Source organism: Gloeocapsopsis crepidinum LEGE 06123, assembly GCF_015207655.1.
Classification (GTDB): domain Bacteria; phylum Cyanobacteriota; class Cyanobacteriia; order Cyanobacteriales; family Chroococcidiopsidaceae; genus Gloeocapsopsis; species Gloeocapsopsis crepidinum.
Genome location: NZ_JADEWN010000041.1, coordinates 1 through 51,439, shown reverse-complemented (window position 1 = coordinate 51,439; position 51,439 = coordinate 1). Strand labels below are relative to the sequence as shown.

The 51,439-nt window shown below is 43.0% G+C and carries 50 protein-coding genes and 3 pseudogenes; 31 read left to right on the top strand and 22 right to left on the bottom strand.

Features of this window, described 5'->3' with window-relative positions:
* Positions 1-505: 505 nt before the first annotated feature.
* Positions 506-1,099 (bottom strand): SH3 domain-containing protein, encoded by a 594-nt coding sequence (locus tag IQ230_RS16290; RefSeq protein WP_193933145.1) that lies wholly within the window; start codon positions 1,097-1,099, stop codon positions 506-508.
* Between the two features lie 272 nt (positions 1,100-1,371).
* Here IQ230_RS16290 and IQ230_RS16285 point away from each other — a divergent pair, with 272 nt between their 5' ends.
* The 7 genes from IQ230_RS16285 (at position 1,372) to IQ230_RS16260 (ending at position 7,809) form a co-directional block, all read left to right on the top strand.
* A complete protein-coding gene (locus IQ230_RS16285; RefSeq protein WP_193933143.1) occupies positions 1,372-2,298 on the top strand; it encodes a bacteriorhodopsin in 927 nt (308 codons plus the stop codon).
* Positions 2,299-2,505: 207 nt separating this feature from the next.
* Complete coding sequence (locus tag IQ230_RS26780) at positions 2,506-2,652, top strand: hypothetical protein (RefSeq protein ID WP_228055032.1); 147 nt, start codon at positions 2,506-2,508, stop codon at positions 2,650-2,652.
* 17 nt (positions 2,653-2,669) lie between these two features.
* Positions 2,670-2,837, top strand: a complete 168-nt coding sequence (locus IQ230_RS26775; protein WP_228055030.1) for a hypothetical protein — start codon at positions 2,670-2,672, stop codon at positions 2,835-2,837.
* A gap of 30 nt (positions 2,838-2,867) precedes the next feature.
* Positions 2,868-3,167 carry a hypothetical protein gene (locus IQ230_RS16275; protein WP_193933141.1) on the top strand — a complete coding sequence of 100 codons (300 nt, stop codon included), beginning with the start codon at positions 2,868-2,870 and terminating at the stop codon, positions 3,165-3,167.
* A gap of 3 nt (positions 3,168-3,170) precedes the next feature.
* Positions 3,171-4,424 carry a cation:proton antiporter domain-containing protein gene (locus IQ230_RS16270; RefSeq protein ID WP_193933139.1) on the top strand — a complete coding sequence of 418 codons (1,254 nt, stop codon included), beginning with the start codon at positions 3,171-3,173 and terminating at the stop codon, positions 4,422-4,424.
* A 1,043-nt stretch (positions 4,425-5,467) separates the two neighbouring features.
* Positions 5,468-6,487, top strand: coding sequence for a mechanosensitive ion channel family protein (locus tag IQ230_RS16265; RefSeq protein ID WP_228055028.1), 1,020 nt, complete (start codon positions 5,468-5,470; stop codon positions 6,485-6,487).
* Positions 6,484-7,809: a DUF2254 domain-containing protein gene (locus IQ230_RS16260; protein WP_193933137.1), complete on the top strand. Its 1,326-nt coding sequence runs from the start codon at positions 6,484-6,486 to the stop codon at positions 7,807-7,809. Before IQ230_RS16265 ends, IQ230_RS16260 begins: the two co-directional genes overlap by 4 nt.
* A gap of 51 nt (positions 7,810-7,860) precedes the next feature.
* Here the strand turns inward: IQ230_RS16260 and IQ230_RS16255 are convergent, their stop codons facing one another.
* From IQ230_RS16255 to IQ230_RS16225, 7 genes are all read right to left on the bottom strand, one after another.
* Positions 7,861-9,492 carry an alpha-amylase family protein gene (locus IQ230_RS16255; protein ID WP_322742440.1) on the bottom strand — a complete coding sequence of 544 codons (1,632 nt, stop codon included), beginning with the start codon at positions 9,490-9,492 and terminating at the stop codon, positions 7,861-7,863.
* A 48-nt stretch (positions 9,493-9,540) separates the two neighbouring features.
* Positions 9,541-10,401, bottom strand: coding sequence for an HAD family hydrolase (locus IQ230_RS16250; protein WP_193933135.1), 861 nt, complete (start codon positions 10,399-10,401; stop codon positions 9,541-9,543).
* Positions 10,402-10,449: 48 nt separating this feature from the next.
* Complete coding sequence (locus IQ230_RS16245; protein ID WP_193933133.1) at positions 10,450-11,184, bottom strand: ZIP family metal transporter; 735 nt, start codon at positions 11,182-11,184, stop codon at positions 10,450-10,452.
* A 30-nt stretch (positions 11,185-11,214) separates the two neighbouring features.
* Positions 11,215-12,627, bottom strand: a complete 1,413-nt coding sequence (locus IQ230_RS16240) for an Nramp family divalent metal transporter (RefSeq protein WP_193933131.1) — start codon at positions 12,625-12,627, stop codon at positions 11,215-11,217.
* Positions 12,628-12,806: 179 nt separating this feature from the next.
* Positions 12,807-14,480: an alpha/beta hydrolase gene (locus IQ230_RS16235; protein WP_193933129.1), complete on the bottom strand. Its 1,674-nt coding sequence runs from the start codon at positions 14,478-14,480 to the stop codon at positions 12,807-12,809.
* A 7-nt stretch (positions 14,481-14,487) separates the two neighbouring features.
* On the bottom strand, positions 14,488-19,284 hold the full coding sequence (locus IQ230_RS16230; RefSeq protein ID WP_193933127.1) for a translocation/assembly module TamB domain-containing protein: 4,797 nt from the start codon (positions 19,282-19,284) through the stop codon (positions 14,488-14,490).
* Between the two features lie 652 nt (positions 19,285-19,936).
* Entirely contained in the window at positions 19,937-20,206 is a 270-nt protein-coding gene (locus IQ230_RS16225) for a hypothetical protein (RefSeq protein ID WP_193933126.1), read from the bottom strand.
* Positions 20,207-20,237: 31 nt separating this feature from the next.
* Between IQ230_RS16225 and IQ230_RS16220 the strand changes: the two genes are divergently transcribed.
* Entirely contained in the window at positions 20,238-21,560 is a 1,323-nt protein-coding gene (locus tag IQ230_RS16220) for a hypothetical protein (RefSeq protein WP_193933124.1), read from the top strand.
* Between the two features lie 2 nt (positions 21,561-21,562).
* On the opposite strand, the gene IQ230_RS27425 is transcribed toward IQ230_RS16220, so the two are convergent.
* Positions 21,563-21,697 carry a hypothetical protein gene (locus tag IQ230_RS27425; RefSeq protein ID WP_265576222.1) on the bottom strand — a complete coding sequence of 45 codons (135 nt, stop codon included), beginning with the start codon at positions 21,695-21,697 and terminating at the stop codon, positions 21,563-21,565.
* A gap of 407 nt (positions 21,698-22,104) precedes the next feature.
* Here IQ230_RS27425 and IQ230_RS16215 point away from each other — a divergent pair, with 407 nt between their 5' ends.
* Positions 22,105-22,860 (top strand): ParA family protein, encoded by a 756-nt coding sequence (locus IQ230_RS16215; RefSeq protein WP_193933122.1) that lies wholly within the window; start codon positions 22,105-22,107, stop codon positions 22,858-22,860.
* The gene (locus IQ230_RS27420; RefSeq protein WP_193933120.1) at positions 22,857-23,795 is read left to right on the top strand and encodes a ParB/RepB/Spo0J family partition protein; all 939 of its coding nucleotides are present in this window, start codon (positions 22,857-22,859) and stop codon (positions 23,793-23,795) included. Before IQ230_RS16215 ends, IQ230_RS27420 begins: the two co-directional genes overlap by 4 nt.
* 114 nt (positions 23,796-23,909) lie before the next feature.
* Here the strand turns inward: IQ230_RS27420 and IQ230_RS16205 are convergent, their stop codons facing one another.
* The 9 genes and pseudogenes from IQ230_RS16205 to cysE form a co-directional block, all read right to left on the bottom strand.
* On the bottom strand, positions 23,910-24,143 hold the full coding sequence (locus tag IQ230_RS16205) for a hypothetical protein (protein WP_193933118.1): 234 nt from the start codon (positions 24,141-24,143) through the stop codon (positions 23,910-23,912).
* A 118-nt stretch (positions 24,144-24,261) separates the two neighbouring features.
* Positions 24,262-24,408 (bottom strand): annotated as a pseudogene (locus IQ230_RS28095) (IS1/IS1595 family N-terminal zinc-binding domain-containing protein); the annotation flags it as partial.
* Positions 24,409-24,619: 211 nt separating this feature from the next.
* The gene (nifT, locus tag IQ230_RS16195; protein ID WP_193933114.1) at positions 24,620-24,823 is read right to left on the bottom strand and encodes a putative nitrogen fixation protein NifT; all 204 of its coding nucleotides are present in this window, start codon (positions 24,821-24,823) and stop codon (positions 24,620-24,622) included.
* Positions 24,820-25,086, bottom strand: coding sequence for a nitrogen fixation protein NifZ (locus tag IQ230_RS16190; RefSeq protein WP_193933112.1), 267 nt, complete (start codon positions 25,084-25,086; stop codon positions 24,820-24,822). Before IQ230_RS16190 ends, nifT begins: the two co-directional genes overlap by 4 nt.
* Before the next feature lie 62 nt (positions 25,087-25,148).
* A complete protein-coding gene (nifV, locus tag IQ230_RS16185; protein WP_193933147.1) occupies positions 25,149-26,264 on the bottom strand; it encodes a homocitrate synthase in 1,116 nt (371 codons plus the stop codon).
* A 273-nt stretch (positions 26,265-26,537) separates the two neighbouring features.
* Positions 26,538-26,774, bottom strand: coding sequence for a DUF2949 domain-containing protein (locus IQ230_RS16180; RefSeq protein ID WP_193933110.1), 237 nt, complete (start codon positions 26,772-26,774; stop codon positions 26,538-26,540).
* 85 nt (positions 26,775-26,859) lie between these two features.
* Positions 26,860-27,423: a DNA starvation/stress protection protein DpsA gene (dpsA, locus tag IQ230_RS16175; RefSeq protein ID WP_193933108.1), complete on the bottom strand. Its 564-nt coding sequence runs from the start codon at positions 27,421-27,423 to the stop codon at positions 26,860-26,862.
* Between the two features lie 51 nt (positions 27,424-27,474).
* Positions 27,475-27,729 (bottom strand): Asr1405/Asl0597 family protein, encoded by a 255-nt coding sequence (locus IQ230_RS16170; RefSeq protein WP_193933106.1) that lies wholly within the window; start codon positions 27,727-27,729, stop codon positions 27,475-27,477.
* 205 nt (positions 27,730-27,934) lie between these two features.
* Positions 27,935-28,633: a serine O-acetyltransferase gene (gene cysE, locus IQ230_RS16165; protein WP_193933104.1), complete on the bottom strand. Its 699-nt coding sequence runs from the start codon at positions 28,631-28,633 to the stop codon at positions 27,935-27,937.
* Between the two features lie 1,160 nt (positions 28,634-29,793).
* Here cysE and nifB point away from each other — a divergent pair.
* The 19 genes from nifB to IQ230_RS16070 all read left to right on the top strand — a co-directional run bounded on the left by nifB (position 29,794) and on the right by IQ230_RS16070 (position 45,429).
* Positions 29,794-31,233 carry a nitrogenase cofactor biosynthesis protein NifB gene (gene nifB, locus IQ230_RS16160; RefSeq protein WP_193933102.1) on the top strand — a complete coding sequence of 480 codons (1,440 nt, stop codon included), beginning with the start codon at positions 29,794-29,796 and terminating at the stop codon, positions 31,231-31,233.
* Positions 31,234-31,235: 2 nt separating this feature from the next.
* Positions 31,236-31,607, top strand: a complete 372-nt coding sequence (locus IQ230_RS16155) for a DUF362 domain-containing protein (RefSeq protein WP_193933100.1) — start codon at positions 31,236-31,238, stop codon at positions 31,605-31,607.
* Positions 31,608-31,686: 79 nt separating this feature from the next.
* A complete protein-coding gene (gene nifS, locus IQ230_RS16150) occupies positions 31,687-32,895 on the top strand; it encodes a cysteine desulfurase NifS (protein WP_193933098.1) in 1,209 nt (402 codons plus the stop codon).
* A 31-nt stretch (positions 32,896-32,926) separates the two neighbouring features.
* The gene (gene nifU / locus IQ230_RS16145; protein WP_193933096.1) at positions 32,927-33,808 is read left to right on the top strand and encodes a Fe-S cluster assembly protein NifU; all 882 of its coding nucleotides are present in this window, start codon (positions 32,927-32,929) and stop codon (positions 33,806-33,808) included.
* A 153-nt stretch (positions 33,809-33,961) separates the two neighbouring features.
* Positions 33,962-34,840 carry a nitrogenase iron protein gene (gene nifH / locus IQ230_RS16140; protein WP_178378079.1) on the top strand — a complete coding sequence of 293 codons (879 nt, stop codon included), beginning with the start codon at positions 33,962-33,964 and terminating at the stop codon, positions 34,838-34,840.
* A 141-nt stretch (positions 34,841-34,981) separates the two neighbouring features.
* Complete coding sequence (nifD, locus tag IQ230_RS16135; protein WP_193933094.1) at positions 34,982-36,448, top strand: nitrogenase molybdenum-iron protein alpha chain; 1,467 nt, start codon at positions 34,982-34,984, stop codon at positions 36,446-36,448.
* A 188-nt stretch (positions 36,449-36,636) separates the two neighbouring features.
* Complete coding sequence (gene nifK / locus IQ230_RS16130; protein WP_193933092.1) at positions 36,637-38,175, top strand: nitrogenase molybdenum-iron protein subunit beta; 1,539 nt, start codon at positions 36,637-36,639, stop codon at positions 38,173-38,175.
* 78 nt (positions 38,176-38,253) lie between these two features.
* Positions 38,254-39,630, top strand: coding sequence for a nitrogenase iron-molybdenum cofactor biosynthesis protein NifE (gene nifE, locus IQ230_RS16125; RefSeq protein WP_193933090.1), 1,377 nt, complete (start codon positions 38,254-38,256; stop codon positions 39,628-39,630).
* Positions 39,630-40,931, top strand: coding sequence for a nitrogenase iron-molybdenum cofactor biosynthesis protein NifN (gene nifN / locus IQ230_RS16120; protein ID WP_193933088.1), 1,302 nt, complete (start codon positions 39,630-39,632; stop codon positions 40,929-40,931). Before nifE ends, nifN begins: the two co-directional genes overlap by 1 nt.
* A gap of 85 nt (positions 40,932-41,016) precedes the next feature.
* Positions 41,017-41,421, top strand: coding sequence for a nitrogen fixation protein NifX (gene nifX, locus IQ230_RS16115; protein ID WP_193933087.1), 405 nt, complete (start codon positions 41,017-41,019; stop codon positions 41,419-41,421).
* Positions 41,418-41,888 (top strand): NifX-associated nitrogen fixation protein, encoded by a 471-nt coding sequence (locus tag IQ230_RS16110; RefSeq protein WP_193933085.1) that lies wholly within the window; start codon positions 41,418-41,420, stop codon positions 41,886-41,888. The genes nifX and IQ230_RS16110 overlap by 4 nt, the downstream gene beginning before the upstream one ends.
* 38 nt (positions 41,889-41,926) lie before the next feature.
* A complete protein-coding gene (locus IQ230_RS16105) occupies positions 41,927-42,160 on the top strand; it encodes a CCE_0567 family metalloprotein (RefSeq protein ID WP_193933083.1) in 234 nt (77 codons plus the stop codon).
* A complete protein-coding gene (gene nifW / locus IQ230_RS16100) occupies positions 42,157-42,474 on the top strand; it encodes a nitrogenase-stabilizing/protective protein NifW (RefSeq protein ID WP_193933081.1) in 318 nt (105 codons plus the stop codon). The genes IQ230_RS16105 and nifW overlap by 4 nt, the downstream gene beginning before the upstream one ends.
* Positions 42,475-42,483: 9 nt before the next feature.
* Entirely contained in the window at positions 42,484-43,272 is a 789-nt protein-coding gene (locus IQ230_RS16095; RefSeq protein WP_193933079.1) for a HesA/MoeB/ThiF family protein, read from the top strand.
* 50 nt (positions 43,273-43,322) lie between these two features.
* Positions 43,323-43,691 (top strand): HesB/IscA family protein, encoded by a 369-nt coding sequence (locus IQ230_RS16090; RefSeq protein WP_193933077.1) that lies wholly within the window; start codon positions 43,323-43,325, stop codon positions 43,689-43,691.
* Between the two features lie 19 nt (positions 43,692-43,710).
* On the top strand, positions 43,711-44,010 hold the full coding sequence (locus IQ230_RS16085) for a 2Fe-2S iron-sulfur cluster-binding protein (RefSeq protein ID WP_193933075.1): 300 nt from the start codon (positions 43,711-43,713) through the stop codon (positions 44,008-44,010).
* Between the two features lie 140 nt (positions 44,011-44,150).
* Complete coding sequence (locus IQ230_RS16080) at positions 44,151-44,324, top strand: FeoA domain-containing protein (protein WP_193933073.1); 174 nt, start codon at positions 44,151-44,153, stop codon at positions 44,322-44,324.
* A gap of 18 nt (positions 44,325-44,342) precedes the next feature.
* The gene (fdxB, locus tag IQ230_RS16075; RefSeq protein WP_193933071.1) at positions 44,343-44,639 is read left to right on the top strand and encodes a ferredoxin III, nif-specific; all 297 of its coding nucleotides are present in this window, start codon (positions 44,343-44,345) and stop codon (positions 44,637-44,639) included.
* Between the two features lie 169 nt (positions 44,640-44,808).
* Positions 44,809-45,429, top strand: a complete 621-nt coding sequence (locus IQ230_RS16070; protein ID WP_193933069.1) for a class I SAM-dependent methyltransferase — start codon at positions 44,809-44,811, stop codon at positions 45,427-45,429.
* Here IQ230_RS16070 and IQ230_RS16065 read toward each other — a convergent pair.
* Positions 45,403-45,612 (bottom strand): TOBE domain-containing protein, encoded by a 210-nt coding sequence (locus IQ230_RS16065; RefSeq protein ID WP_193933067.1) that lies wholly within the window; start codon positions 45,610-45,612, stop codon positions 45,403-45,405. The genes IQ230_RS16070 and IQ230_RS16065 overlap by 27 nt on opposite strands.
* A gap of 257 nt (positions 45,613-45,869) precedes the next feature.
* Here IQ230_RS16065 and modA point away from each other — a divergent pair, with 257 nt between their 5' ends.
* Both modA and modB read left to right on the top strand, forming a co-directional pair.
* A complete protein-coding gene (gene modA, locus IQ230_RS16060; protein ID WP_193933065.1) occupies positions 45,870-46,667 on the top strand; it encodes a molybdate ABC transporter substrate-binding protein in 798 nt (265 codons plus the stop codon).
* A 13-nt stretch (positions 46,668-46,680) separates the two neighbouring features.
* Complete coding sequence (gene modB, locus IQ230_RS16055; protein WP_193933063.1) at positions 46,681-48,501, top strand: molybdate ABC transporter permease subunit; 1,821 nt, start codon at positions 46,681-46,683, stop codon at positions 48,499-48,501.
* 77 nt (positions 48,502-48,578) lie between these two features.
* Here the strand turns inward: modB and IQ230_RS26760 are convergent.
* From IQ230_RS26760 to IQ230_RS16045, 3 genes and pseudogenes are all read right to left on the bottom strand, one after another.
* Positions 48,579-48,702, bottom strand: a pseudogene (locus IQ230_RS26760) (IS1 family transposase); the annotation flags it as partial.
* Between the two features lie 93 nt (positions 48,703-48,795).
* Positions 48,796-50,589: pseudogene (locus tag IQ230_RS16050) on the bottom strand (Tn3 family transposase); the annotation flags it as partial.
* 4 nt (positions 50,590-50,593) lie between these two features.
* A protein-coding gene (locus IQ230_RS16045) for an IS630 family transposase (protein ID WP_228055026.1) occupies positions 50,594-51,438 on the bottom strand; the annotation gives its coding sequence in 2 pieces (ribosomal slippage) (positions 50,594-51,148 and positions 51,151-51,438; 843 coding nt in all).
* Position 51,439: the final 1 nt, after the last annotated feature.

Below are 51,439 nucleotides of genomic sequence, written 5' to 3'. Positions count from 1 at the left end.
CTGATTGAGGTGTCACCTTGTGTGTATGCCTTAACTATTTTTTCTCGCAAGTCGAGCGAGTACGGTTTCATTAGACTTCATTTGTGTACTCCTCTTACTGTACCTCATAAACTTGCAATAGGCTGTATGTCACGCTAATCTACATAAAACTTGTTTTTTATTTCAACAAAATTTTCTGCTAATTAGCAAATAAAATGCGATCGTGACAGTAGTTTACTGTTGTTTAACTTCTATCCTTAAATAAAGATTAAGTTCGACTATTTTTGCGATTTTAACGCTGGTTAATACGTCTTTTCGGTGAGTAAATTATGTTCCTTCCTTTGACCTGTTAAATGGCAATTAAATTACATTGACCTCATACTTTACAGCTATAACAGTCGTTTCTTCAGTATTTTTTGAAGTTCTCTTCTGAGTAATGTACGCTACTCGTTTAATTACTTGCATACTCTTTTGTTCAGCTTCTCTAGCATCAATTGCCACGATTGCGCTATATTCTCGACTCAAGCTAACTAGGGAAATTGCGACAGTATACTAGCTGGTCTGATGATACATACCCTTTAAAAGGAACTGAAATAGGAACCCAACCATTTGTTCCTTGACCTGTTAGTATCACTCTTCGACCACTAGATATGTAACCAATAATTTCACTCTCGCTAGAAGGTTTTTGTCGTGCAGGAATTCCTCCTTCAGTAATGACTTGACGGCAATTACTAGGTGGTGGAGACGCTGCTTGACAGCGACCGATCCAATCTGCATAAACAAATCCCTTCAAGGGAGCAGAAATAGGAACCCAGTTGTTTGTAATACCGCCTGCAACTTCGATATTACGACCGTAGGCAATGATACCAACTGCGCTGCTATAAACTGTAGGTTCTTCTCGCACATACAACCCACTTTTAGCAATCACCTGATAGCAACTATCCGAGCGTTGCGCTATTTCAAATTCAGTCGGAGAAGCTAGTGTCTTTTTTACGATCAGAGATTTACTAGCCAGAGGTTCAACTGCATTTACAGTAAGAATGGATGTAGTCAGAGCTACTGTTGATAAAAATGATATTGTCAATGCTGGATAGTTTTTCCAGGTAATTGTTTGTTTCATAATGACTATTATGCAATCTGACAATCGAAGATTTTTGATTCGTGTAGGCTGCAAAAATTCTCAGTTGTGACTTTATGCATATTTTTACCCACTTTACATGTATTTAAAAGTTTGATGAAAAAAAGTGCAGATTCCGTGGAAAAGATAACTATTTTGTCTTCTCCCCTAGTTTTCCACTTTTTTGTTTTAAATATGTCAACCTGTACTGCATTTCATCTATAAAGATGAGTTCTGACTTAAATTAAGCTCAAATTACTAGTGGGAGACCGAGAATGCGCTATCTCAAAAAGCTAATTTCTTTGGCAGTAGTGTCGAGCGTGTTAGTTGCTATAGCCGCGCCAATCCTCGCTCAAGCTCAAAGTCCGCTTCCGCCTGATGCGATCCAAACATCTGCAGGAATTAATTTTGAGAACTTACTAACTTACACGCCATTTCAACATGGCATTGTCGGACATGTTTTAACGCTAGGATATGCAGCACAAGCAGCAGGATTTGTATATTTTATAACAACAAGCAACAACATCGCTCCCCGCTATCGGTTATCGTCTTCGCTGTCAGCGGTTGTCATGGTTTCGGCATTTTTAGAGCTACTTCAACTATCACAAGATTGGCGGTCTGCATTTGTCTATACAGATGGTTTGTGGCGACCGACTAATGATGCTTTCTCGAATGGCTTTCGCTATATGAACTGGTCGATTGACGTGCCGATGCTGTTACTGCAGTTAGTCGTCATCTTGGGTTTAACACGCAAGCAAGCTTTCTCCTACGGCACTCAGTTTATTATTGGTGGGCTGTTGATGATCTACACAGGATACATCGGACAGTTTTATGAGGTGACGAATCCTATTCCATTTTGGATCTGGGGTGCAATTAGTACAGTATTTTACATCTATGTCCTGTTTGTGATTGGGCAAATGATTAACAAGTCAGCAGACAATTTACCCAAACAACCGGACAACCTTCCGAAGGCGATGCGAAATGTTTTCTGGTATATTCTAGTCACTTGGACGCTTTACCCCATTGCCTACCTAATGCCAGTAATTTCGTTTTCAGCTTGGGGTGTGGTGGCACGGCAAATTATCTATACTGTCGCAGATATTACCACTAAGGTGATCTACGGAGCCATTCTCAGCTACATTGCCCGCAAGCACAGCGAGGCTCTGGAGTACGAACCGGCAGTTGCCACTTCGCGACGATAGTAATCTAACAAGTGCGATCGCGAGTCGTATTGCTTCACCGCTGAAATCGTTTTCAGATGTAAAAACTTGAGAGCTTTAATGGCTCAAATTGAGCAGGCTGCACCACAAATGCCTGTAATAGTGTAGTTTGAATGAACAAAAGGTCGTCGCGGCTTCGGCTATGTTGTAGCAACAATACTGAGCGTTACCTTAGTTGGAGCCGCAGGAATGTATGCGTTTGAAAGTAATACTCCTGATGGGTGCGGTTTGAATGACTACGGAGCGGCACTTTGGTGGACAGCAATGCTAATAACCACAATTGGTTCGGAATATTGGCTCCAAACTCCAGAAGGGTGGTGCTTTGCTTTTTCCTAGCACTATATGCTTTTGCAATGTTTAGTTACTTGACAGCAGCGATCGCTACATTTTTTATCGGTCGCGATGCTGATAATGACGAAGCTGAAATTGCTGGGGCTAAATCTATAGCAGAACTACACGCTGAAATTAAAACTTTACGTCACGAGATTCAGGTGCTATCTCGCCAGGAATTAGAACAGTAAATATTTTGAATTTTATTGGAAGGCTATTTAATGAGATATCGAGATAAAGCCAGTGAACCAAAAGAATTACCTCCTCAAGCGGAACAAGTCAGCGATCGCGAAGAAAGAGAAATTACCGAACGCTTCCGTTCTAGCACTATTGTTGTTTGCAAAGCTATTTGGCTTGAGAGTGAGTTACGTCGTTCAGTTTCCACCCTTGCTTGGTCTGGACTAGCAGCCGGACTCTCAATGGAATTTTCACTCATAGGTCATGGTTTACTAATAGCAAACTTACCTGACCAACCCTGTTATAAACCACGATCAAGTTGCTTAATTAAATTAGGTAGCTAATCCATGAACGAACTAAATATTGCATTAGTAGCTGTTGGTGGGTTAGTTCTGTTAATTGGGCTAGTATCTGATTTGTTTAGACGGACTTGGTGGACATCAGAACCGCTAACAGCGCTTGTATGTGGAATACTGCTAGGTCCAACCGTTTTTGGATTGCTTCACCCCGACCGCTGGGGAGTTGCTCAGGAGACGCTAATTGAGCAAGCAGCCCGCTTGACTTTGGCTATTGGGTTGATGGGAGTAGCCCTAAGATTGCCCAAAAACTATGCTTTTCGCAAGGCGCGATCGCTTTTGGTACTTCTACTACCAGTCATGTTGTTGATGTGGTTGTGTAGCGGGGTGTTGGTTTATTTGATCTTGAATCTACCTTTCTGGGAGGCAATGCTAGCAGGAGCAGCAATTACACCTACCGATCCAATTGCCGCCTCCTCAATTGTTACAGGTGTAGTAGCTAGAGAAAATTTACCTGGACGCTTGCGTTATATCCTTTCGGCTGAATCGGGTTGGAATGATGGTTTAGGTTATCCCTTTGTTCTATTGGCAATTCTCATGTTGCAGCGATCTCCTACAGAAGCTATTTCTCACTGGTTCACTCGCATCTTACTGTGGGAAGTCGGGGCAGCAATCTTGTTTGGCGCACTTTTAGGTTATTTGGCTGGTCGTCTTTTAGAATGGGCTGAAAATAAACATACCATTGAAAGTAAATCTTTTCTCGGATACACTATTGCTCTTAGTATCACAGTGCTAGGTGCTGCCAAGCTGATTGGTACTGATGGAATTTTGGCAGTATTTGTCGCTGGACTAATTTTTAGCGATGTGGTAAGGGGTGACGAGAAAGCAGAGGAGGAGAACGTACAAGAGGCAATTAACCGCTTTTTTACCTTACCAATTTTTATTCTGCTTGGCTTAGTCCTTCCTTGGCAGCAATGGTGGGCGTTGGGATGGAAAGGACTCATATTAGTATTATCAGTATTACTACTGCGCCGACTTCCAGCAATTCTATTGCTCCATCGATTAATAAAACCACTCAAAAATACTCCAGATGTGCTGTTTATGGGTTGGTTTGGTCCAATCGGTGTAGCTGCACTTTACTACGCTGGTTTGTCTCTACACAAAACTGGGGTAGAAGCAGTTTGGACTGTTACTAGCTTAGTCATTTGCGCCTCGTTAATTGCCCACGGCTTAACTTCAACTTCTTTAACTAAACTCTATGGTAGATATAATCAAAATCAGCAGGTCAATCGTGAAAGTGGATAAATAATAATTGCAAAGTACATATTTTATTCAAATAGCACGTACTGCAACTCTAACCTATCAATATTGTTAACTATTCATCTTCTTAACTACTGAAGAGCAAAAAGATTTGCAAATAAAGTTCATTTAAGTACTCAGTAAGTTGCTGCGGCTAGCTGAATTGCACAACTCATTTTTTGAAATTTTTACTTAAATCTCCCCGACTTTTCCACTATCTAGGGCTAACTTTAAGACAAAGGCAGTTAAATCTACTTAACTGTAGTTCATAACTCATCTCTTAATTCAATCAATTACTGGCGTTGTACGTCGTAGTTACGGTTTAGAAAAGCTTTTCAACAGGAGCTAAATTGTAAACGCGATCGCGCAACGCACTTTACTATTTAAAGACAGTATAATGCTGAGCTAATCAATTCACTTTTTTACTGCGATTGTACTGAACAAATTGCTTGCTACAAGCTTTGTATTTGAAGTTTTGCTATCAATTCCATTCTTCACAAGTCGAGTCGTTTAGTAGCGTAGGTAAATCAGATTAGCTCTGATGTGGTTTTCTCTAGACTTACGTTTTTACTCGTTTAGGACGACCTAAAATTACAGCGCTAGCAGGCTGCTTTATAATTCTACAGAGCAGATTTTTCACATTAGCAATGTCTAAAAACATACCTTTTTGTATCTAAATATTACTATACCAAAGTTGTGAAAATGGGACGGTCAGCTTCATGCTTTTAGGTTTTTCTCCACTTCAGATTGAGAATAGCCTTAGTATTACAAAAAAATTACAGTATTAATCCGCTTCCTTCATCTAGTTAAAATATGTTTTAGCTAATCTTGCTGGTGGCTATCTCTCGCACTTTCAAAGTTAGAGTTTATCAGAAGTAGTTTTTCCTTACTCAAGGTAGATTTTAACTTTGCATTATCTCATTAAAATGATTATTTTATAAGTGATAATACTATTCTAATATGTATAAATTTACACTATTGAAGGTGAGGCATTGCTAGTCCAAACTCTAAGATGCAAAATCTAAATTTAGGTATTAGGATAAACAGCTATGAATATTCAGGCAGCAATAACAGCAGCATGGGACAAAATTGGAGGACTAATCAACAGCTTTATTGTCATGCTGCCAAACATCGTCTTGGCACTTATTGTTTTTATTCTATTTTTCTTTGCTGCTCGCTGGTTGAAGTTATTAGTAAAACGCCTCACTCGTAGGCATCGGCAAGCACGAAATTTAGGTATGGTGTTAGGGCGATTAGCTCAGGGAACTGTAATTCTCCTAGGCTTATTTGTTGCACTATCAATTGTTGTCCCCACATTTAGAGCCGGAGATTTAGTACAGCTACTCGGTATTAGTGGTGTAGCAATTGGTTTTGCGTTCCGCGACATTCTGCAAAACTTCTTAGCTGGAATTCTGATTCTTTTGACTGAACCATTCAAAATTGAAGATCAAATTGTCTTTAAAGGCTTTGAAGGAACGGTAGAAAACATCGAAACGCGCGCTACGACAATTAGAACCTACGATGGTCGTCGAATTGTTATTCCTAACTCCGAACTATTTACGAATTCGGTTACAGTTAATACCGCCTTTGAGAACCGCCGTTTGGAATATGATGTCGGTATTGGGTACAGCGACGACATCAAAGAGGCAAAGCGGTTGATGCTTGAGGCAGTCCATAGCGTAGATGAAGTCTTGAAAGACCCCGCTGCTGACGTGCTGGTAATGGAGCTAGCTGAAAGTACCGTGAATATTCGTGTCCGGTGGTGGATAAAACCGCCTCGGCGGGCAGATAGTCTTGATGCAAGAGATAAAGTTTTAGCAGCAATCAAGAATAAGCTGACTGCTCATGGTATTGATCTACCCTTCCCAACACGCCAAATCCTATTTCACGACCAAACTGAAGAGACAGATGGAGATCGCAATCGTCAGCGTGAAGGATGGCCTGCTGGCAATCAAGAAGTACCGAAATCACGTAGTATTAGCGATTCTCTCAAGCGGTTAGCTGAAATTCGAGCCTCAAAAAACGGTGATAGCAGCAACCAAAATCTAACTGCGGACGATGGCAAATGAAAAACGTCAAAATTGCTAAATTCTGGAACTCACTCCAATCGAGCTACTTGTTCTTGCCAGCAGTTATTGTAGTAATCGCGATCGCCTTGGCTTTGACAATATTGACACTTGACCGAGCAGGATATTATGGTCCCCTAGAAAAGTGGGGCTGGATGTATACAGGCGGGACAGATGGAGCCAGAGCAGTACTTTCAGCCATTGCTGGTTCTGTCATTACTGTTGCGGGTACTGCCTTTTCAATTACAATAGTGGCTTTGCAACTAGCCGCTTCTAATTTTGGTCCCCGCTTACTGCGTAACTTTATGCAGGATGTTGGTAATCAAGTTGTACTAGGAACATTTATTGGTACATTTATCTACTGCTTGCTTGTTCTGCGGACAGTCAGGGGAGAAGGAGACGATTACACTTTCTTTGTGCCGCAGATGTCGGTGACAGTCGCTTTAATACTCGCGATCGCAAGCATCAGTTTGCTGATCTATTTTATTCATCACGCCTCCACTATCATTCAAGCATCACACGTGATCTCAGAGGTTAGTACCGATCTCGACCGTGCTATAGAGCGATTATTTCCCGAAAAAATCGGAAAAAGCTTGTCTCAAATTGGGCAGCGAGTGGTAGAAATCCCCACAAATTTTGATGTAGATGCATACCCGATTAAGGCAAATAGTAGCGGTTATTTACAAGCGATTGACGATGACAAGCTAATGCAGATTGCCTCTGAGAATGAGTTGCTAGTGCGTTTAGAATTTCGACCAGGCAAGTTCGTCGTCCAGGGTAGCGAGTTAGTCATGGTCTATCCTAAGGAACAGGTCAACCAAAAACTTATCAAAGAGCTTCGAGATGCTTTTATTCTGGGTAAAGAACGCACCGAGCAACAGGATGTAGAGTTTCCGATTCATCAATTAGTTGAAATTGCTCTACGTGCGATTTCTCCCGCCGTCAACGATCCATTTACTGCCATTCGGTGTATTGACCGATTAAGTGCCGGATTGTCGCGCCTTGCAGGGCGAGATTTCCCCTCTCCCTACCGCTACGATGACAAAGACAACCTGCGCGTCATTGCCCAACCAGTGACGTTTGCAGGGCTAACTGATGCTGCCTTTAACCAAATTCGACAGTATAGTACCTCGGACGTTGCTGTGACTGTTCGTTTACTGGAAGCGATCGCAACCATTGCTCTTCGTACCAAAAACCCCAGAAACCTTGCAGCACTGCGCCGTCATGCCGAAATGATTAAGCATGATAGTTGCAATAGCGTTTCTCAAGAATTAGATAAAAAAGATATTGAAAAGCGATATCAAGCAGTGATAAAAGTACTTTAGATGACGAGGAGCGATGGCTCACTCAATGGCAACCCATCAATTTGAGTATTGCTACATCTGGTTCATCCAAAACCAACGATAGCCATATGCTTCTAGAGGAATAGAACCAGAATCATTGTTTAGGGGTTCGTACTGGCGATCGCCAAATACATCAATCAAACATTTGTCATCCTGCAATTTAAGCGTTACACTACACGCTCTGTCCGCTAAGTTATGCAACACAACCACTGCTCGTTGCGACTCGCAGCAGTGGGCGAAGACACATGGTTCGTCTGTTTCTAAAATCTGCCACGAACCTATGCCTAACTCTTGGCATTGCTTGCGGGTACGAATGAGGCGCTCCATCCAATTGATTAATGAGTTGGGATCGCGCTGCTCAGTAGCAACATTCACTCGCTGATACCCGTACTCTCCTTCTGCAATCACCGATCGCACAAGAGCATTAGCAGGAGCATTAGAGAAACCACCGTTGGGTGCATCGCTCCATTGCATCGGCGTACGGACGCTATTTCTACCAGGTAGCGATAAGTCTTCACCCATGCCAATCTCTTCACCGTAGCGCAGTAAAGGCGTACCAGGTAAGCTAAACATCAAACTGTAGACTAATTCTATCCGACGGCGTTCGCCATTCATCATCGGTGGTAAGCGACGGCGAATCCCATGCTCATAAATCCGCATATTTTCATCAGGGGCAAAAGCTTGAAAGACTTCTTCTTGTTGAGTTTGACTGAGGCGATCGAGTGCTAATTCGTCATGGTGACGCACAAAGTTAAGCCACTGGCAAATACCAGGTAAATCGGGAAGAGTTTTCAGTCCATCTTGTAGTATGCAAGCTTCTCTACGTGCCAACGCCAGGAACATATACTGATTCAGCAGAAAATTGAACAGCATATGCATTTTGTCTCCCTTACCAAAGTAGGCAGAAATTTGCTCTGGTGGGACATTTGCTTCCGCTAATAGCACCGCATCACCCCGACGCGAAGAGACAAACTCTCGCATCTCGGATAGGAAACCTTGTAAATCTTCCCGATCTGCACTTTTGATGCCAATTCCCTTAATTAAAAAAGGAGCAGCATCGATCCGAAAACCAGACACGCCAAGTTCCAGCCAGAAACCCATAATTTTGCAGATTTCTTCTCTCACAGCAGGGTTAGAAATATTCAAATCTGGCTGTTCTTTGTAGAAATGGTGTAAGTAGTATGCTCCTGCCTGTGCATCGTACTCCCAAATGCTATCTTCCACATTAGGAAACATCAGCAGTTTTGGCTCAAATTTAGGCGGATTTTCCGACCATACATAAAAATCGCGATACTTAGAATGTTTATCTTTTCGCGCTGCTTGAAACCAAGGATGTTGGATAGAGGTATGGTTGACGACAAGATCGACTATAACTCGAATTCCTCGTTCTCGTGCTTGGTGCATGAACTCAACAAAATCACCTAGCGTTCCTAGTCTGGGATCGACATTGTAATAATCCATCACGTCATACCCGTTGTCGCGGTTGGGAGAGGGATAAAACGGCAATAGCCACAGACAGGTAATTCCAATTCCCGATAAATGATCTAAGCACTTAGTCAGCCCCTGAAAGTCACCAATTCCATCACCGTCAGAGTCCATGAAAGTTTCGACGTCTAGGGAATAAACAATCGCGTTTTTATACCACAATTTTTTTATTGCATCCACTTTCCCAACCTCTTACAAAGTATGAAGTGCAAAATCTTAAGTGTTCGATTACTCACCAACGCTCAGTTGACGTAGAGAAATTTGTTTGCATATACTCTCTACAGCTAGCGTTAGCGATCGCATAAGTTCAGAATTTTCGCTGTAATCGACGGGTGTGAGATTTGCAACCCGTTGGCTTTGAGTTAGGTCTAACTCTCGTCCCCATTCTTTTGGTGTCTGATTTTTATAAAGCGCGATCGCCGTACCCTGTTCTTGATTGAGTAACGAAAAGCAGGGAATATCTGACTCGCCATCGCCAACATAGATTGTCTGTGTCAGTGGAATATAAAGTTCCTCAGTCGCTACGTCTCGATAAACAAAAGATTTCCCGTCATCTTGATGATGCTCAATTCCTTTTGCTATTTGAAAGAGATAGCGGGTTTTCTCAGTATGGGTAACAATCTTTTTCAAAAACTCAATCCCACCATCTTCGCCATAAGAGAACTCACACCCCCACATGCCTTTAAAATGAGGCGCAATGCAATTACAACGAGCAATTTCTACCATGCCGCAAGTAATTAGGTAAAATTCAACTTCTACTTCAGGATTAATTTGGTAGGCGCTTTGTCGCAGGCGATCAAACATTTGAGTCACGCCATCAAACGGCTGTAACTGTTCGCCAAAACCAGCAATATATTCCTTGGTAATCCGGTTGCCTTGGCGTTTTGATTCCTCAATCAGAGCATAGAATCGCGCTAGAATCTTATCCCAACCGCTTTCAACTAAAGGCTGAATTCGTTCTTGGCGAAACTTCAAAGCGTCAATATCCAGACTTTCTAATAAACTATCGACGGTATCCGGTACAAGGGTGTCGTCAAAGTCAAAAACAACTGCAATACGGTTAGAGAAAGGTTTGGTAGATAAAGTCATTGCGATCGCCTTATGTAGAAGTTAGCTGCTTGTATTCAAATGATTAACTTAGCTAAAATAAACGGAAACTAGAGCGAAAAGTGAGAATCCACCCAGAAATATAAGAGTGTCCAAGTACGTATCTTGGCTATGTTCGTGCGCTTCGGGAATCATTTCTTCTACGACTACTGTGGTGAGGATGCCAGCAGTAAAGGCAAGCAGCCCTAGTTGAAGCAATAGAGACTGACCTCGAACTGCCCAGTAGCCAATGGTTGTCCCCAAAAAGATTGGGAAGAAGAAGGATGCAGATAATAGCTGACGGTTGCGGCGGGAAATTCCTTGGCGCTTGAAGGTAGCAATAGTGGCAAACCCTTCAGGAATGTCAGCGCTGACTTGACCGAGAGCTAGTAAGGTTCCTAAACTCAGCGCAATTGTAGAACCAGTACCGATCATTAAGCCGTCGCTAAATAGATCTACAGCAACACCGAAGAAGATTGCCCAAGCTGCTGTATTACCTTGAGCTTTTCCTAAACGAGTTTGTACCAGATGAATTGCTTGGTCTAAAGCAACAAAGAAAGCACCACCCGCGAAAAAGCACAAAATGACGACCCAAGGAGGGTTAGCTTGCAGGATCTGAGGCATCAATTCTACTCCTACCACTGCTAACACAATGCCGCCCGCGCCATGCAATGCCAGACTCAAAAGGCGTGTTGAGACGCGATAGTACTCTGCAATCAAACCTCCAATAAAGTTACCAATTGCGGGTAAGGCGGACAAAGCTAGAGCGATTAGGTACTCTTTCACAAGGCTGCTCCCAACACGAAATAATAGGCTTCAGCCCGATGAGCTTCCCGTCCCAATAAATCCAAGCAACTGAAGCAAATAAATAATGGCAAATACAGCGAAGAAGAGTCCAGCTATCACTGTTCCAGCAAAAATTATTTTTGACGGTCGCAATTCTTTTGGTAACATCCGATGATTTAGATAGAGGGTGAGTCCAGTCACAATCGGGATGTGGGCAGCTTCAATTGCACCTGCAGTTTGCAATAAGCCCACAGGTTGACCGAAAAATAGATAAACGGCGATCGGCAATGCTGCTAGTAGCACAATAATATAGAAGCGCTGCAAGAACTTTTCATTTGTCCAGCGCCCTCGTACCCCAAATCCTTGCAAAAGAATCTGCGTGCCATCAGCAAACATCCGCCCAAAACCATCTTCTACAGAAAGAACGGTGCTACAGAAGGTAATAAACACGATCGCAATCATAAACCAAAAGCCAAAAGGTCCCCAAATATCGCCTAACAATCGCCCCAAAGTCTCTGCCACTTGATTTTCTCGTGGTACAAGTCCCTGCGGACGCAGCAATTCACCACCAAGGATCAGAAAAGACAGCGCCGCTAACAGCGCACCCACTACTGCTAAAGTATTGGATATTAAAGTTAGACCCATCCAGCCTTGCAGCTTTTTCTTTTCTTCGCGATTGAGTTGCTTAGGATCTAATCTTTCTCTACCTTCAACGCTAGCAGCACCATAACCTCTGGCTTCTACCCAATAAGAGTACCACATTAACCCAGCAGCACCTGCTAGCATAAACCCTAGCCAAGGTAGTATTTCTTGATACTGTACGTTTTGCGGAATTTGCGGTACTATGCCGTTTGCTAATTGGCGAAAGCTGGGAAAAACAAAAATTGCAGCTGCTACCACTGCAATTGTGCGGGCAATGCCAACATAAGAGGAGATTTTTTCTACGACATTGTATTGCCCAAACAGAACAATCGCCGCCGTAACAGCGATAATAATCACTGTCCATACCTGAACAGTTCCCCCAGTTATCAAAACTAGTGCTGTGGCAGCAGCGCCTGAAAGTCCAGCAACTGTAGAAACTGCTACCACCGCTTGTGGCAATAAAATTAGCCAAATTGACCAGTTTTTCGGACCAGGAAGTTGCTTGAAGCCTTCGAGAATTGTTGCTCCTGTACAAACTGTAAAGCGCCCCACCTCGCCATTAATGAACCATTTCAAGATCACGGCAGCAAGTAGCGCCCACAGCAGAGAGTAGCCATATAAAGCAGCAATTCGCGGCGTGAATAGTAATTCTCCCGAACCAGCCGCAGAAAGCATCCACAAAAAGCTCGGACCGAGCCACTTGAAGCGATCGCCTCCTTTTGGCGGCTTTGGTATTCCTGCTTTATTCTCCTTCTGGGTATCATTTTGCATTGATGACTGGCGATCGCTATGATTACTCATTATTAAGTTTTAGTTATAAAAATCCAATTTTGGCTGACTGAATTCAGCAGAACTAACTATAAAACAAATTTGGCTTTGAGCATAAACTCTAATAGTGGAAAACTAGTAGAGAACTGTCTAAACTATTAGTTCATTAGTAAAATTGAAAGCTTTGATTTTGATTGAGCGTAACTCAAACATTACTCGATCAGTTGAGCTAATTGATTCGCTGGTAAGGATTGCACTAGGCTGAGAGATAGAGGTGGTTGACTAATCGCCTGAGCATAGTCAGCGCTCAGGTAGGGGCGGTATTGCTGCGAACCTGCTATGTAAGTTTCAAAAAAAGCCACACTCCAAGCTCTAAGATAACGACGAGCCAACGCAGGTTCTGGACCAATAACTGATTCGGGAATAGGTAAAGGTTCAGTATCAGGATCGGATTTATCGGCGGCGGAAAAATGCGTTCCACCAGCGAATAAGAGGAGATATTTGTTCTTGGCAGTAAGCCAGGTAAAGGGCAATATTTGTTCGGGTAAAGCAGGTGCAACCTTATCTGCACTACTACTTACAATCGTTACCGGAATTTGAATTTGGCTTAACCCGTCTCGACCAAAAACACTACTTGTAATTGGGTTAATGGCGATCGCTGCTTTGATTCTTTTATCCTGCAAATTATATTGAGTGTGCGGTAGTTCTAGCGTTCGACACTGCAGCAAGCGCGACAAATTAAAAGTATTATTTAGATTCTTACAGTCTTGTTGGAGTTGGTCAAAATTTAGCGAAGCACCTGCTAAAGCTAGTGCCGTATATCCGCCGAAGGAATGACCCACAACTCCAACTTGTTGCAAATTGAGAGCAAAAGACGTGTCGGTGCGGTCAAGTTGTGCCAAAACATCAAGTAAATAGGAAACATCCAGAGGACGATTAATAAACTCGCTTGGTGGTGTCACAGTTTTAGTACGACCATTTAACAGCGATCGCAATTGTTCGGCATTACTGTTTGGATGCGAGGGAACAGCAACGACAAAACCATAACTGGCTAACTGCTGGGCTAGATATTTAAAAGTGTTGCGGTCTGAGCCTAAGCCGTGGGAAATAACGATTACAGGGGCTAAATATAATTCTCCTTGACTTGCGGCTCCCGACGCCTGCGGAATATAAACATCGGTTACAAAAGCACGATTGCGACTGCGGTCATAAAGTTTTAACGTGCGCTTATTCCAGCTAAAAATTCCTGTTTGGCGCAAGTCTGGTAATTGAGAGAAATTAGCTGGTTGTTGATTGATAGCAGCGGTGGTCGATTCTTTTTGTATAAGCGCGATCGCTTGGTTTGTGCGTTCGATGAGAGCTTGTAATTCCTCTACCATCTCTAGACTTTGCACCAGATCGACTCGAATGCCGTTGGTTGGGAACTCACGCAAGACATCGAGTAAGGTAAAGCCTTGTGGTTCTTTTGCCGCTGCTAATATTACGGCTGCTCGAATTGCGTAAAATCCTGGTTGTCCGGCTTCAGTTTCAATGATTTGTCCCAATCGTTGTAACAAAGTTTCACCAATTGGCGAGTAAAGAAATTGGGAGATTGCCACCGAACTCAGATTGATTTGTGCAGTTAATAAGCGTTTCAGCCTTGCCAACTGTGTAGGGTTAAGTCGGCGGGTGTAGGTGATTAATTCTCCTTCAATTTCACCCGTTTTAGCAAACTCTACCAAATTATCAATCTCTATCGAACTCTCCAAAGCTCCATATGTTGCATAAATGCGATCAGCTGCTACTGCTGCAGTTTGAACTCCCGTTACTGGAAACAACAATAAAGAGAGTGCAATGCTTACAGATTTAATCAGCTTAGAGAGCAAAAGTTTCTGTAATACAGCCATAATGTCCCTAAAATCTTGCGTCATATTCCACAAGCAGCCGACTCTCACCACTCAAATTGGTAGAGGCACGCATCAAAAATTGGTCGTTGAGACGGTAAATCAAGTTGTATCGCAGGCTATCATCAGCAGCAAATACCCGCGATAAGGAAACAGAAAAATCATCAGTAATGATAAAGTCTGCCTCGATTGCTAAACCCAGTACTGAAACGTTTTCTGTTGGGTCAGTCACGATAGTAGGGAACAGGCGTAATTGATCAATACCGATCGCCTCTCCTAATTGGGTAATAGTTCCTTGTAAATTATTCAACAGCGTAGAGCCTGCTATTGTGGCAAGTCCTAAAGCAGGATCTCCTCTACCCAAGGTATTAATAAAGGAGCCGCCTAATAGCGCGACGATCTCAGCTTCGCTGCGATTTGGATCGCTGGTCAGTTCCAAATTTTGTGCTAACTCGCTGGCTGGTCCTTGTACTGCTGCTTGCACGCGTACGGTGCGGAAAGTGTTGAAGCTCGTTGCGGGAATGTCGCGGATCTCGCCTGATAGGGAGGAAGTTGGAACCTGCTGAATGCCTGTTGTCTCCGGTATAATTGCTACCAAGGTTACATCCAGAATAGGGTTCAGTCCTCCCTTTGGCGTGAAGCGTGCTGTCTGTTCTTCACCCCGCGCTAAGGTAAACTGAGTTGTAAATAAGTTGACTTGTCCCTCTACTAGACGCACGACTCCTTGAGGACGAGGATTCGTTAAAGTACCGTTGATGGTAAGATCGCCTTCTGCCTCAAAGTTGAGTAGGGGTTGGCGGACAATTTGCACATCGTTGCCGAGAATCAACTGCAAATTGGCAAGTTCTATTGGAGATTCATCTGTAGTATTGCTGGCTGTACTGCCTGCTGCGGCAGAAGGAGTGTCTCCGGTTCCCAAGGATATCTGACCATTTGCCAACCGAATCTTGCCACCAATATCAGGAGATAAGGCTGTGCCAGTAATGACGATATTGCCGCTGACTCCGCCTTGATAGCGTCCTTCAAGCTCTACATCTAGATCGTTAAAGGATACCGTAAGAGGATTATTTGTTGCTAGCTGTCGTGCTGCTTGGGAGGCAAAAATGGGGATAGTTCCCTCGGCTCGTACTTCGCCTGTATTGTATTGCCCTGTGATGCCTGGAATGATAATGCGATCGCCGTTAAACTCTACCGTCCCCGTTACATCTGTTAGCGGTTCGGGCAAAGCTTCAGCCTGTAAAGTGGCATCATTTACGACTGCTGTCCCCGTTACTACAGGTTGGTCTAAAGTTCCTTGTACTGCAACGTTTATTTGTCCTTGACCATCAATCCAAGCAACTTGGTCAGTCAATAAATTTAACAGCGCCAAACCTTCATCTTGCACGTTGGCTTGAATGCTAATTTGGTTATTGTCAGGCTGAACCGAAGCAAAGGGCAACGCTACAGGAATACTGCCTATAATTTCTACTGGCTGCGTCTGTGCTACTAATACTGTACTGCCAAAATTCAACCGTGCGTCGTTGTAGCTAAAACTCAATTGGGCATTGTCAATTGGTTGCTGATTTACACTTCCCTCAACTAGCGCCACTTCTCCTATAGCTGTGGGATTTTCTAAACTACCTGCGAGAGTAACGAGGGCATTCAAATTACCTGCCACCTGGATGGGAAATTGTGGAGGGAGAAAAGGTTCGATGAGCGATACTGGCAGCGCTTCAACTCGTACCTGTCCCAATAGTTGCTCCTGAGTTAACGTTCCTGTCAAGGCGATGAGTCCTTCACCGAAGTCAACTCGTAGCGGTAGCAGCGTCAAGACACCATTATCGTAAGTTCCTTGGGCAATAACTTCGTCAATTGTGTAATTGCCCCATACCCAGTCTTGACCGAAAAGATCGAAGCTAACGTTAAATGCTGGTTGCGTTCCTGGAGGTAATGCACCGTTCACCGCAATTCTACCGCTGAGCGTACCGTCTAATTCTGCTAGCGTTGGTAGCGGCGCTGCTTCCCGTTGTTGGCGCTGTTGTGCAAGCAAAGCTTCAATTTCTGAGAACCGTCGCAGTTGAGTGAGCAAAGATCTTTCTGGTAAACCTACAGGTACCGTTTGTAATACCTCTACTCCAGGTATATCTTCAGGTAACAATCCTTCTGCAAAGTCTGCAAAACCAAAGATGCTCAATGCCTGCAAAACATTTTCAATTCTGGCTTGGTCAAAATCAATTTGGAATTGAAATTGTCTATCGTCTCCTGGTTGTAAATCTCCACTCAAGGAAATGCGACTTTCGCCTTGCAGCAATTCTCCCTCAGTTAAAGAGAAAGCACCAGCATCAAAACGGATGCGCCCGCGAAATACATTAGCTGCCAACCGACCTACTCTCGGTCGAGCAATTTCCAAATCTGCCACTACTGTAGAGTCGGTTATATTCTGGGCTAAGTCGATGACTAACTTGCCAGATAGATCTCCAGCAATTGTGCCTAAATTCCGCAAGCGAACGCTTGGAATCACGTTTTGCAGCACAGCTACAGGAAAGTCTTGGACATTGACAATTAAGTTTTCGCCTTGAGTTGTACCAGTTGCTAACGCTTGATCGCGTCGGACAAAGAATGAAATCGGCCGATTATTCTCATTCAAGGTAACAGCAATTCTATCTTCTTGACCGCTGACTTCTAGTTGAGTCCGTTGCCCAGCCTGATAATTTAATCTACCAGTTAATACCGGATCGAAGGCTAAACCGTTGACTCTCAAGTTTTGCAAACCAAGTTTTCCTACTGCATTAGGGGCATCAGGAGTACCTGTAACTTTTCCTGTAAAATCCGCTTGCCCTGCTAGCGCCACGTTACCAGGTAGATTCAAACCGAGGTCTTGCAAGTCATAATCTCGCGCCTGCACGTCTAAGTTGAACCCAGCAATTTCGGGTGCTGCCTGTTCTGGTAAGCGCACGGCAACGGTTCCACTCGCATTAAGCCCTGGTGTAGTTGCTTTTTGAACGATGATTTGATCTCCATTCCATCTAACTTGAGCTGTTAAGGGTTGCTCGATGACAGCTAAACCTTGAGAAAAGCGCACTTGTCCTTGGGCTTGAATATCTGATAGCTCAAACGAATTTCCAGACACGCGCAGGTTATTGGCACTCAATTGTCCCCGTAACTGAGGAGAAAAAGAGTTGAGTTGCACTCCACTGGCGTTAACAACTGCTTGGAATTGGCGATTTCTGTAAATTTGACCGTTTGCTGTCACCGTACCGCCTGCAACCTGGAAGACAGCATTTCGGATTAGTGTATTTCCCTTGTTGGTAACGACGACTTCTGCTGTACCAGGGTATGTAGCTTCAGGTGCTTGTACTTGGGTTACGGTACGGATATTGCCAGGAGAACCAGAAATCTGGGCTGTAGCTGAGACATCACCAATCTCAATTGGGGAAGAAGTACCGTAAAGCTTGGCTACAGCATTTCCTGGTACATTTTGTCCCTGGAAATTAAATGCTACTTTGGGTTGAGTTCCTAGCTGAATTTGACCCTTACCTGTTATTTGCCCACCGAGAGTTGGGGTTGCTTGAATATTGGCAAAGGTAATTTCTGGTGATGCTCCTGCTGTTGTCAACCGAAAGCGACTGTTAATATCTTTAAATGGAATGCGGTCGATCTGGGCAGTGTTAATCGTACTGATAGTTCCGCTCAAGATTGGGTTAGCGATCGCGCCTTGTAACTGAATATCTGCTGTGACAGTTCCCGTCGTTGGCACGGGAGACCTGACATTTAGCGTGTTGAGCAGATTATTAATGCTAACTGCTTTTACCTGACCTGAGAGGTTATAACCTTTTTGAGTATTTAGCGTCCCGCCGATTTGAACCGGAATTTTGCCATAGCGCGTTGTCACATTCTTTAGGGCGATCGTCCGATCCTGCTGAAATAACAGTTTCCCTTGGGTATTAGTAAATAGATTAGGAACGTTTTCAATCTTGGCAGTGACGTTACTCAGGCTAGCCGTCCCAGCGATCGATGGTTGTCCTTCGGGTTGTAACTGCACTCTTAAGTCCCCATCGACTCGACCTGCTTGTAGGTTGATGGGTAAATCTATCAATCGACTAATCTCGGTTGCAAGTAAATTTTGTGCTTGGATATTAAGAGTTATTTGTTGTAATGCCGTAGGGCGAGTTTCTCCAGCGATCGTAAGTTTGCCTCCTGTGTTCGGTTGACCAGTTAGCTCGAACTTAATTCGCTGATTTTGTTCTAAGAAGCGGGCGACTCCACTAACGTCTGCGATCGCCACTGCACCTTTAGACCTACCTGGTTCGGGCTTTGGCACTAATACAATATCGGCATCTTGTACTCGAATCGTTTCTAACTCGGTTTGGATGAAACCAACACCACCTTGTGGAGTTTTGATTTGGGTTTCAACCCACTGTCCATTTTTCGCTTGTTCGATGTATATATCTGGTTGAACTAACGTAACATTTAATTCCAGTCTCCGGTCGAATAGCAATGGCAAAAGATCGAAATGAACTTCTACCGCATCTGCTGTCAGCCGATCTGGATCGGTAGGAGTCGCTGGGAGCGATGCGGAGCTAAATCGCAGGCTATTGAGTGAAAATCTCTCTACTAACCCTATATCTACAGGTCTTCCAAATATCTGCTCTAAATTACTTTCAACTAGCGGTACTAACCTTTGGTTGATAAAGATCCATCCCCACGACACGCCTCCCACAATTGCTAAAAGTAGAAATGCTCCTATAGCAATACTGCTACGGCTGAGTATCAACCACAAACGCTGATTAGAATCTGGTTCTGGTGGGCGATCGCCGAAGTGGGTCATTTTATACTCTTATTTCACATCCATAGCGCCTGTATCAACTTCGCTTTATTCGTTGGCTGAGAGCGTTACTGTATTAGCATCGATCGAACAAGCAAAGTGACTTTGTGCTACACGCTTTAATAGACTTATACTGTGAAAATAAATCTAAATCGTGGAAAACTTGGGGAAGATAAATCAGCATTAAGCAAGATAGTGATTGCAGACTTAATGAAACAAGTTGCCTTTTGTAGATCTCTATCCAATACACTCTGGCTCTTTACTTTTCGACCACTTAACAAACTAAACAATGGAGTGAAGTGAGTAACCGTACATCCTTCAGTAAGTTGGTTACAATTGTTGAATATCAAATGCAAATTTTATAGAAAAACTTTAGTTAAATAGTAGAAAATAGTTTATTATTCAAAACTATTGAGCGACATTTCCTAATGTTAATTTAGTGCCACGCAGAGGTTCTCTTCGTTGAGGTGAGTATTGGCTGTAGCTGAGGTTGTTCTGTTAACTTCTTGACAGGCTGATTAACTCTAATGATTCTGCTTGAATTTATACTTATTTACAGTAGAACTGTTTTTGGATAGTGATAAATCTGGTGCTAATTGGTATGGTGCTTTTGGTACAGAGGTGTCCTTAGCGATATTAGCAAACATCTGCTAGATTAACTAGCACGACACCGCTTCGATTGCTTAACTAACACAGGTCTTGGCTTCTTCTTTGTTTTAGCTGCTCTACTTTGAGTTGCGTTTGGTTGGCAGCGATTCGCCAAGGGCGACACTTCGTGAACGCAGTACAGCGGAAGCGGATCATACGTTTCACGTTGCACATCTTTGTTACACTGCTTGCAGATGAACTTGTACACGCGCGTATGAATCACCCGCTCGTGTGCCCTTACTGTGTATTCTCGAACATGAACTCTCTTAGATGGCATAACCTAGAAATATCACACTGCTGTACATATTATGCTAGCGACACTCCACGCTCAAGAGCGAACAATGCTTCAAAACCAACACTTCATTCATAGCCTCATTGAACTGCGCGATCGCTATCAAACAATTGTGCAGGAATGCGCCAGTGCGATTTCGCATGCAACTGAACAACTCGATCGCATTCATGCTTTGTTAGTGGATCAGTTAGTCGAACAGCAGCAGTTTGCGGAGAGTCTACTTCAACTCCGAGCGCACTACCAAACACGACACGCGCAACAACAGTCAAAAGCCCAAAGTGCTAAAGAGCAGATTGCGCATATTAACGCACTCCTTGCAGACCAACTCATCTTACAGCACAACGATCTTCAGATTACTTGCCAATCAGCACCGGACACTCACCTAAATGGGGAACCCGCCAGCACGGAGCTATCTTCAACTGTCGAGCCGAAGCATCTTGATCTATCAAGGAGCAGCGGGCAAACCTCGCCGATATTAGTTGATGAAGCATTAACCCAATTGCTCCATGAGAATGAACAGCAACCGTCACAGCAAGCACCGGAACAGTCAGAACAATCTGCATCTCAAGATAAGTCAGAACAATCGGTTGCTGCAAATTTTCTTCAAAAAGAGGTGGTTGGCTCGGCTTTCAATCGCAAGCAAGACGAACAACAGCAGTCGGAATCTGACTTACCTATTCAATTACCAGATACAGAGTATTCAACTTTCTTCGAGTATCCCCAGCAATTGCCTTCTCCAAAGTTGCACAAAGCGCCATCACAATTCCTGAAAACACCACTGCTGCCACAATATCAGCACTTGAGTAAATCTGAAGCAGTTGAACAACTCTTGCAGGAAAATGAAGGAAGTATCTTGCACCTAGACTACATCATTCGTGCTGTGCATGGAGAGGTTGAGCCAGAAGACCTCAAAGCAGAAAGGTTGAGAATGAATGATACTCTGCGCAAGGGAGTAGAAAAAGGACTCTGGGAGAAAGTCCCAGATTCTCCTGGTTGCTACACAATTAGTCTAAAACTCATTGAATCAAACTCGGAAAATCAGGATACTCAATCTCGCAAACAAAAGCAGACAAACAAATCGAACGAGCAACTATTAGCGCGCTATCAAAATATGAGTTTCACTGCTGCAGTTGCAACAGTAGTAGAAGAAAATGTTGGCGAGGTTTTGACTCCTGAAACAGTGGCACGAGCATTATATGGGGAAATCGAAGGTAAGGCTTTGACTAAAGCTAAAGCGCAAGTTGGCAAAATCCTCTGGAATGGTGCTAAACAAGGGCGATGGAAAAGCGTGCCTGGTCAATTAGGTGCATATACACTCCAGTTGAGTACATTGAAGTAAATCTATTTCTCAAATCGTTGCATCATCGATTGAACGCGCTTGTAATTTGCAGTATGTTGTCTATGTTCGCCTTTTCGTTTGGCTTCCTTTAATATTGCTTCCCATGCATCTGGGTCAGATTCGTAATGTTGAAACAAGGCTTCGAGTAAAACCTCTCGACTGATGCCATTCTCTCTACATACACTTAAACGGCGATCGCTTAATTGTGCCTCTAACTTTGGGGTACTTCGTCACGAAACAACAAGGCTTTGGCAAGTTTAATCTAGCAGCTTATTGGCGACGTAACTATAATCTGATCGTCTACCTTATTTCCAGCAAGGTTTGAGAACTATGAAGTTGATTCAGTCTACTCTCTAGCCTGCTTGTCACGCTTAAGCTTCTTCAGTCACCTAAACTGATTTATAGGAAGTTTAATGACTCTTTGCTCCTACCGTTAGAGGGAGTTTCCAGTTTTCTCAGTTGCTAAGCTAACTTATACTCAAAAAGATATTGCATAACTGAGTTGGGTTATGCTTTTGTCAAACCAAACTTGATACTGAAGTCAATGAGTAGGGTAATTACGCTGTTTAATCAATCAGGGGGAGTAGGTAAAAGTACGCTCTCCATGAATCTGGGCTACCATTTGGCTCAACGGCAGCAGCGAGTCTTGCTCGTCGATATGGACCCACAGGCATCGCTGACCGTATTTATGGGCTTGGAGCCATCAGAACTAGACAACACAGTGTATGAAGCGATTGTTATTGGCGAACAGCTACCAATCTATAAGAACATTCACAAGATGGATTTGGCTCCTGCCAACATTAACTTGAGTGGGGCAGAACTAGAATTGGTAGTGGCAGATATGCGGGATGTACGCCTCAAAGAAGCGCTCAAGCCGATTCTGAAACAATACGATTTCATTTTGATAGACTGTCCCCCCTCCCTCGGTATTCTTAGCTATATCAGCCTAGTAGCTTCAACTCATGTCTTGATTCCCATTCAGACGCAGTACAAAGCCCTAAAAGGAACAGAACTTTTGCTAAATACAATTGGTCGCGTGCGGTCTCGCGCCAATCGCAAGCTAAAAATTGCTGGCGTAATTCCAACAATGCATGATTCTCGGACTGTACAAGGCGAAATGAGTTTACAGTCAATTCAAGAGCATTTATCCCAAATCGGGAAAATTTATCCAACCATTCCTCGGTCAGTTGCCTTTGCGGATGCTTCACAAGAACACATACCGCTTGCCCTCTACAACGCTAAACATCCAGCAGTTAGTCTCCTCAATCAAATTGCCCAAAACTTAGAGGTGATGTCATGAGTGTCAGAAAACACCGCTCTCAGCCCTATCAGATAAAAGGAGTCGATGCTCTGTTTGGAGAACTACCCCTAGCGGAAGTTGCAGCAGAAATTCTCCCACTTTCCCAAATTGCTCTGCCCCAGCAGCAACCCCGTCGTTACTTTGATCCTATGGCTATGCAGGAGTTGGTGGAGTCAATCAGGCAGCATGGGATTCTCCAACCAATATTGGTACGTCCGCTCTTAGACGATAAGTATGAACTAGTAGCTGGAGAAAGGCGCTATCGAGCTGCTGTATCAGCTGGTCTAGAAGAAGTGCCTGTAGTTATTCGGGAGCTGACAGATAATGATGCATTGCAGCTTGCCCTGCTGGAGAACTTACAACGCGAAGATTTAAACCCGATTGAAGAAACAGAAGGCATCCTACAACTCATAGCGTTAAAACTAAACACAACGTCTGAGTCGGCGATCGCTTTGCTCAATCAAGCTGCTCACCCCAAACGTAATTCTGTGGATAACGTTATCCACAGCAAAGACTGGCAGTTGGTGCAAGAGGTTTTCAACACAGTAGGAAAATTCACGCCAGAAAGCTTTCGTACCAATCGCTTACCGTTGCTGACTTTACCGGATGAAGTTTTAGCTGCCCTACGTCTGGGGCAGATTGCCTATACTAAGGCTAGAGCGATTGCTAAAGTTAACGATTTAGGGCAGCGTCAGGCATTGCTAGAGTCAGCGATCGCAGAGAACCTCTCCCTAACTCAAATCAAACAAAGAGTTGCTCAAATAATAGATTGCAGTACAAATCAGAGCGATCGCAGTCAATCGTCATCACTCAAAAACCGTATGGATGTAACCTATCGCCTTGCTAAAAAATCAAAAATTTGGGAAAATCCTAAAAAACAGAAGCAAATAGAGAAGCTATTAGCTGAGTTAGAAAAGCTTTTTTCTCAAGATTGAAATTTGTTGCTTCTCTAGAAGATTTGACACAAAATAGTATCTTAAAGCATAAAGTTCCTTGTCAAGCTATGAAATTTTGATACCGCTCTACTTAGTTTTAAAGGCTAAATTTAATCACAGTTCCCCAAACTTGGGCGACCAAAAGCCATCTCGTCCCTCAAAAAACGCAACTTCCTTGCACTTGCCTCGTCGATTTTCTGCAATCGAACATCGTAGCATTAACTTAACTTTCTCTTCTTTCGTATAGCTGTAGCGCTCCAATAAAGCACCACAGACAGGACACGCGAGTTCTGTTAATGTCTCCGGATTGGGTCGGCATTGCGCATAAGGCAATTCATACCTTTTCACAGTTTTGGCTTGGGCTGAACCAAGTTAGGCATTAGCAGTATAAACTATCCTCGAAAAGTTTCCCAATAACACATAAACAATCGCTTGATTCGTGCGGCTGAAGCACTTGCTGAATCTATTCGGGCGTGACGTGGCGATGGTAATACAAGGTGTCAAAGCGTTCACTGAACGTTTGCTGGCACGCGGGACAGAAATACCGTTGGTTCCCGTTCGGGGCTTTGCCATGTTTGTGATTACTGGGATGACCGCACGGCCGATATTCCATCGGTCTTGCTCAACAGAGGAGTTTTCTCCACTTTACCTAACCCACCATGTTTTGTTTTACTACCGCTAATTTAATGCTAAGGTTGCCAGTTTCAACTGCTAGTTGTAGATATTTTGACCATCTTTATTGATGAGAAGACCTAAAAATTTTTCTTGTATATGAAATGCCAATATACGATCGCGCCAATCATCACTCAGATTTTCTACTTCCTTTAAGACAGTCTTTTAGCTTCAATTGTTTGCGGTAATCGCAAGGGTTCAGGTAAATATGGAATTGCTAATTCCCAACCGTTTGCTAAAGTAAAAATCTTACCTTGATCGCTATCAACTTGGTGCACAACTTCTTCTTCAAGATCTTTTTTGGCAACATAAGCAACTAAATGTCCAGTAGCATTTTGACGTAGCATGACTTTCATTTGATTTCCTCAACAGCTTCTAGCTCTTTTTTGCGACAACCGACAATGAAACCTTTTTCGATAAAGTGCACTGCGTAGATATAGGAATTTTGCAAAAATGTGCCAATACTGATGACATAGCCAATTTCTCCTTTCTTGGCGAGAGTTGCACCAATTTCTTGCCCAGGATATGTGCCATCGTTGCGGATCAGTTTGCACGTTCTGACTTTTGTACCAATTTCAAACACTGGAGGTAAATCGAGTTCTAATTCATCCAATTGCATAGAATCCTATCGTTTTACTTAAAGGTTTGTCTTCATAGAAAGCAGAGAGGCTTCAGGAGAGATTATTTAGTGCAATGGTATAAACTCAACAGTTCTTGCATATCGAGGCTGCGTTTGTTTTGCAGCGATTGTTGCCGCACTGCATCTAAAAGCGATTGAGTTTCATCAATGTTGACACTAATACCTTGTTGCTGTAAAAGATTAGCTACTAAGTGTTTCCCTGAGTGCTTACCCGCAACTAAGCGCCTTTCCCAACCGACTTCTTCCGGTGCAAACGGTTCGTAAGTCACGGGGTTTTGTAGAACACCATGTGCGTGAATACCAGACTCATGCGCAAAAGTATTTTCACCAACGATCGCCTTCCAAGGTGGAACTTTGCAACCGGATGCAGCGGCTACCAGTCGCGATAGTTCTAACAACCGCGTTGTGTCAATTTCTAAATCAATTCCATGCAGACGCTTGAGTGCCATCACCACTTCTTCTAAAGCGGCGTTACCTGCTCTTTCTCCCAATCCATTAACGGTGGTATTCACTGATAAAGCACCAGCTTGCAACCCTGCTAAAGCATTTGCGGTTGCTAAACCAAAGTCATTGTGCGTGTGCATTTCTACAGGAATCGTTAGATACATTATCAACTGTTTAACTTTGGTGTAAGTTGTAAAAGGGTCAAGAATGCCAATCGTGTCACAAAATCGAAACCTTGATGCGCCCCACTCTTGAGCATAAAGCGCGACATCTACAAGAAAGTTTTCATCGGCTCTAGAAGAATCTTCACCACCGACTGCTACCCAAAGACCCCGATCGCACGAGAAACTAATGGCATCTTTGAGTTTTTGTAACATTACGCGCCATTGGCCGTGATACTTGGCATCTATTTGAATACCAGAAACGGGAACTGATATATGTACTCGTTGCAAACCACAAGCAATTGAAGCTTGAATATCCGAGATTTTTGCACGATTCCAGCCTAAAAGTTGAGCTTGCAAATTTAGGACAGAAATTGCGGCGATCGCGCGAGTTTCCACTTCACCCATTGCGGGGATACCAACTTCTAATTCATCTACACCAATTGCGTTTAGAAATTTAGCGATCGCAACTTTTTCTTCAATACTAAATGCAACACCTGCCGCTTGTTCTCCATCTCTTAGTGTAGTGTCGTTAATCACAATCTCGCTCATATCCACAACACCTCTTATCCCACTCAAGTTTTTCGTAAGCAAGTCTGTTTCAAAGGACTACTCATAGCTTGACAAGCTGTTTGTACAGATAGCAACGCTATATACTAATTTCATCTCTTTGCTCTTAGCAAAAAATAAGCAAAATAGACATTAACAATTATTGGAACAACTATTAAACTAATTCCTGCAATTAATACTGTAACCACGATCATCTCCTATTTTTTTTAAACTACATTTAACTAAATAAGGATGTGTTTATCTGCTGTATAACTATCAAATTTCCATTTCTATTACCCACGAACAGATACTAACTTGAGCTTTATTTTCTAGCCAATCAAAAATTTGTGTGAGTTGGTCTAAGGAGACTAGCCCATATTGCCAAAGAATCATAGGTAAGGGAGCAGAATCTGACTCGCGATGTCGCAGCATGACACCTATACTTGTAGGTGAGATGGCTAATTCAGTCTGTAAAAAGTTGATAAATTCTGTGTCATTACAACGTTTTACCATTTCAATTCCTTGAACTCCCTTACTATGAATTATTCATGATTCACCGATTGTTCATATCGAGTAAACATCAAAAAAATTAATTAAACTATGCATTACCTTTGCTATTAAAAGATGGAACAAAAGCCGAAGTTAGGCTATCTTCTGCTAAAAAATGAGATAGATGAAATGCACGTTCTTCAGCCTTTAATAAAATCTGCTCGTACAAATAACGAGTAGCGCGATCGCCTAAACTTTCTGCTTGAGATGCTTGACGTCGAATTAAATCAACTGCTGCTTGTTCAGCTTGCAAATCGTTTTCTACCATTTGGCGACACGAAAAAACTCCGTCTGCTTCTGGTGTAAAACAACATAATTCTGCAAGTTTACTAAAGCTAGCAACAGGAACGCCACCTAATCCATCTAAGCGTTCGCCAATATCATGAACGTGTTCTAGAACTTGTTCGTAGCTTTCGTTGAAATACTGGTGCAACATATAAAATTCTGCACCTTCAACAACAAAGTGATGCTTTTGATATTGCAAATAAAGTGCTTGAAAACTCGCTAGGACAATGTTCAATCCTTCACAAACGGGAACAGTGACTTCTTGTCCTAAACCGATGGGATTATCTAATACTTCCCCAAAATTACGTAGTACAGTTGCTTGTGTCATTATTTTTCTCCTTTTCATTTGGGTATCAAGCTAATCGCTGTTAATGACTGATTAAGAAATAACCTCCGATGTCCAACAGCGTTCTAACCAAGTGAGTAATTCTTGACGAGTAGCAACAAATTGCTGTACGGTACTGCGCACGAGAATCGCGGCGATCGCACTATCAATTTCAACCACTAAAGAACCATCCGCAGGACACCATGAGGGAATCATCAACTCTTGTAAGCGGTGATGAATTCGCCAGCGATCGCTTACAGGTATCTCAACAATTTGAGTCTTAATTTTGGAACTAGTATGGTGAAACATAAGTCAAAATCCTTTTGAAAGTTTTTGTCAATTATTAAGTGTTAAAGAAATAGCAGTAAGTTGAATGGTTTGGAACAAATTATGAAAAACGAATCACAAAGGACATAAAGGACACGAAGAAATATAGAGAGTTTTTGCGTAAGTTATAAATATCAAATCTAGATTAGATAGTTTTTGATTTTGATAAGTGAAGATTTAGGAACAGCTAATTACTTTCTAAATTTTGTAGTTGCAATTGTTGTTCGAGTTTCTCGATGCGTTCAATTAAGGAACGAATGATTTTTGCTTCTACATCAGGGAGTTTTCCGTGATCTAAAGGACAGTCGCGTACTCCTTTATGGCAAATATTGCGCCCAGGAACTCCTACAGCAGTACAATCGGCGGGGACATCACGTAAGATAATTGAACCTGCACCAATACGAACGCGATCGCCAATTTGAATATTACCTAAGACTTTCGCACCCGCACCGACAACAACGTTTTTACCTAAGGTAGGATGGCGTTTACCACTTTCTTTTCCTGTTCCGCCAAGGGTAACACCTTGATAAATCAGCGCGTAATCTCCGACGATCGCAGTTTCACCAATCACAACACCCATACCGTGATCGATAAATATACCTTTACCAATCTGCGCCCCTGGATGAATTTCCACTCCTGTTAAAAATCGCCCTAGATGAGAAATCAAGCGGGGAATGAACGCAACTTCACGACAATGCAACCAGTGTGCAAAACGATGTAGTGCGATCGCATGAAACCCAGGATAACAACAAAATACCTCTAACCAATTACGGGCTGCTGGATCGCGTTCAAAGATAATCTGAAAATCTGCCAATAGTGGTTGCAAAAATGGTAAACAGTTTTGATTGACAGTCTTTTGTGCAGTAAAGGAGTTAGAGTGTTGCATCGGAGTCGGTGGGCTAAATCCGTGTACTACTATCTGCTTATATCAGGCAACTCTAACGACACTCATACAGCCAATAGTGGTTGGATTTATTGAATTGATTAAATGTGTACTCAATTCTTCTAAACCACGATATTAATTGCGATTGACAACTTGAAAAAATCTTTTTTCAGGATGGGGTACTAGTATTTTTCAACTCAGGGTACTAGCATTTATCAAAAAAGGAGTGAGTATTTATGTACTCAAGCCTTAACCTTTATTCTGTAAGGAATTTCAAGTATTTTTATCATAATTTTTTAGCTATATTAATCTGTACTCATTTGCACTCACATAGCAATTTTATTGAAAAACTTTCTGTATATCAAAGTACAGTTTATTGTTTATTTTTCCTAGCCCGCGCAGGCGGACTTTGTTTAAAAAGCCGCGACTTCAGTCGCCTAGCTTCACCCCAGAATGCAACAATCAACCAAATAATTAAAATAAAATTAAGTTAGCAATTTCAGCAAAAAAGTGATATTTTAGATACAGAATTAAATTTCGCTAAGCAACTGGGGTAGTGCTTAGTTAGCTGCTCCAGTTCTTATCTCCAAAAAGCTCAAGTAATACACCAATTTGAGCAAATATTTAACGTAATTTGAGTACAGAATCGAAAAACTCAAAAACCATCTGAAATTTCCTTCAAACCTTTGCCAGGATAGAGTTCAAGGCGAGTACAAAAATACTTGAACCCCTTAATCATAAATACTCGTCCCCTGTGCAAAAAATACTAATACCTCTATCCAAAAACTTTTTTAAAAGCTGCTCAAACCTTGATAACTCTACGCTTCAGTTTTTGAGTACAAGTGTAATCAATTCAATAAATTCTATCCCGAACACTTGCAAATTCATATTTAAGACACCTGATATAAAACACATATCGCTAAACACCTCATGCACTAACAAAAAGTTTGGTAGGTAATCAAAGGTCGAAGCGATAAACGGTTAGAGATGCGACAGTCCCCCTCCTTAAGGAAACAAAGTCGCAGTTGTCAGGACACTCACCCAAAAGGGTTACATAACCAGCGTAGGCAGGTTCACCAAAGACAACGCGATTTTACTTCTTTTTTGATGAACTATAAAGCATCTTTCAAAATATCAGTCCTCAGCCTTAGTAGCGAAATTCAATGACACCACCACCTACAGGACTTTTAACTACCCCTACGGCAAAAACTACCAAATCCAGCAGTTGTGGTTGCAGCAGTAAAGATACCACAAGCGGTTTAGACGAAAAAACCAAAGCGCGGATCGAGAAGCATCCTTGTTATAGCGAAGAAGCACACCATCACTACGCAAGAATGCACGTTGCCGTAGCACCAGCTTGCAATATTCAATGCAACTATTGCAACCGCAAATATGACTGTGCAAACGAAAGTCGTCCTGGTGTTGTCAGTGAATTATTAACGCCAGAAGAAGCAGCGCACAAAGTTTTAGTGATTGCAGGCAAAATTCCCCAAATGACCGTATTGGGAATTGCAGGACCTGGAGATCCTTTAGCGAATCCAGAAAAGACTTTTCGCACGTTTGAGTTAATTGCGGAGAAAGCACCGGATATTAAACTTTGCCTATCCACTAACGGATTGATGCTTCCCGATTACGTCGATCGCATTAAACAACTCAATGTCGATCACGTCACGATCACTATTAATATGGTAGACCCCGAAATTGGGGCGAAGATTTACCCTTGGGTTCACCACCGCCGCAAGCGCTACAGAGGTGTTGAAGGAGTGAAAATTTTGCACGAAAAGCAGATGGAAGGCTTGCAAGCCCTCAAAGAAGCTGACATTTTGTGCAAAGTCAACTCGGTGATGATTCCAGGAATTAACGACGAACACTTAGCCGAAGTTGATGCAGTAATTCGCTCTAAAGGTGCATTTCTGCACAATATTATGCCACTGATTTCTGCACCAGAACACGGAACGCACTTTGGTTTAACAGGTCAACGCGGTCCTACACCAAAAGAACTCAAGGCGCTGCAAGATAAATGTGCTGACAGCAACATGAAAATGATGCGCCATTGTCGTCAGTGTCGCGCTGATGCGGTGGGGTTATTAGGCGAAGACCGGAGTCAAGAATTTACCAAAGAGAAATTCATGGAAATGACTCCAGAATACAACTTAGAACAACGCCAAGAAGTTCATGCAGGAATTGAAAAGTCGAAAGCAGAAATCACAGCTGTCAAAGAACAAGTGAAAGCCGCTAAGAAAGTTGCCAATAGCCCGAAAATCTTAGTTGCAGTCGCTACCAAAGGCAGTGGTGTGGTAAATCAGCATTTTGGTCACGCGAAGGAATTTCAAGTATTTGAAGTTGATGCAAACGAAGCTAAATTTGTCGGACACCGCAAAATTGACCACTATTGCCAAAGCGGATACGGCGAAGAAGCAACGCTAGAACACATTATCAAGGCGATCGCAGATTGCAAAGCAGTTTTAGTTTCTAAGATTGGTCACTGTCCGCAAGAAGAATTGCACAAAGCTGGAATTCAAACGGTTGAAGCTTACGACGTGATTGAAAAAGTTGCCAGTGAATTTTACGCAGAGTATTTGCAAAACCAGCAAGGAGAATAGTCATGGCTTACACAATTACCAGCCAATGTATTTCCTGCAATCGCTGTCTTTCTGTCTGTCCCACCAATGCAATTAAAGTAACCGACGGCAAACACTGGATTGATTCTACTCTTTGTACAAACTGCGTTGGTAGTGCTTATAGCGTTCCTCAATGTGTTGCAGGTTGTCCCACCTACGATGGCTGTATCGAACAACCTAGCGATTATTGGGAATCCTGGTTTACTACATACAATCGCTTAGTTGGCAAGTTAACTAAAAAACAAGACTACTGGGAACGCTGGTTTGATACTTACTCGCAAAAGTTTTCAGAAATCCTCTCAGAATCTCAACGCGATCGCAATTTGACATTATTAGTATCCAATCCGACTCATTAGTTCTCTTTGTCCTTCTCCTAAAGCCCCTCTGCTGCCTTAACGATAAGTCTTTGCACTAAATTTCTTCTAGGAACTCACCATGCAAACTTGCATTTATCTCGACAACAACGCCACCACGAAAGTAGACCCCGAAGTTGTAGAGGCGATGCTGCCTTACCTGACGCAATATTACGGCAATCCTTCGAGTATGCATACCTTTGGTGGGCAAGTCGGCAAAGCGGTAAAACAAGCACGACAACAAGTTGCAACCTTGATAGGTGCAGATGATTCCGAAATTGTCTTTACAAGTTGCGGTACAGAAGGAAACAACGCTGCAATCCGCGCCGCGCTGCAAGCCCAGCCAGAAAAGCGACATATTGTGACGACTCAAGTAGAACACCCCGCGGTGTTGAATGTCTGCAAGCAGTTAGAAACGCAAGGATACACCGTTACCTATCTTTCAGTTAATCGCCAGGGACAAATTGATCTGGATGAACTAGAAGCATCAATGACGGGTAACACCGCGTTAGCGACGATCATGTATGCCAACAACGAAACAGGCGTAGTGTTTCCCATCGAACAGATTGGATTGCGGGTGAAAGAGTATGGCGCGATCCTCCACGTCGATGCGGTGCAAGCAGTCGGGAAAGTGCCTTTAAATATGAAGACTAGCACCGTCGATTTATTAACGTTGTCGGGTCACAAATTACACGCACCCAAGGGGATTGGTGCTTTGTATGTGCGGCGCGGTGTGCGGTTCCGTCCCCTATTAGTAGGAGGACATCAAGAACGAGGACGCAGGGCGGGTACAGAGAATGTTCCTGGTATTATCGCACTAGGCAAAGCGGCAGAATTAGCGCAGACATATATAAAAGATGTCAAGCACGAAAAACAACTACGCGATCGCTTAGAAAAAACTTTACTAGAGACTATTCCAAATTGTGAAGTCAATGGCGACCGTAAAAACAGATTGCCCAACACAACCAACATCGGTTTTAAGTACATCGAAGGCGAAGCAATTTTGCTTTCTCTCAATCAATACGGTATCTGTGCATCATCTGGTTCCGCTTGCACTTCTGGTTCCTTAGAACCTTCCCACGTTTTGCGAGCAATGAGCTTACCTTACACCACTTTGCACGGTTCAATTCGGTTTAGTCTCTCGCATTACACCACAGCAGATGAAATTGATCGCGTTCTAGAAGTCATGCCTTTAATTGTTGAACGCCTACGCGTCCTTTCTCCCTTCAACAACGATCAAGCCGACTGGCTGCAAGGGCGGGAAGTGCTGGCAGTAGGAAACGGGTTGTAGAAAAACCAATTACCAATTACCAAGAAGTATCATGTGGGACTATACAGATAAAGTCATGGAACTGTTCTACAATCCAAAAAATCAGGGATTGCTAGAAGACAATCAAGAGCCAGGAATCGCAGTTGTATTTGGTGAAGTGGGTAGCATAGCTTGCGGAGATGCCTTAAGACTTCACCTAAAAATAGACGTAGACAACGATAAAATTCTGGATGCGCGTTTTCAGACATTTGGTTGCACGAGTGCGATCGCTTCTTCTTCAGCATTAACTGAGTTAATTAAAGGTTTAACTTTAAATGCCGCACTTCAAGTTACCAACAAAGACATTGCCGAATACTTGGGTGGACTACCAGAAGCCAAGATGCATTGTTCCGTCATGGGACAAGAAGCCTTAGAAGCCGCGATTTTTAAGTACCGAGGTATTCCAATAGCAGTGCATGAAGAAGATGAAGGGGCATTAATCTGTAGTTGTTTTGGTATTAGCGAGTCTAAGATTCGCCGCGTCATTCAAGAAAACAACCTCGCGACGGCTGAACAGGTAACAAGCTATGTCAAGGCGGGTGGTGGGTGCGGTTCGTGTCTTGCAAACATCGATGACTTAATTGCTGCGGTGACTAAGGAATCTGCTTTAAACATCGCTACAGATATTGCAACAGCGCAGGAACAATTGCAACGTCCGCTGACAACAGTACAAAAAATCGCTTTGATTCAAAAAGTTTTAGATGAAGAAGTCAGACCGCTACTGATTGCTGATGGTGGAGATGTCGAATTATACGACGTAGAAGGCGATCGCGTTCAAGTTGCATTGCAAGGTGCTTGTGGTTCGTGTTCTAGCAGTACAGCAACGCTCAAAGTGGCGATTGAAGCCAAGTTACAAGAGCGAATTAGTCAAAAGTTGCTCGTAGAAGCTGTTTAGCCCTTAGGCAATACAGGAGCAATATGCACCATTATTCTTTTCGACTTCATGTTTTAGCCGTTGAGCGATCGCCTCCGGTGGTTTGAGAAGCGATCGCATCGATAAAACGCAAACGATTCATTAATTTCAGGAGAAATAACCATGACTGACAATATTAGACAAATCGCTTTCTACGGTAAAGGCGGTATCGGTAAATCCACCACTTCTCAAAATACAATTGCAGGTTTAGCCGAACTCGGCGAACGCATCATGATTGTAGGATGCGATCCTAAAGCTGATTCCACCCGCTTGATGCTGCACAGCAAAGCCCAGACGACCATTTTGCACTTAGCTGCCGAACGAGGTGCAGTAGAAGACCTAGAGTTAGAAGAAGTTTTACTCACAGGCTACAAAGATGTCAAGTGCGTAGAATCTGGTGGTCCTGAACCTGGTGTAGGTTGCGCAGGTCGGGGAATTATCACTGCCATCAATTTCCTAGAAGAAAACGGTGCTTACGAAGATCTTGATTTCGTTTCCTACGACGTACTAGGTGACGTAGTTTGCGGTGGTTTCGCCATGCCAATCCGTGAAGGTAAAGCTCAAGAAATCTACATTGTTTGCTCTGGTGAAATGATGGCAATGTATGCCGCGAATAACATCGCAAGAGGCATTCTCAAGTATGCTCACTCTGGTGGCGTGCGCTTGGGTGGATTGATTTGCAACAGCCGTAAAGTCGATCAAGAAGTTGAATTAATTGAAGCATTAGCTGAGAAACTTAACACCCAAATGATTCACTTCGTACCTCGCGACAACGTTGTGCAACACGCAGAACTCCGCCGCATGACCGTCATTGAGTATTCACCGGACTGCAATCAAGCTAACGAGTATCGCGCCCTTGCCAAGAAAATCAAGGAAAACGATAAGCTCACGATTCCTACCCCAATCTCAATGGACGAACTCGAAGAGCTACTCGTTGACTTCGGAATCCTCGGCGATGACAAAGAATACGAGCATCTAGTTGGCAAAACAGCAGCAGAAGTTGCCGTTGTGTAATTCAAAGAGGGGTGAGGGGTGAGGAGCGAGTGATTAGTGAATAAGAAGTTCAAAGTATAGTTTTCTCCTCTGCACCTCTGCTCCCCTGCTTCCTCTGATCTTTTCCCCCAATTCCCCATTTTTAACAAAGAGAGGCAGAATATGACACCTCCAGAAGACACGTTAGAAACAACCACGGTTGACAAGAAAGCACTCATCAAAGGAGTCTTAGAAGTTTACCCAGACAAAGCGAAGAAAAAGCGGGAAAAACACCTCAACGTTTACGAAGAAGGCAAATCTGATTGCGGCGTTAAATCAAATATCAAGTCTGTTCCTGGTTCTATGACCACCCGTGGTTGTGCCTATGCAGGTTCTAAGGGTGTGGTCTGGGGTCCTATCAAAGACATGATCCACATTAGTCACGGTCCTGTAGGTTGCGGTTATTACTCTTGGTCTGGTCGTCGTAACTACTACATCGGTACGACAGGAATTGATACCTTCGGGACAATGCAGTTTACTTCCGACTTCCAAGAACGCGATATCGTTTTTGGTGGTGACAAAAAACTTGCTAAGCTGATTACTGAACTCGAAGAACTCTTCCCACTCAATCGCGGCATTTCAATTCAGTCTGAATGTCCTATTGGTTTAATCGGTGATGATATTGAAGCTGTCGCTAAGAAGGCAACGAAAGAAACCGGTAAAACTGTTGTCCCTGTACGCTGCGAAGGCTTTCGGGGTGTTTCGCAATCCCTCGGACACCACATCGCTAACGACTCGATCCGTGACTGGGTTTTCCCGCAAGCTGATAAGAAGAAAAAAGAATTAGGTGTTGAAGGGACACCTTACGATGTTGCAATTATTGGAGACTACAATATTGGCGGTGACGCTTGGTCTAGCCGCATCTTACTAGAAGAAATTGGCTTACGTGTAGTTGCCCAATGGTCTGGAGACGGTACTCTCAACGAGATGATGCTGACTCCAACAGTGAAACTGAATTTAGTTCACTGCTATCGTTCCATGAACTACATCAGCCGCCATATGGAAGAAACATATGGTATTCCTTGGTTAGAGTATAACTTCTTTGGTCCAACGAAGATTGCAGAATCCTTACGCGAGATCGCTACTAAGTTTGACGAAACAATTCAGCAAAAGGCAGAAGAAGTCATCGCGAAATATCAAGCGCAATGCGATGCAGTTACAGAAAAATATCGCCCGCGCTTAGAAGGTAAAACCGTAGCCCTGATGGTTGGTGGCTTACGTCCGCGCCACGTCGTCCCAGCTTTCTATGATTTGGGTATGAAGCTGATTGGTACAGGCTATGAGTTCGGTCACAATGACGACTACAAGCGTACTACGCACTACATCGAAAACGGTACGTTGATCTACGATGACGTTTCTGCTTTTGAATTCGAGCAGTTTGTTAAAGAACTCAAGCCGGATTTGATCGCCTCTGGCATTAAAGAAAAATATGTCTTCCAGAAAATGGCGTTGCCTTTCCGTCAGATGCACTCCTGGGATTACTCTGGTCCATACCACGGCTATGACGGTTTTGCCATCTTTGCCAGAGATATGGATTTAGCACTGAATAGCCCTACTTGGAGTTTAATTGGCACACCTTGGAAGAAGTAGAGCAGAGGAGATCTGAGGGAGCAGAGGTGCAGGGGAGAATTCATCTTTATTCGCTTTCAATCTCCGCCTCATTCCCTTATCCCTCTCATTAAGTCTCTGATCGATAATAGTCCAAATTGGATCTAACCTCTTTAATTACGAATTGGCATGATTTCTAATCCTCAGCCCCTCAACATTGGAGAACAGTCATGGCTCAAAATAATGTAGACAATATTCAAGACCACGCGACGCTATTTCATCAAAACGAGTATCAGGAGTTATTTCAGGCTAAGAAGGAGTTTGAAGGTGGGCATAGCCCCGAAGAGGTTGCCCGCATTGCTGAGTGGACGAAAACCTGGGAGTACCGCGAAAAGAATTTTGCCCGTACAGCTTTAACTGTTAACCCTGCTAAAGCTTGCCAACCTTTAGGTGCAATTCTCGCTGCTGTTGGTTTTGAAGGTACTTTACCTTTTGTTCACGGTTCACAAGGTTGCGTTGCATACTTCCGCACGCACTTTACCCGTCATTTTAAAGAGCCATTCTCTGCGGTTTCTTCTTCAATGACTGAGGATGCAGCAGTGTTTGGTGGACTCAATAACATGATCGATGGCTTGGCGAATAGCTATAACCTTTACAAGCCCAAAATGATTGCGCTTTGCACGACTTGCATGGCAGAGGTTATTGGAGATGACTTGGGTGCTTTTATCAAAACATCTAAAGAAAAAGGTTCGGTTCCTGAAGATTTTCCTGTACCCTTCGCTCATACCCCTAGCTTTGTCGGTTCCCATATTACGGGCTATGACAATATGATGAAGGGGATTCTATTGAATTTAACTGAAGGCAAGAAGCAAGCAACGACGAACGGCAAGATTAACTTTATCCCTGGTTTTGAAACTTATATTGGCAACTTGCGCGAAGTGAAGCGGTTAGCGTCCTTAATGGGTGTCAATTACACGCTACTAGCAGATAACTCTGATTATCTTGATTCGCCTAATGATGGCGAGTTTCGGATGTATCAGGGTGGAACAAGTCTAGAAGACGCGGCAGATTCGATTAATGCTGAAGCTACTGTTGCCTTCCAAGCATACTCTACTACTAAAACGCGGGAATATATCGAAAAAGAGTGGAAACAAACAACCTCAGTTTCCCGTCCTGTCGGTATCCGAGGTACGGATGAGTTTTTAATGAAGCTTTCAGAATTGACTGGACAGCCGATTCCCAAAGAACTTGAAGACGAACGCGGTCGGGCAGTAGATGCATTAACTGATTCGCAAGCATGGTTGCATGGCAAGCGCGTTGCATTATACGGCGATCCAGATTTAGTCATTGGACTGGTGCAATTTTTACTCGAAGTTGGCGCAGAACCTGTCCACATTGTGGTGACGAACAGCAACGACGTATTTGAGCAAGAGTTGCAAGCGATTTTAGATACTAGTCCCTTTGGTAGTACTGCCAAGATTTGGGGTGGTAAGGATTTGTGGCATATGCGATCGCTTCTGTTTACCGAACCTGTAGACTTGCTCATTGGTAACTCTTACGGCAAGTACCTGTGGCGCGACACTCACACCCCATTCGTACGCATTGGCTATCCAATCTTTGACCGCCATCATCTGCATCGTTACGCGACATTCGGCTATCAAGGTGCAATCAATCTTCTGAACTGGATTGTCAACACGCTGCTTGACGAACTCGATCGCAATACGATTGTCTCAGCGAAGACGGATATTTCTTATGACTTGATTCGATAGTCACAGTCGAGGAGCAGAGGAAGCATCTACTCACTTCACGCTCAGTCTTTAATCCAACACGATATCACCCGTTGAGCTATGAAAATCACCCAAGGCAAAATTAATGAACTGCTCAGCGAGCCTGGTTGCGAACACAATCACCACAAGCATGGGCAAAAGAAAAAGTCTTGTCAACAACAAGCACAGCCAGGGGCGGCTCAAGGAGGTTGTGCTTTTGATGGAGCAGCGATCGCTCTTGTCCCCATTACTGATGCGGCACATTTAGTCCACGGACCAATCGCTTGTGCAGGTAACTCTTGGGGAAGTCGTGGTAGTCTCTCGTCTGATTCTCATCTCTACAAAATGGGTTTTACGACTGACTTGAATGAGAACGATATCATCTTCGGTGGGGAGAAAAAGCTGTACAAAGCCATTTTAGAAGTGCAGCAACGCTATCAACCTGCGGCAGTGTTTGTTTACTCAACTTGTGTCACCGCCCTGATTGGTGATGATTTGAATGCAGTCTGCGAAGCCGCTGCTCAAAAAACAGGTATACCTGTGATTCCTGTAAATTCTCCAGGGTTTATTGGTAGTAAAAATCTTGGTAATCGCGTGGGTGGGGAAGCTTTACTCGAATATGTTATTGGCAGCGCTGAACCGGAATACACAACTCCTTATGACATCAACCTAATTGGCGAGTACAACATTGCTGGAGAGTTGTGGGGTGTTCTACCCTTACTCGAAAAAGTCGGGATTCGCGTCCTTGCCAAGATTACGGGTGATGCTAAATATAACGAAGTCCGCTACGCTCACCGTGCCAAGCTGAATGTCATGATCTGCTCCAAAGCCCTAATCAATGTGGCAAGAAAGATGGAGGAATGTTACGGCATTCCCTATATTGAAGAATCTTTCTACGGTGTAGATGACATCAATCGCTGTTTGCGGAATATTGCGGCAAAACTAGGCGATGCTGCAATGCAAGCACGAGTAGAGCAATTAATTGCTGAAGAAACAGCGGCTTTAGATGTTGCTTTAGCTCCCTATCGCGCCCGACTCAAAGGTAAGCGTGTTGTTCTTTATACCGGAGGGGTGAAAAGTTGGTCGATTATCTCTGCGGCTAAGGACTTGGGGATGGAAGTTGTTGCTACTAGCACGAAAAAAAGTACCGAGGAAGACAAAGCCCGCATTAAAGAGTTACTCGGTAAAGATGGCATCATGCTGGAAAAAGGCAACGCTCAGGAACTATTACGGACGATCGCCCAAACCAACGCCGATATGTTAATCGCTGGCGGTCGCAATCAATACACTGCACTCAAAGCCCGCATCCCCTTCTTGGATATCAATCAAGAACGCCACCATCCTTACGCCGGATATGTAGGAATGATTGAAATGGCACGCGAACTCGATGAAGCCCTTTACAGCCCTGTTTGGGCACAAGTACGTAAATCTGCACCCTGGGAAGAGGAGGTCAACTAATGGCAACTGTCACTTTTCCTAAAAAATCAGTTGCGGTCAACCCTTTAAAACAAAGCCAACCTTTGGGTGCAGCCTTAGCATTTCTAGGACTAAAAGGCGTGATGCCACTGTTTCATGGTTCTCAAGGGTGTACTGCTTTCGCCAAAGTGATGTTAGTGCGGCATTTTCGCGAAGCGATTCCGCTATCGACTACGGCAATGACTGAAGTTAGCACGATTTTGGGTGGTGAGGACAATATTGAACAAGCAATTCTCACGCTGATGGAGAAATCAAAGCCAGAAATTTTGGGTTTGTGTACGACTGGACTTACAGAAACCAGAGGTGATGATATGGAGGGTATCCTCAGAAATATCCGCAACCGTCACCCAGAATTATACGATTTGCCAATTGTATTTGCGGCTACACCTGATTTTAAAGGTGCATTGCAAGATGGTTTTGCGGCAGCAATTGAAAGCATCGTTAAAGAACTGCCGCAGCCTGGAGAAATCAAGCTCGACCAAATCAATATCTTAGCGAGTTCGGCGTTTACTCCAGGCGATCTACAAGAGATCAAAGAGATCGTGTCTGCGTTTGGGCTAAAACCGATTGTTGTACCGGATCTTTCCGCCTCACTTGACGGTCACTTAGATGATTCTTATAGTGCAGTGACAGGTGGTGGAACAACCTTGGCAGAACTGCGACAAATGGGTAGTTCAGTGTTTACGCTCGCACTCGGCGAAAGCGTGCGTGCTGCCGCAGAAAGCTTACAAAAACAGTTTGGCATACCTTATGAGGTGTTTGGGCAGCTAACAGGATTAGCCGCAGTCGATGACTTCTTACAAGGATTAATCGATCTCAGTGGCAATTCAGTGCCAGAAAAATACTGTCACCAACGCCGTCAGTTGCAAGATGCGATGCTCGATACTCACTTTTACTTCGGGCGTAAGCGGGTGTCGTTAGCACTAGAACCCGATTTGCTGTGGTCAATTTCTTGGTTTTTGCGCTCGATGGGAACTGAAATTCACGCGGCTGTGACAACGACAAAATCACCGCTTTTAGAGCAATTACCAGTTGAAAGCGTCACGGTTGGTGACTTGGAAGATTTTGAGCAACTTGCAGTCGGTTCTGACTTGTTGATTGCAAATTCCCATGCCAAAGCGATCGCTCATCGTCTCGATACTCCTTTCTATCGTCTTGGTTTTCCTATCTTTGATCGCTTGGGTAACGGACAGCGTTGCACTGTCGGCTACCGAGGAACTACGCAACTGCTATTTGACCTTGGCAATTTATTTCTTGAAGCAGAAGAAGCGAAAAAGCATTAAAGGCAGTTAGTCATCGGAGTAAAGCTAATCGCTAACAGAAGAAATTGCTAATCGCGAGCAACTACTAATATAACGGAGGATAATTATGAAAATTGCCTTCACAACAAACGACCAAATTCATATTAATGCTCATTTTGGTTGGGCGAGAAAGATTGATGTTTATGAAGTTTCGCCAGATGAATATAAGTTTATTAAAACTCTCCGATTTAATGGCGAACTTAAAGAAGATGGTAATGAGGATAAATTAGTCCCAAAAATTGAAGCACTCGCTGATTGCACGATTGTTTATGTATCTGCAATTGGTGGAAGTGCAGCGGCTCGATTGATTAAAAAACGCATTACACCAATCAAGGCAAGATCTGAGGATGATGAAATTACTGATGTTTTGGAAAGATTAGTCCAGACATTGAAGGGTAGTCCTCCTCCTTGGTTAAGAAAAGCTTTGCAACAAAAATCATCAAAGTTTGTAGAAGAGGAAGTAACTGTATGACCACTGAAACTGTTAGCCAAATTTCTGAAGAAACTCTGAATTCTCCGTTTTTGCAAGAGTTGGTAAGACAAATTCGCGCCCAAGATTCTTATGGATTTTATCGCAATTGGTCAAATGAATTGATTATTAAACCTTATGTTGTCAGCAAAGAAGCTAAGCGCAAAATTTCTGTAGAGGGTGATGTTGACCCTGTTACAAAAGCTAGAATTATGTCATTTTATCGGGCGATCGCAGCCCAAATAGAACAAGAAACGGGCTTAATTTCTCAAGTAGTAATTGATTTGAGTCATGAAGGTTTCGGCTGGGCGCTGATTTTTTCTGGTCGTCTGTTACTCGTTGCTAGAACTTTACGCGATGCTCAACGTTTTGGTTTTGATTCCTTAGAAAAACTGTTAGCTGAGGGAGAAAAGATGACACAAAAAGGCATTGAATTAGCACAGAAATACACTGAAGTTGCTAAAGCATAACAGATTTTTACTGACCACTAAACACTATCTACTAATTTATGGTAAAAACAACAGAAATTGAGCCTACTGAGCAAACAATTGAAGATCTCAAACTGCAAATCAAGCGACTTAATAGTAAAGCTGGTCAAATGAAGATGGATCTTCACGATTTAGCTGAAAGTTTGCCCAAAAATTATCAAAAACTGACGACACTAGCAGCGCAAACGTATGAAATATATCATCGGTTACATGAGCTAAAGTCTCAGCTTAAAGATTGGGAGAAAAGACTATGAAATGGAATGTTAACCGTTTCGATTCACTTGTAAATACAGAAGAGTATTTTGAGTTTTTTCGACTTCCTTATGATACTCAAATTGTGCAAGTGAATCGCCTGCATATTTTGAAGCTGTTTTCGCAATCTATTCGCGAAATTGATGCGAATAATCCAGAACTGAATCAAACAGAAAAGCTGAGTTTATACCGTCAAGCCCTCGAACAAGCTTATGAGGTTTTTCTAAATTCAACACCTCTCGAACAAAAGTTGTTCAAAGTATTTAACGAGAAGCCTAAAAACATTGTCATGTTAACAGACATCACGACAAATTAGGAGAAAACAATGGTACTCACACCGATCGAATTAGAACGCTATCGTCGCCAAATTATACTCCCTGGTTTTGGTGAGGCGGCGCAGCAGCAACTCAAGTCAGCAACGGTACTTGTGACAGGTGTAGGAGGATTAGGCGGTACAGCAGCGCTGTATTTAGCGGTAGCTGGTGTTGGGCGGTTGATTCTGGTTCGCGGTGGTGAGTTGCGGCGAGATGATATGAATCGACAGGTTCTTATGAGTGACGATTGGGTGGGTAAGCCGCGCGTATTTAAGGCTAAAGAAACGCTACAGAGTATCAACCCTGATGTTAAAGTTGAAGCAATATTTGATTATGTGACTCCAGATAATGCAGACTTCTTAGTTCAATCTGCGGATGTTGCTCTCGACTGCGCCCACAACTTTGTTGAACGTGACTTATTGAATGCAGCTTGCGTGCGTTGGCATAAACCAATGGTAGAAGCAGCAATGAATGGGATGGAAGCTTACCTAACGACGATTATCCCTGGCGTGACACCGTGTTTATCTTGTCTATTCCCTGAAAAACCCGAATGGGATCGACGTGGCTTTTCTGTGCTGGGTGCGGTTTCTGGTACGCTGGCGTGTTTGACGGCGTTAGAAGCAATTAAGCTAATTACTGGATTTAGTCAGCCGCTTTTATCGCAACTATTGACGATGGATTTGAACCAACTGATGTTTGCAAAACGTCATTCTTATCGCGATCCTAATTGTCCAGTTTGCGGTAGTTCGCATTATTCTACTTCGTTGCAAGTAGAGCGTATTGCTGTTGCTACGCATTAAATACGCATACCAAGGCGTTAACAAAATTCCCAAAACTTATGGAGATTTTTATGACTTTAACTTTAACAGAAGCAGCAGAATTTCGGCTTCGTACCTTTCTCCAAGCCTCTAGTAAAAACGCAACTAGTCAACGTGGTATCCGTGTTGCAGTTGATGATGGTGGTTGCAGTGGCTATCAGTATTCCTTAAATATTACCAGTGTGCCGCAGGCAAATGACATTGTTATACAACAAGGCAAGTTACAGATTTATATCGACGCGCAAAGCGCCCCATTACTTGAAGGAGTTGCGATTGATTTTGTCGATGGCTTGCTGGAGAGTGGATTTAAGTTTAGCAATCCTAATGCTACTGATACCTGTGGCTGTGGGAAATCGTTTCAAGCAGGCGATTGCACTCCTGCTGGCGTACCTTGTAGCTAATTTTTTGGAGGATACGACAATGACGACTTATCAAGTGCATTTGATTAATAAGAAGCGATCGCTTGACGTCACGATTCCTGTTGACGAAAATACCACGATTCTCGATGCGGCAGAAAACGAAGGACTTGATTTACCTTTTTCCTGTCACTCTGGTTCTTGTTCGAGTTGCGTCGGTAAAGTTGTTGAAGGTGAAGTCGATCAATCCGATCAGGTTTTTCTTGATGAGGATCAAGTCGCTAAAGGATTTGTTCTTCTGTGTGTTGCCTATCCCCGTTCTGAGTGCACGATCCGCACGCATCAGGAGGCTTATTTAGTTTGAGAAAGCATAACAGAGTAATTAGGAATTGCTTGTAAAGGTCGCGTTTGAGATGTTTACAGAAAAGTTTACGGTGTTTGGTTCTTCACTCAGTTTACTTCAACCTGGAGAACGTGGTGTAGTGACGAGAATCGAGAACGTAGATGCTAACTACAGTACAAAACCTCAATGCAATGGGCGTTGTGTGTGGCGCAACCGTTACTCTTAAGCAGCGATCGCCTGCTTACATAATTGCACTGGGAGGCGATCGCTTGAGTCTTTGCCAAAAACCGCTAATGCAATTTATGTTCGTTTGTGCAATTAGCTCTATTATTTAGTCGATTGAGGATAATACTATGGCAACGCTGACTGGTTTAACTTTAGGTGGTAACGTCTGGACACCCCAGTTTGTGCAAGAGATTAACCAAGATAAATGCATCGGCTGTGGTAGATGCTTTAAGGCGTGTGGTCGCAATGTACTACTACTGCAAGCCCTCAATGAAGATGGCGAGATTGTCGAAGATGAGGAAGCAGAAGAAATCGAGCGCAAAGTAATGTCCATAATTCATTCAGAATACTGTATTGGTTGTCAAGCTTGCGCTAGAGTTTGTCCCAAAAATTGTTATACCCATAGCCCGTTTGAACAAAATTAGACTTTATTAGACCGTGAAACTACAGGCTGAAGTTTGTGTCTAAACAAACTAAATGTACCTGCACACACTTCATGATAAGTTTCAGTGGTTAGACCACGCAGGTGGTCTTCGTTTGATTAGCTGCGACTTTAGTCGCTAAGCTTGAATTATTCAGCCCTGTAAACAACTGATGAACAACCAAGTTTTTGAACGCAAGTGGTCTGACTACTATCAAGCTGTAGAGGGTCGTCCGCCGCGCGAAACACTGTTGATGGCGCTAGAAAAGTTTGAAGAACCTCAATTTGCGGTAGATTTAGGGTGTGGAGATGGACGAGATACAGTAGAACTACTAAAGCAAGGTTGGCGGGTTCTCGGAATTGATGGTGAAGCTGAAGCGATCGCCCGCCTCCAAAGTCGTCCCAATATTGATCTCAATCGTCTAGAAACTCGTGTGATGCACTTTGAAAACTTGGTATTACCAGAAGCAGTGGATCTGATTAATGCTAGCTTTTGTCTGCCCTTCTGTCCGCCCGAACATTTTTCTAAGTTGTGGAATAAGATTGTCTCAGCGTTACGAGTCGGGGGACGATTTTGCGGTCAACTTTTTGGCGATCGCGATTCGTGGGCAACGTATCCAAATATGAGTCATCACATCCGCGCCCAAGTAGAAGAATTACTGCAACCATTCACCGTTGAAGTATTGCAAGAAGAAAAACACCCTGGTATAACAGCTTTAGGCGAACAGAAGCACTGGCATATCTTTCACATTGTTGCTTGCAAGGAATCAATCAACAGCAACCATGACATCTGATGATTGTACAACTGCGTAAGCTTCTTTACCTTCTGCAAGTTTTAGATTTTCAGCGGAGGATTTTGTAATAACTGCAACGACTTCTACCCCAGGTACAAGTTCTAGCGTAACTTCAGTATTAACGGCTCCTGGTACAACTTTTTTTACAGTTGCTTTTAAAGTATTACGAGCGCTAATTTTCATGCTTCGCTCCTTGTGTATCATCTTTTTTCTTGTTTTAGATTACCACATTACCTATTATTTATTTGTGCTATTCATTATTCAATAATAATTCTAAATACATCAATTAAAAATTATTTATCTATCAGGCGATCGCTTACTTATTCTCTCTAAAAGTGAACCAATATAGTGTATTGACGTACATTATCTGCATAATTTATCTGATATAAACACCACTGTATGTTGCTAGCTCTTTTAAAGAATACAAATATTAAAAAAAAATGAGGAAAAAAGTTTTTACCTTTGTTTGTGGAGTAGTTTTTATATTTATTTTAGCAATTAGTTTAAATTGGTTTACTCCGCCTTCGGGCATAGTACAAGCAAATATAACTTTACTTGTATCTGCTGCGGCTAGTCTACAAGATGCCTTACAGGAAATTCAGCCATTTTTTCAGCAAACGCAGTCAAATATTAAAGTCAATTATAACTTTGGTGCTTCGGGTGCATTACAACAACAAACTGAACAAGGTGCGCCCGCAGATATCTTTTTCTCTGCTGCTACAAGGCAAATGGATGCATTACAGGCGAAAAATTTAATTCTTGCTGATACCCGTCGCAATCTATTAACTAATCGCCTCGTCTTAATCGTACCAAGCAATTCCCGATTGAATATCAATAGCTTTCGTCAATTAACAGATAATAATATCAAACGAATTGCGGTAGGTGAATTTCGTAGCGTACCTGTTGGGCAATATTCTGAAGAATTATTCAATAATTTAGGAATTTTAATGCAAGTTAAACCCAAATTAGTACTTGGTAATAATGTTCGTAATGTACTAGCTGCGGTTGAAAGTGGTAATGCTGATGCCGGAATTGTCTATGCTACAGATGTTATGTTATCTAATCGAGTTCGAGTAGTGGCAACAGCCCCTGAAGATTTGCATTCTCCAATTGTTTACCCGATCGCAGTTGTCAGTAGTAGTAAAAATCCTGAATCTGCTAAACAATATATTCAGTTTTTGAGTAACCAACAAGCAATATCTGTATTTAAGAAGTACGGCTTTGGTGTAGCAACATAAAGGAGTTACCCTAATGTTAGTTGATATTTCACCCTTATGGATATCTTTAAAAACAGCATTGTTTGCTACATTAATTACGTTCTTTATTGGAATTATAGCTGCTTATTGGATGTTGGAATATCAGGGAAGATGGAAGTCACTCATTGAGGGTATTTTTGTTTCACCTTTAATTTTGCCGCCTACAGTTGTTGGCTTTTTATTGCTACTATTATTTGGTAAAAATGGAGTTTTAGGAAAAATCTTAGAACAACTAAATATTAGTATTGTTTTTACTTGGTATGCTGCTGTTATTACAGCTATTGTTGTTTCTTTTCCTTTAATGTACAAAACAGCACTAGGAGCCTTTGAACAAATCGATCCAAATTTACAAAGGGCAGCTAGAACTCTTGGTGCTTCTGAATCTACAGTGTTTTGGCGAATTACTTTTCCTTTAGCTAATAAAGGAATCTTAGCAGGAACAACCCTCGCTTTTGCCCGTGCTTTGGGTGAATTTGGGGCAACTTTAATGTTAGCTGGCAACATTCCTGGAGAAACTCAGACGCTACCAATGGCAATTTATTTTGCTGTAGAAGCGGGTGCAATGAATGAAGCTTGGTTATGGTCATTAGTCATTTTAGCAATTTCACTCTCTGCAATTAGCGCCGTCAATTTTTGGCAAGAGTTTGAGAAAAACAGAGGAAAACAAAAAAGCAGCGGTAGAATTACCAATTACCAATTACCAATTACCAATTACCAATTACCTGTTAATAATTCTGGACTCATTGCAGATATACAAAAGCAATTGGGTAACTTTCAGCTAAATGTGTCTTTTAGTGCAAATAATCAGCAGGCGTTGGGAATGCTGGGGGCTTCTGGTGCTGGTAAAAGTATGATTTTGCAATGCATCGCTGGGATAGAAACACCAACAAAGGGACGTATTACATTGAATGGGAAGTTACTATTTGACTCTGAACAACGCATCAATATTCCCACACGCGATCGCCATATTGCTTTCCTCTTCCAAAATTATGCTTTGTTTCCGCATCTTACAGTTGGTAAAAATATTGCTTTCGGCTTGCCCAAAAATACACCTAAAGCGCAAATTAAGCAGCAGATAGCAGCACACCTCGCAGCCGTGCAATTGCCAGGAATAGAAAACCGCTATCCACATCAACTTTCTGGGGGACAACAGCAACGCGTAGCATTAGCAAGGGCTTTGGCAAGTCAACCCGAGGTATTACTGTTAGATGAACCTTTTTCCGCGCTGGATACTCACTTACGCGCTCAGCTAGAAAAGCAACTTATTTTAACACTCTCGACTTATCCTGGTGTAACTTTATTTGTTACGCACAATCTAGAAGAAGCTTACCGCGTTTGTCGCGATTTGTTGGTGTTGGAAAGTGGTAAGGCGATCGCTTCTGGTTCTAAGTCTGAAATTTTTGAGCGACCACATACTTTCAGTATTGCGCAACTTACAGGGTGCAAAAACTTCTCCCGCGCTCAAATGAGTAGTACCCCTGGTGAAGTCGAAGCACTCGACTGGGGAGTAGCATTGCAAGTTATTGAACCAATTCCAGCCCAGCTAAATTACATCGGAATTCGCGCGCATCAACTTATCTTCACGAATGATTCTCATGCTGAAAATACTTTCGCTTGTTGGTTAGCACAGACCGGAGAAACACCACACCGGATGACGCTGTATCTTAAATTAGGCGATCGCCCGCTACATCCAAATGACTACCACCTGCAAGCCGAAGTTTTTAAAGAAAAATGGGCAAATCTCAAAGATCGTCCTTTTCCCTGGTATGTGCGTTTAGATCCTTTGCGGTTGATTTTGATGCACGACGGTGATTAAATCGCAAAATGACTAACTCTACAAATTGCGTCAACTGTGACGTTTGTTAGCTTCGGCGTTGCTGAATTAAGTATGAGTTAGGGGCATGTGGGTAGAGAGCAAAACTTGAAGTAGTGCAGTAGCAACTGAACCTTTGTGTTTCAGCATCGCTACGGACTTGGAATAACATAAACTTTTGCGATGCAATCGAGCAAGGGAGTGTCACAGTGGGGGAAAGCCGAGATACGTGCAAAAGGGGACATGAAGTAAAGTTATATTAAGCAAGAGATCGGAAAGCTAGTCAGACAAAGCACTTCAGTTGTCTAAAACTAAAGACACACCTTCATCTAAAGCCTGTGGGATCGCCTCCAAGTCAACTAAATAATCACCAAATCGTTTAATATGGCTCGTCAGATAAGGACTCAATGCAGCAACATCCTCACGAGTCAGTAAGTAACCTTCACGCTTGAGTGAGCGCAAAATCTCAGTTAGATCGACTACGTTGTGAAAGATAACTGCATTAGCAATCAAATCATTGTATTTAATAATTTTCTCCTGCTCTTCTGGATCGTTATGAGCAATAATTCCTTCTCCTCCAAAGAAAAACCATTTAGAAAAGCCGTGATAAGACTCCACTTTATTCGTAGCTGCAGTAATTGAGGAGCGTAATTGCATATCCGAGATATATTGCAATAAAAACACCGTTCGCACAACTCGTCCCAGTTCTTGAAACGCTTGATAAAGTCGATTCTTGCGACTATAGTTCCCTAGTTTTCTTAATAAAATCGATGAGGAAATTTTTCCAGCCTTAATTGAAAGAACAACTCGAAAAAGGTCTTGCCAATGAGTCGTAATTCGTTCCCAGTCAATAGTTTCAGTAAACAACAAATCAATATGCTGATAAACTGTTTGTTGTTCGGGACGATAAAAATTGAAGTCCTGCCAGTTCCGAATGCGGGGCATTAACTTGATGCCCAGTAGATAAGCCAGGGCAAATACAGGTGTTGACTGACCTTGAGTATCAGCATGAATTGTATCCGGTTGGATATCTGAGGAATTCTTGAACAACCCCTCAATAATGTAAACTGCTTCCCAAGTGCCGCAAGGAATAAAGTGGCTAAATAGTGCCACGTAGCTATCAGCAACATGATGGTAAGCAATGCCACCGTAGCCGCCATATCTAATATGATATTCCGACAATAAATTCTCTTCGTACAGCTCGTATTTTGTCCCATCTGCTGCTACTGTTGTACCATCGCCCCAAATTTTTGGTAAGTTCAAAACGTTGTAGCGATTAATTATATCTGTATTGGCTGCATTCAATTTCTCAACGCTGATATGACGACGGTTAACAAATAGGAGTTCTTTCGCCGTCACTACTCCTCGCATATGACGTGCAGCTTGCGTTGCACCTAGATTGCAACCGTAAGTAAAAGCAGTCAGCAAATATCGTTCCGTCGCCCTTTCTATTTTAGGATCGGAACCACTCAGGGGTCCAAAGTGATGTGTAAAGTTAGTCCAGTAATCAACATTTCTGAGAAGATCAATCAGATTCCGCTCCGGTAAACGTTCTGCAATCGCCTGTTCTAGAAGCTTAACAGAAGGACTTTCTGGACTTTTTGGTGGTCGTTTTAAAACTGGTTCTCCAGAGTCATTAATTACAACTTGACGATTATCTGGATAAGCAGTATCTACTGAAGATGCTGTCTGGGTTAACCAAGATTTCAACTGTGCGACAAACTCCGATGCTGTATTAGCAAAACCTAAAGAGTGACAATATTCTGCCACTATTGGTTCACACTCTGACCAACTGAGTAATTGCTCGCGATAGTCAGCATAGTCTTCACTGCCAATTACACAAATATCTCCTGACAACAGTTCTGCTGCTAAATAGGAAAATACACAAACTTCAAAGTGGCGACGGACAATCTTAGCTTGTCCATTCTGCTGCACCAGGATCAGTTTCTGCCACTGTGTAGAGGCAAAAGAGAGGTCTACTGTAGCTGGCAGCCACTCACCCCGACACTGTACATTCTCCAACAAAAAGTTTAAAGCTTGGATGACAGCCTGCTCGGAAGAAGTAGACTCGAACTTCAAAGCATTGATTATAGCACTACGCATACACGTTAGGACATTCTTTGAAGGCAGCATCAACACAATCCCGAAAGTTATCAAATTCATCCCAGCGTTGCCGCATCCAATTCTTCAGGGTAAACCACCAATGCTCAATCTCGTTCAAGTCCGGAGAATAAGGCGGTAAATACCAAATCTCGCATCCCGCTTGTGCCACAATCTCCTCAATTGTTTGAGAATGATGGAAACTGGCATTGTCAATGACGATGACATCACCTGGCTGCAATTGGGGAACCAAGCAATCTTCCAACCACATCTCAACTAAGTCTCGATTGCAAGAACCGGCAAAGGTCATTGGTGCCAAGATGCTGTCCTCCCTTAAGGCTGCAATCCAACTGACTCGAAGAGTGCGTTTACCTGATTTGAGGGCATAGAACCGTTGCCCAATCTCGCAGTAACCATAGGGATAATCGTCTCGATTATCAATACCTGCTTCATCGACGTAAACAATCTGATGCGGCAACTTGCTGTTCAGTCGCTCTTGAAACTCGTGACGCTTCAGGTCATTTCGTTCTCGGTAGCCGTACGTCTTTTTTTGCGACTCAAGCCAATCTTAGCCAGTGCCCGACTGATGTCCTGCTGCGTTACCTTGTCTCCCCACAGTTTAGCCATCTGGGCTTGCGTCTTGCCCCCATGCTTGCGGGCAAACTCCCGAAAACGCTGCCAATCGGTTATCTTATGCCGATTCCCCTTCTGGAAAGTGGTGATCGCTCGACAATCCCCCGTTTGTGCCTCGCGTTTCAACCACAGGTCTAAGGTATTGCGGCTGATATTCAACATCCGACACACTGCACTTTTGCGTTCGCCGTGTTTCACTGCCGCCAGC

Bases quoted from the DNA above. Each gene is read 5' to 3' on its own strand.
- nifK (WP_193933092.1), top strand. From the start codon at position 36,637: ATGGCTCAAAATAATGTAGACAATATTCAAGACCACGCGACGCTATTT.
- dpsA (WP_193933108.1), bottom strand. From the start codon at position 27,423: ATGACACAAGCAACTGTACTACGTAATTTTGGGGAAGTATTAGATAAT.
- IQ230_RS16265 (WP_228055028.1), top strand. From the start codon at position 5,468: ATGAATATTCAGGCAGCAATAACAGCAGCATGGGACAAAATTGGAGGA.
- IQ230_RS16110 (WP_193933085.1), top strand. From the start codon at position 41,418: ATGACCACTGAAACTGTTAGCCAAATTTCTGAAGAAACTCTGAATTCT.
- IQ230_RS16155 (WP_193933100.1), top strand. From the start codon at position 31,236: ATGGCTTACACAATTACCAGCCAATGTATTTCCTGCAATCGCTGTCTT.
- IQ230_RS16215 (WP_193933122.1), top strand. From the start codon at position 22,105: ATGAGTAGGGTAATTACGCTGTTTAATCAATCAGGGGGAGTAGGTAAA.
- IQ230_RS16260 (WP_193933137.1), top strand. From the start codon at position 6,484: ATGAAAAACGTCAAAATTGCTAAATTCTGGAACTCACTCCAATCGAGC.
- IQ230_RS16230 (WP_193933127.1), bottom strand. From the start codon at position 19,284: ATGACCCACTTCGGCGATCGCCCACCAGAACCAGATTCTAATCAGCGT.
- IQ230_RS16270 (WP_193933139.1), top strand. From the start codon at position 3,171: ATGAACGAACTAAATATTGCATTAGTAGCTGTTGGTGGGTTAGTTCTG.
- modB (WP_193933063.1), top strand. From the start codon at position 46,681: ATGTTAGTTGATATTTCACCCTTATGGATATCTTTAAAAACAGCATTG.
- IQ230_RS16065 (WP_193933067.1), bottom strand. From the start codon at position 45,612: ATGAAAATTAGCGCTCGTAATACTTTAAAAGCAACTGTAAAAAAAGTT.
- nifE (WP_193933090.1), top strand. From the start codon at position 38,254: ATGAAAATCACCCAAGGCAAAATTAATGAACTGCTCAGCGAGCCTGGT.
- nifU (WP_193933096.1), top strand. From the start codon at position 32,927: ATGTGGGACTATACAGATAAAGTCATGGAACTGTTCTACAATCCAAAA.
- nifX (WP_193933087.1), top strand. From the start codon at position 41,017: ATGAAAATTGCCTTCACAACAAACGACCAAATTCATATTAATGCTCAT.
- IQ230_RS16235 (WP_193933129.1), bottom strand. From the start codon at position 14,480: ATGGCTGTATTACAGAAACTTTTGCTCTCTAAGCTGATTAAATCTGTA.
- IQ230_RS26775 (WP_228055030.1), top strand. From the start codon at position 2,670: ATGTTTAGTTACTTGACAGCAGCGATCGCTACATTTTTTATCGGTCGC.
- nifT (WP_193933114.1), bottom strand. From the start codon at position 24,823: ATGAAAGTCATGCTACGTCAAAATGCTACTGGACATTTAGTTGCTTAT.
- nifS (WP_193933098.1), top strand. From the start codon at position 31,687: ATGCAAACTTGCATTTATCTCGACAACAACGCCACCACGAAAGTAGAC.
- IQ230_RS16275 (WP_193933141.1), top strand. From the start codon at position 2,868: ATGAGATATCGAGATAAAGCCAGTGAACCAAAAGAATTACCTCCTCAA.
- modA (WP_193933065.1), top strand. From the start codon at position 45,870: ATGAGGAAAAAAGTTTTTACCTTTGTTTGTGGAGTAGTTTTTATATTT.
- fdxB (WP_193933071.1), top strand. From the start codon at position 44,343: ATGGCAACGCTGACTGGTTTAACTTTAGGTGGTAACGTCTGGACACCC.
- IQ230_RS16095 (WP_193933079.1), top strand. From the start codon at position 42,484: ATGGTACTCACACCGATCGAATTAGAACGCTATCGTCGCCAAATTATA.
- IQ230_RS16220 (WP_193933124.1), top strand. From the start codon at position 20,238: ATGCTAGCGACACTCCACGCTCAAGAGCGAACAATGCTTCAAAACCAA.
- nifB (WP_193933102.1), top strand. From the start codon at position 29,794: ATGACACCACCACCTACAGGACTTTTAACTACCCCTACGGCAAAAACT.
- IQ230_RS16290 (WP_193933145.1), bottom strand. From the start codon at position 1,099: ATGAAACAAACAATTACCTGGAAAAACTATCCAGCATTGACAATATCA.
- IQ230_RS27420 (WP_193933120.1), top strand. From the start codon at position 22,857: ATGAGTGTCAGAAAACACCGCTCTCAGCCCTATCAGATAAAAGGAGTC.
- nifV (WP_193933147.1), bottom strand. From the start codon at position 26,264: ATGAGCGAGATTGTGATTAACGACACTACACTAAGAGATGGAGAACAA.
- IQ230_RS16225 (WP_193933126.1), bottom strand. From the start codon at position 20,206: ATGCCATCTAAGAGAGTTCATGTTCGAGAATACACAGTAAGGGCACAC.
- IQ230_RS16085 (WP_193933075.1), top strand. From the start codon at position 43,711: ATGACGACTTATCAAGTGCATTTGATTAATAAGAAGCGATCGCTTGAC.
- nifN (WP_193933088.1), top strand. From the start codon at position 39,630: ATGGCAACTGTCACTTTTCCTAAAAAATCAGTTGCGGTCAACCCTTTA.
- nifD (WP_193933094.1), top strand. From the start codon at position 34,982: ATGACACCTCCAGAAGACACGTTAGAAACAACCACGGTTGACAAGAAA.
- IQ230_RS16240 (WP_193933131.1), bottom strand. From the start codon at position 12,627: ATGAGTAATCATAGCGATCGCCAGTCATCAATGCAAAATGATACCCAG.
- IQ230_RS16250 (WP_193933135.1), bottom strand. From the start codon at position 10,401: ATGACTTTATCTACCAAACCTTTCTCTAACCGTATTGCAGTTGTTTTT.
- IQ230_RS16090 (WP_193933077.1), top strand. From the start codon at position 43,323: ATGACTTTAACTTTAACAGAAGCAGCAGAATTTCGGCTTCGTACCTTT.
- IQ230_RS16105 (WP_193933083.1), top strand. From the start codon at position 41,927: ATGGTAAAAACAACAGAAATTGAGCCTACTGAGCAAACAATTGAAGAT.
- IQ230_RS16070 (WP_193933069.1), top strand. From the start codon at position 44,809: ATGAACAACCAAGTTTTTGAACGCAAGTGGTCTGACTACTATCAAGCT.
- IQ230_RS16190 (WP_193933112.1), bottom strand. From the start codon at position 25,086: ATGCAATTGGATGAATTAGAACTCGATTTACCTCCAGTGTTTGAAATT.
- IQ230_RS16170 (WP_193933106.1), bottom strand. From the start codon at position 27,729: ATGTTTCACCATACTAGTTCCAAAATTAAGACTCAAATTGTTGAGATA.
- IQ230_RS16080 (WP_193933073.1), top strand. From the start codon at position 44,151: ATGCTAACTACAGTACAAAACCTCAATGCAATGGGCGTTGTGTGTGGC.
- nifW (WP_193933081.1), top strand. From the start codon at position 42,157: ATGAAATGGAATGTTAACCGTTTCGATTCACTTGTAAATACAGAAGAG.
- IQ230_RS26780 (WP_228055032.1), top strand. From the start codon at position 2,506: ATGTATGCGTTTGAAAGTAATACTCCTGATGGGTGCGGTTTGAATGAC.
- IQ230_RS16285 (WP_193933143.1), top strand. From the start codon at position 1,372: ATGCGCTATCTCAAAAAGCTAATTTCTTTGGCAGTAGTGTCGAGCGTG.
- IQ230_RS16180 (WP_193933110.1), bottom strand. From the start codon at position 26,774: ATGGTAAAACGTTGTAATGACACAGAATTTATCAACTTTTTACAGACT.
- cysE (WP_193933104.1), bottom strand. From the start codon at position 28,633: ATGCAACACTCTAACTCCTTTACTGCACAAAAGACTGTCAATCAAAAC.